General features: G+C 61.8%; 39 protein-coding genes and 1 pseudogene (2 of these 40 cut by a window edge). 22 read left to right on the top strand and 18 right to left on the bottom strand.

Going from position 1 to position 57,671, the window contains the following annotated elements:
• Positions 1–1,337 carry the 3' portion of a TonB-dependent siderophore receptor gene (locus PQQ95_RS04295; RefSeq protein WP_408435193.1) on the top strand. 832 nt of this gene lie to the left of the window's left edge, so the window shows 1,337 of its 2,169 coding nt (coding positions 833–2,169); its start codon lies beyond the left edge, outside the window; it ends in the stop codon at positions 1,335–1,337.
• 123 nt (positions 1,338–1,460) lie between these two features.
• On the opposite strand, the gene PQQ95_RS04290 is transcribed toward PQQ95_RS04295, so the two are convergent.
• Positions 1,461–2,546: an AI-2E family transporter gene (locus PQQ95_RS04290; RefSeq protein ID WP_408435191.1), complete on the bottom strand. Its 1,086-nt coding sequence runs from the start codon at positions 2,544–2,546 to the stop codon at positions 1,461–1,463.
• Between the two features lie 34 nt (positions 2,547–2,580).
• Positions 2,581–5,454 (bottom strand): excinuclease ABC subunit UvrA, encoded by a 2,874-nt coding sequence (uvrA, locus tag PQQ95_RS04285; RefSeq protein WP_408435190.1) that lies wholly within the window; start codon positions 5,452–5,454, stop codon positions 2,581–2,583.
• 373 nt (positions 5,455–5,827) lie between these two features.
• Between uvrA and PQQ95_RS04280 the strand changes: the two genes are divergently transcribed.
• Entirely contained in the window at positions 5,828–7,018 is a 1,191-nt protein-coding gene (locus PQQ95_RS04280) for an MFS transporter (RefSeq protein ID WP_408435188.1), read from the top strand.
• 201 nt (positions 7,019–7,219) lie between these two features.
• A complete protein-coding gene (locus tag PQQ95_RS04275) occupies positions 7,220–7,762 on the top strand; it encodes a single-stranded DNA-binding protein (RefSeq protein ID WP_408435186.1) in 543 nt (180 codons plus the stop codon).
• A gap of 56 nt (positions 7,763–7,818) precedes the next feature.
• Here PQQ95_RS04275 and PQQ95_RS04270 read toward each other — a convergent pair whose 3' ends face one another.
• A complete protein-coding gene (locus tag PQQ95_RS04270; protein WP_408435184.1) occupies positions 7,819–8,622 on the bottom strand; it encodes a bestrophin-like domain in 804 nt (267 codons plus the stop codon).
• 305 nt (positions 8,623–8,927) lie between these two features.
• On the opposite strand from PQQ95_RS04270, the gene PQQ95_RS04265 reads away from it, so the two are divergent.
• Together PQQ95_RS04265 and PQQ95_RS04260 are read left to right on the top strand one after the other, a co-directional pair.
• The gene (locus PQQ95_RS04265) at positions 8,928–10,568 is read left to right on the top strand and encodes a methyl-accepting chemotaxis protein (RefSeq protein WP_408435182.1); all 1,641 of its coding nucleotides are present in this window, start codon (positions 8,928–8,930) and stop codon (positions 10,566–10,568) included.
• A gap of 184 nt (positions 10,569–10,752) precedes the next feature.
• On the top strand, positions 10,753–11,061 hold the full coding sequence (locus PQQ95_RS04260; RefSeq protein ID WP_408435180.1) for a hypothetical protein: 309 nt from the start codon (positions 10,753–10,755) through the stop codon (positions 11,059–11,061).
• 13 nt (positions 11,062–11,074) lie between these two features.
• On the opposite strand, the pseudogene PQQ95_RS04255 reads toward PQQ95_RS04260, so the two are convergent.
• Positions 11,075–11,744, bottom strand: a pseudogene (locus PQQ95_RS04255) (ShlB/FhaC/HecB family hemolysin secretion/activation protein); the annotation flags it as partial.
• 22 nt (positions 11,745–11,766) lie between these two features.
• On the opposite strand from PQQ95_RS04255, the gene PQQ95_RS04250 reads away from it, so the two are divergent.
• Together PQQ95_RS04250 and PQQ95_RS04245 are read left to right on the top strand one after the other, a co-directional pair.
• Entirely contained in the window at positions 11,767–12,252 is a 486-nt protein-coding gene (locus PQQ95_RS04250; RefSeq protein ID WP_408435178.1) for a hypothetical protein, read from the top strand.
• Between the two features lie 74 nt (positions 12,253–12,326).
• On the top strand, positions 12,327–12,557 hold the full coding sequence (locus PQQ95_RS04245) for a SymE family type I addiction module toxin (protein WP_408435177.1): 231 nt from the start codon (positions 12,327–12,329) through the stop codon (positions 12,555–12,557).
• Positions 12,558–12,757: 200 nt separating this feature from the next.
• Here PQQ95_RS04245 and PQQ95_RS04240 read toward each other — a convergent pair whose 3' ends face one another.
• The 8 genes from PQQ95_RS04240 to PQQ95_RS04205 form a co-directional block, all read right to left on the bottom strand.
• Positions 12,758–21,736 (bottom strand): hemagglutinin repeat-containing protein, encoded by an 8,979-nt coding sequence (locus PQQ95_RS04240; RefSeq protein ID WP_408435175.1) that lies wholly within the window; start codon positions 21,734–21,736, stop codon positions 12,758–12,760.
• A gap of 488 nt (positions 21,737–22,224) precedes the next feature.
• A complete protein-coding gene (locus tag PQQ95_RS04235; RefSeq protein WP_408435173.1) occupies positions 22,225–23,034 on the bottom strand; it encodes a c-type cytochrome in 810 nt (269 codons plus the stop codon).
• Entirely contained in the window at positions 23,031–24,656 is a 1,626-nt protein-coding gene (locus PQQ95_RS04230; protein WP_408435171.1) for a b(o/a)3-type cytochrome-c oxidase subunit 1, read from the bottom strand. Before PQQ95_RS04230 ends, PQQ95_RS04235 begins: the two co-directional genes overlap by 4 nt.
• The gene (locus PQQ95_RS04225; RefSeq protein ID WP_408435170.1) at positions 24,643–25,215 is read right to left on the bottom strand and encodes a cupredoxin domain-containing protein; all 573 of its coding nucleotides are present in this window, start codon (positions 25,213–25,215) and stop codon (positions 24,643–24,645) included. Before PQQ95_RS04225 ends, PQQ95_RS04230 begins: the two co-directional genes overlap by 14 nt.
• A gap of 2 nt (positions 25,216–25,217) precedes the next feature.
• Positions 25,218–25,394: a hypothetical protein gene (locus PQQ95_RS04220; protein WP_408435168.1), complete on the bottom strand. Its 177-nt coding sequence runs from the start codon at positions 25,392–25,394 to the stop codon at positions 25,218–25,220.
• 30 nt (positions 25,395–25,424) lie between these two features.
• Complete coding sequence (locus tag PQQ95_RS04215) at positions 25,425–26,804, bottom strand: c-type cytochrome (protein WP_408435166.1); 1,380 nt, start codon at positions 26,802–26,804, stop codon at positions 25,425–25,427.
• Entirely contained in the window at positions 26,801–27,517 is a 717-nt protein-coding gene (locus PQQ95_RS04210) for a c-type cytochrome (protein ID WP_408435164.1), read from the bottom strand. The genes PQQ95_RS04215 and PQQ95_RS04210 overlap by 4 nt, the downstream gene beginning before the upstream one ends.
• A 502-nt stretch (positions 27,518–28,019) precedes the next feature.
• Positions 28,020–28,907 carry a LysR family transcriptional regulator gene (locus tag PQQ95_RS04205; RefSeq protein WP_408435162.1) on the bottom strand — a complete coding sequence of 296 codons (888 nt, stop codon included), beginning with the start codon at positions 28,905–28,907 and terminating at the stop codon, positions 28,020–28,022.
• 98 nt (positions 28,908–29,005) lie between these two features.
• Between PQQ95_RS04205 and PQQ95_RS04200 the strand changes: the two genes are divergently transcribed.
• The 6 genes from PQQ95_RS04200 to PQQ95_RS04175 all read left to right on the top strand — a co-directional run bounded on the left by PQQ95_RS04200 (position 29,006) and on the right by PQQ95_RS04175 (position 38,274).
• Entirely contained in the window at positions 29,006–30,322 is a 1,317-nt protein-coding gene (locus tag PQQ95_RS04200; RefSeq protein WP_408435161.1) for an MFS transporter, read from the top strand.
• Between the two features lie 221 nt (positions 30,323–30,543).
• The gene (locus tag PQQ95_RS04195) at positions 30,544–31,197 is read left to right on the top strand and encodes a response regulator (RefSeq protein ID WP_408435159.1); all 654 of its coding nucleotides are present in this window, start codon (positions 30,544–30,546) and stop codon (positions 31,195–31,197) included.
• 151 nt (positions 31,198–31,348) lie between these two features.
• Positions 31,349–32,041, top strand: a complete 693-nt coding sequence (locus tag PQQ95_RS04190; RefSeq protein WP_408435344.1) for a response regulator — start codon at positions 31,349–31,351, stop codon at positions 32,039–32,041.
• A gap of 111 nt (positions 32,042–32,152) precedes the next feature.
• Complete coding sequence (locus tag PQQ95_RS04185) at positions 32,153–32,797, top strand: response regulator (protein ID WP_408435157.1); 645 nt, start codon at positions 32,153–32,155, stop codon at positions 32,795–32,797.
• A 243-nt stretch (positions 32,798–33,040) separates the two neighbouring features.
• Positions 33,041–33,787, top strand: a complete 747-nt coding sequence (gene aqpZ / locus PQQ95_RS04180) for an aquaporin Z (RefSeq protein ID WP_408435155.1) — start codon at positions 33,041–33,043, stop codon at positions 33,785–33,787.
• A gap of 122 nt (positions 33,788–33,909) precedes the next feature.
• On the top strand, positions 33,910–38,274 hold the full coding sequence (locus PQQ95_RS04175; RefSeq protein WP_408435342.1) for an ATP-binding protein: 4,365 nt from the start codon (positions 33,910–33,912) through the stop codon (positions 38,272–38,274).
• A 388-nt stretch (positions 38,275–38,662) separates the two neighbouring features.
• Here PQQ95_RS04175 and PQQ95_RS04170 read toward each other — a convergent pair whose 3' ends face one another.
• The gene (locus PQQ95_RS04170) at positions 38,663–39,598 is read right to left on the bottom strand and encodes a LysR family transcriptional regulator (RefSeq protein WP_408435153.1); all 936 of its coding nucleotides are present in this window, start codon (positions 39,596–39,598) and stop codon (positions 38,663–38,665) included.
• Between the two features lie 503 nt (positions 39,599–40,101).
• On the opposite strand from PQQ95_RS04170, the gene PQQ95_RS04165 reads away from it, so the two are divergent.
• From PQQ95_RS04165 to PQQ95_RS04155, 3 genes are all read left to right on the top strand, one after another.
• Positions 40,102–41,229 (top strand): porin, encoded by a 1,128-nt coding sequence (locus PQQ95_RS04165; protein ID WP_408435151.1) that lies wholly within the window; start codon positions 40,102–40,104, stop codon positions 41,227–41,229.
• A 194-nt stretch (positions 41,230–41,423) separates the two neighbouring features.
• On the top strand, positions 41,424–41,858 hold the full coding sequence (locus tag PQQ95_RS04160) for a CHRD domain-containing protein (RefSeq protein WP_408435149.1): 435 nt from the start codon (positions 41,424–41,426) through the stop codon (positions 41,856–41,858).
• 132 nt (positions 41,859–41,990) lie between these two features.
• Entirely contained in the window at positions 41,991–42,965 is a 975-nt protein-coding gene (locus PQQ95_RS04155) for an alpha/beta hydrolase (protein WP_408435147.1), read from the top strand.
• Here the strand turns inward: PQQ95_RS04155 and PQQ95_RS04150 are convergent.
• Positions 42,935–43,777 (bottom strand): EcsC family protein, encoded by an 843-nt coding sequence (locus tag PQQ95_RS04150; RefSeq protein ID WP_408435340.1) that lies wholly within the window; start codon positions 43,775–43,777, stop codon positions 42,935–42,937. The genes PQQ95_RS04155 and PQQ95_RS04150 overlap by 31 nt on opposite strands.
• A 140-nt stretch (positions 43,778–43,917) precedes the next feature.
• Here PQQ95_RS04150 and PQQ95_RS04145 point away from each other — a divergent pair, with 140 nt between their 5' ends.
• Together PQQ95_RS04145 and PQQ95_RS04140 are read left to right on the top strand one after the other, a co-directional pair.
• Positions 43,918–45,513 carry an MDR family MFS transporter gene (locus tag PQQ95_RS04145; RefSeq protein WP_408435145.1) on the top strand — a complete coding sequence of 532 codons (1,596 nt, stop codon included), beginning with the start codon at positions 43,918–43,920 and terminating at the stop codon, positions 45,511–45,513.
• A 30-nt stretch (positions 45,514–45,543) separates the two neighbouring features.
• Positions 45,544–46,065, top strand: coding sequence for a MarR family winged helix-turn-helix transcriptional regulator (locus PQQ95_RS04140; RefSeq protein WP_408435143.1), 522 nt, complete (start codon positions 45,544–45,546; stop codon positions 46,063–46,065).
• A 67-nt stretch (positions 46,066–46,132) separates the two neighbouring features.
• Here the strand turns inward: PQQ95_RS04140 and PQQ95_RS04135 are convergent, their stop codons facing one another.
• Positions 46,133–47,410, bottom strand: a complete 1,278-nt coding sequence (locus tag PQQ95_RS04135) for an amino acid deaminase (RefSeq protein WP_408435141.1) — start codon at positions 47,408–47,410, stop codon at positions 46,133–46,135.
• 146 nt (positions 47,411–47,556) lie between these two features.
• On the opposite strand from PQQ95_RS04135, the gene PQQ95_RS04130 reads away from it, so the two are divergent.
• The 3 genes from PQQ95_RS04130 to PQQ95_RS04120 all read left to right on the top strand — a co-directional run bounded on the left by PQQ95_RS04130 (position 47,557) and on the right by PQQ95_RS04120 (position 50,397).
• A complete protein-coding gene (locus PQQ95_RS04130) occupies positions 47,557–48,447 on the top strand; it encodes a MurR/RpiR family transcriptional regulator (protein WP_408435139.1) in 891 nt (296 codons plus the stop codon).
• Between the two features lie 3 nt (positions 48,448–48,450).
• The gene (locus PQQ95_RS04125; RefSeq protein ID WP_408435138.1) at positions 48,451–49,932 is read left to right on the top strand and encodes an N-acyl-D-amino-acid deacylase family protein; all 1,482 of its coding nucleotides are present in this window, start codon (positions 48,451–48,453) and stop codon (positions 49,930–49,932) included.
• A 78-nt stretch (positions 49,933–50,010) separates the two neighbouring features.
• Positions 50,011–50,397 (top strand): RidA family protein, encoded by a 387-nt coding sequence (locus tag PQQ95_RS04120; RefSeq protein ID WP_408435136.1) that lies wholly within the window; start codon positions 50,011–50,013, stop codon positions 50,395–50,397.
• Between the two features lie 65 nt (positions 50,398–50,462).
• Here the strand turns inward: PQQ95_RS04120 and queF are convergent, their stop codons facing one another.
• From queF to ilvA, 3 genes are read right to left on the bottom strand one after another with little or no spacing between them, the layout of a single operon-like run.
• Positions 50,463–51,287: an NADPH-dependent 7-cyano-7-deazaguanine reductase QueF gene (queF, locus tag PQQ95_RS04115; protein WP_408435134.1), complete on the bottom strand. Its 825-nt coding sequence runs from the start codon at positions 51,285–51,287 to the stop codon at positions 50,463–50,465.
• Entirely contained in the window at positions 51,284–52,186 is a 903-nt protein-coding gene (locus PQQ95_RS04110; protein ID WP_154565585.1) for a 5'-nucleotidase, read from the bottom strand. Before PQQ95_RS04110 ends, queF begins: the two co-directional genes overlap by 4 nt.
• Before the next feature lie 23 nt (positions 52,187–52,209).
• Positions 52,210–53,733: a threonine ammonia-lyase, biosynthetic gene (gene ilvA, locus PQQ95_RS04105; RefSeq protein WP_408435132.1), complete on the bottom strand. Its 1,524-nt coding sequence runs from the start codon at positions 53,731–53,733 to the stop codon at positions 52,210–52,212.
• 515 nt (positions 53,734–54,248) lie between these two features.
• On the opposite strand from ilvA, the gene PQQ95_RS04100 reads away from it, so the two are divergent.
• Positions 54,249–57,671 carry the 5' portion of a DUF3683 domain-containing protein gene (locus tag PQQ95_RS04100; RefSeq protein WP_408435130.1) on the top strand. Its footprint extends 672 nt past the window's final position, so only the first 3,423 of its 4,095 coding nucleotides appear in the window; it begins with the start codon at positions 54,249–54,251; its stop codon lies beyond the right edge, outside the window.

Below are 57,671 nucleotides of genomic sequence, written 5' to 3'. Positions count from 1 at the left end.
TCACCGGGGCGATCTCGACGGCACAGTATCCCGGCACGGGCTTGCCGCACACCTTAAGTGGCGGCACTGGCGACCTTTCTGGTCCCGACCAGCATCTGAACACGAACGTGCAGCTCTACACGGCCGGCGTGCAGCACAACCTGGGCCCGGACTGGACGCTCAACGCGAACTACAGCTACAGCAAAAGTTCGCGCGATCGTAATGAGAGCACGTATTACCTGCTAAACGGCGCGGGCGATTACACGGATAGCCGCTTTGCCGGCAAGGAAGGGCATCAACTGAGCTTGTGGCAGGTGTCGGCGGAAGGCAGTGTCAAGACGGGGCCGTTCCAGCATCAGCTCGTGTTCGGCGCAGCCTATCAGCGGCAAACCAACGACTACGGCGCAAACAGCTTCTTCGGCCAGATTGGCACCGGCAACATCTATCAGCCGAACACCAATATTTTCGACAGCGCGTCGAATTACTACACGTACCGTGACAGCGACATCACGCAAAAGGCCTTGTTCGCGAGCGATACGATCCAGTTGACGCAGCGCTGGTCGGTACTCGGCGGCGTGCGTTACACGAACTACGAACAGCACGGCTATTCGACCACCGGCGCGACTCTCTCGACATACAGCCAGAACGGTGTCGTGACGCCTACCGTCGCGTTGATGTTCAAGCTGGCGCCGACCACTACGCTGTACACCAGCTACGTCGAATCGCTGGAAGCGGGCACGGTGGTGGGCGATACGTATGTGAATCGGGGCGAGCTGCTCAAGCCGTTGCGCAGCAAGCAGTACGAAGTCGGGATCAAGAGCGAGCATGCGCGCTGGAGCGCGACGGCCGCGCTGTTCCGGATCGAACGCGGCTCGGCGTATGCAAACAGTGCGAACGTCTTCACGCAGGACGGCGAGTCGATCTTTCAGGGCGTGGAGTTTGGCGGCGATGTACGCCTGGGTTCGAGCTGGAATGTCGGCGGCGACCTCATGTGGATCAACACCCAGTACGAGAAGGGCGCGGCCAACAACGGCAATCGCGTAGCTGGCGCGCCGCAGTTCGTCGTGGCGGGTCATGCGACGTACTCGGTGCCGTATGTGCCGGGGCTGCGTATCGGCGCCGACGCGAAATTCACCGGCAATACCAACGTGCGTCCCACCGCCAATCTCAACGCGCCGGGCTACATGCTGGTCAACCTGGGTGCGAGCTACGCCACGCGCATCGGCGGGTACGACGTGACGTTCCGTGCGGCGATCGACAACCTGCTCAATCGCCGCTACTGGGAATATCAGTACGCGGACTACGTGACGCCGGGCGATCCGCGCACGCTGTCATTGAATGCGCGCATCGACTTCTGATGCATGAAAAAAGCGGCACCCGTGTGCCGCTTTCTTTCGCTCGCTTGTTGCACGCTGGCAGTCGGCATGTCGCCGGCCACTACGACTTAAATCGTTGCGCCCCTGTTCCCGCGCGTCGCCAACTCACACCAGCCGCAGATAAATCAACTCCCGCTTGATATACGCATAGAAGATCGGCGCCGCGACCACGCCGGGGATGCCGAATGCGGCTTCCATCACGAGCATCGCGATCAGCAGTTCCCAGGCGCGCGCCTCGATCTGACCACCGACGATGCGCGCGTTTAGAAAGTACTCCAGCTTGTGAATCAGGATCAGGAACACCAACGACATGATTGCTGCCGGAAAGCTCACCGAGAGCGCCACCGCGACGATGATCGTGTTCGAGATCAGATTGCCGATCACCGGCAGCAGGCCGACGATGAACGTCACCAGCACCAGTGTTTTGGAAAGCGGCAGCGTGTCGTGAAAGATCGGCAGCACCACCAGCAGGAAGATGCCGGTGAAGACCGCGTTGATCGCGGAAATCTTGACCTGGGCGAATACGATGCGGCGGAAAGCGTCGGCGAAACGGGTCACGCGCGTGATGAACGCCGTGGACAGCGGCAGGCGTTGCATATGCTTCTGCGCCCCGACCGCGATGATCGCGCCGATGATCATGCCGATCAGGATGTGGGTGAAGCCGCGCGCCGCGGTCTTGCCGCTTTGCTGCAGCATGTTCGCGTGCGTCTGCATCAATTCGGCGGCCTTGGTCTTCATCTGGTCGGTATCGACCGGCAGATAGTTGGCGACGAATTGCGGAATCCGGCCACGCGCCTGGTCGATCAGCTGCATGGCCTGGTCGAGCAGTTTCTGCACGCTCGGCACGTCGTTCTCGAAATGCTCGATGATGCCGAGCGTCAGCCCCGTCAATGCGCCGACTATCACGGCCGAGAGGATCACCACCGCGAGCCAGCGCGCGCGCTGACTCGACATATGCCGTTCAATGCGCGGCGCAATGGTGTGCACGAGTTGAAACACGAGCAGCCCGGCCAGCAACGCGCCGAGCAGTTTCAGTTCGATGACCGCCCACATTCCGATCAGCATCAGCACGTAACTGCCGATTTCGACCGCCGACAGCTTCGGCAGGCTCATGTCGCTAGTCAGCCTGACCGGGCGTGGGCGTAGGTCCTGCACTTGCCCGTCGTCGCTCGCCTGATTCCGCTTGGCCATGGCTTATTCCGTCTCCAACCCGTGTTGTGCAGCGTTACTTTCTACTGGCAGTGCGTTTCAGCAGCGGCGCCAGATACTTACCGGTAAAACTTGCCTTCGACCTGGCAACCTGCTCCGGTGTGCCTTGCGCAATGATCTGACCGCCACCGGCTCCGCCTTCGGGGCCGAGATCGATGACCCAGTCGGCAGTCTTTATTACATCGAGATTATGCTCGATGATCACGACGGTATTACCCTGGTCTCGCAAACGATGAATGACTTCCAGCAGCAATGCGATGTCATGAAAGTGCAATCCGGTGGTCGGCTCGTCCAGGATGTATAGCGTGCGACCCGTGTCGCGCTTGCTCAGTTCCAAAGAAAGTTTGACGCGCTGGGCCTCGCCGCCCGACAGGGTAGTGGCCGACTGGCCCAGCCGGATGTAGCCGAGACCCACGTCCAGCAAGGTTTTCAGCTTGCGCGCGACGACCGGCACCGGCTTGAAGAACTCGTAGGCGTTTTCCACCGTCATGTCGAGCACTTCGCTGATGTTCTTGCCTTTGTATTGGACGTCCAGCGTTTCGCGGTTGTAGCGCTTGCCGTGGCAGACGTCGCAGGGAACGTAGACGTCCGGCAAAAAGTGCATTTCCACCTTCAGCACGCCGTCGCCCTGGCAGGATTCGCAACGGCCGCCCTTCACGTTGAACGAGAAGCGGCCCGCTTCGTAGCCGCGCTCCTTCGCCGCCGGCACGCCCGCGAACAGTTCGCGGATCGGCGTGAACAGGCCTGTGTAAGTGGCCGGATTCGAGCGCGGCGTGCGGCCGATCGGCGACTGGTCGACGTTGATGACCTTGTCGAAGTGCTCCAGACCTTCGATCGATTCGTACGGCGCGGGCTCGGTAGACGAGCCATACAGGTGATGCGCAACCGCGTGATACAGCGTGTCGTTGATCAGCGTGGACTTGCCCGAACCGGACACGCCGGTCACACAGGTCAGTAGGCCGACCGGCAGATCGAGCGAGACGTGCTGCAGATTATTGCCGTACGCCTCGACGATGCGCAGACGGCGTTCGTCCGGTTCCTTGCGTTCGTCCGGGAATTCGATGTTGCGGGCGCCGGACATGTACTGTCCGGTCATCGACGCCGGGTTTGCCTGCACCTGTTTGGGCGTACCCTCGGCGATCACCATGCCGCCGTGCTCGCCTGCGCCCGGACCCATGTCGACCACGTAGTCGGCCATGCGGATCATGTCTTCATCGTGCTCGACGACGATCACCGAGTTGCCCAGATCGCGCAGATGCTTGAGCGTGGCGATCAGACGATCGTTGTCGCGTTGATGCAGCCCGATCGACGGCTCGTCCAGCACGTACATCACGCCGGTCAAACCGGAGCCGATCTGCGACGCGAGACGAATCCGCTGCGCTTCACCGCCCGACAGCGTTTCCGCGCTGCGTTCGAGCGACAGATAATCGAGCCCGACGTTATTCAGGAACATCAGCCGTGCGACGATCTCTTTGACCACCTTGTCCGCGATTTCGCGCTTCGAGCCTTCGAGCCGCAGCGTCTGGAAATAGCCGAGCGCGTCGCGCAACGGCCAGCCGCTGATTTCGTAGATGCCGCGCGCGTCGCTGTTCGAGCCGATCCGCACGAAACGCGCTTCGCGCCGCAGCCGCGTGCCGGCGCAGGCGGGGCAGGACTGATTGTTCTGGTACTTGGCGAGCTCTTCGCGCACCGCGACCGAATCGGTCTCGCGGTAACGCCGCTCCAGATTCGGGATGATCCCTTCGAACACATGCTCGCGCACGGAAGTGCGGCCGCGCTCGTTGATGTACGAGAACGGAATCTCCTGCTTGCCCGAACCGAACAGCAGAATCTTGCGGACTTTTTCCGGCAGGTCTTCGACGGCCGTGTCGATGTCGAACTCGTAGAACGCCGCGAGACTTTGCAGCATCTGGAAGTAAAACTGGTTACGCCGGTCCCAGCCCTTCACCGCGCCTGCCGCCAGCGACAGCGACGGATGTGCGACGACCCGCTTCGGATCGAAGAAGGTAATCTGGCCGAGGCCGTCGCATTCCGGGCACGCGCCCATCGGATTGTTGAACGAGAAGAGGCGCGGCTCGAGCTCCTGCAGCGAATACGAGCAGATCGGGCAGGCGAACTTCGAGCTGAACAGATGCTCCTTGTCCGTATCCATTTCCAGCGCGATCGCGCGGCCGTCGGCGAGACGCAGTGCCGTTTCGAACGATTCGGCGAGGCGCTGCTTCATATCGCCGCGCACTTTCAACCGGTCGACGACGACGTCGATCGTGTGCTTGTCATTCTTTTTCAGCTTCGGCAGCGAGTCGACGTCGTAGATCTTCGCGACGCCCTCGTTGGCCGTGCCGCCGCCCGAACGGACGCGAAAACGGATGAAGCCCTGCGCCTGCATCTCTTCGAACAGCTCGACGTGCTCGCCCTTGCGGTTCGCCACCACCGGCGCGAGGATCATCAGCTTCGTTTCTTCCGGCAGCGCGAGCGCGGCGTCGACCATCTGCGAGACGCTTTGCGCTTCCAGCGGAATTTCGTGATCCGGACAGTACGGAGTGCCGACCCGGGCGAACAGCAGCCGCAGATAGTCGTGAATCTCGGTGACGGTGCCGACCGTGGAGCGCGGATTGTGCGAGGTCGCCTTCTGCTCGATCGAGATCGCCGGCGACAGGCCTTCGATCAGATCGACGTCCGGTTTTTCCATCAATTGCAGGAACTGGCGAGCGTAGGCGGAGAGACTTTCGACGTAGCGCCGCTGTCCTTCCGCGTAGAGCGTGTCGAACGCCAGCGACGATTTACCCGAGCCGGACAGGCCCGTAATCACGACGAGCTTGTGACGTGGGAGGTCGAGATTGACGTTCTTCAGGTTGTGGGTGCGAGCCCCACGGATACGGATTTGTTCCACGCGTTATTCCAAGACTTGGCCCGTGACCCGGCGGAAAGAGGAAGAGGCTAAACCTGCTACTATAACGACTTTTCAAGACCGCCGTTACGGCTTCCTGACAGCCCGAAGAAGGTGCAAGGCAAGCTGTAAGGCAGCGGCCCAGCGCCGCGGGAAAGAGGGCTAACTGGGGCCAATTTCCGCGAGTACAAGGCGCCGCGAGGCTCCGGACGAGTGTCCGGCAAGGCCGCCGGCCCGAAGCCGCGCCATATGCCAGCCGCTGTCCAGCCGTAATGTGGTAAGCCGCCAGGTTGTGGCCGTCCTGCGGGGAAGGCCCGCCCGCGGTGTACCGCCCCGTGGTAGGCCGCTCCGCTCATTCAAAGAACGCTTCCGATCGATGTCCAATCCGTCCGCTATATCCTCACGCATGAGCGCGCCTGAAATGCGCGCGACCGTGTCGCTCGCTGCGATCTTCGCGCTGCGCATGCTCGGTCTCTTCATGATCATGCCGGTGTTCTCGATCTACGCGAAGACCATTCCCGGCGGCGACAACGTGCTGCTGGTGGGGATCGCGCTCGGCGCGTACGGCGTGACGCAGTCGATGCTGTACATCTTCTACGGCTGGATCTCCGACAAGGTCGGCCGCAAACCGGTCATTGCGACCGGCCTCCTGATTTTCGCGCTCGGCAGCTTCGTCGCCGCGGGCGCGCACGACATGACGTGGATCATCGTCGGCCGGGTGATTCAGGGCATGGGCGCGGTGTCGTCCGCGGTGATCGCGTTTATCGCCGACCTCACTTCCGAAGAGCATCGCACCAAGGCGATGGCGATGGTGGGCGGCAGTATCGGTGTTTCATTCGCGGTGGCGATCGTCGGTGCGCCGCTCGTATTCCAGTGGGTCGGCATGAGCGGCCTGTTCACGCTGGTCGGCATCTTCTCGATTCTGGCGATCGGCCTCGTGCTGTGGGTCGTGCCGGATGCGCCCAAGCCCGTCCACGTGCGCGCGCCGTTCGCCGAAGTGCTGCATAACGTGGAACTGCTGCGCCTGAACTTCGGCGTGCTCGTGCTGCACGCCACGCAAACCGCGTTGTTCCTCGTCGTGCCACGCATTCTCGAAGCCGGCGGCCTGCCGGTCGCGTCGCACTGGAAGGTGTATTTGCCGGTAATGGGCCTCTCCTTCGTGATGATGGTCCCGGCGATCATCGCCGCGGAAAAGCGCGGAAAAATGAAAATCGTGCTGTTGTCCGCGATCGGTCTTATCCTGATCGGACAGTTGTTGTTGGGCGTCGCACCGCATACGATTCTGAGTGTGGCGGCGATCCTCTTTGTCTACTTTCTCGGCTTCAATATTCTGGAAGCGTCGCAGCCGTCGCTGGTGTCGAAACTGGCGCCGGGAACCCGCAAGGGCGCGGCGGCCGGCGTGTACAACACCACGCAGTCGATCGGGCTTGCGCTGGGCGGCGTGGTCGGCGGTTGGCTGCTCAAGGCGGACGGTCAGAGCGCGGTGTTTTTCACTTGCTCGGGACTGGTCTTTTGCTGGCTTATAATCGCGGCAAATATGAAACAGCCGCCGCGCAAGAAGGCGTAACAGCGCCCCCAATCCGGGCACTTCGCGCCAGGCTTCCCGAGGGATTGCCTTCGGTGTGGAAAACCTGGGACGGCCCGGCGTTTTCTTGACAGAACTCACCCGGCGGCGGGCTGAGGCGCAGTTCCGGTCTCCGGCGCACCGGCTTGAGACGTGAATTGTGTGTTGCCGCGCCGCCCGCAATGGAATCAACAGGAGAAACTCATGGCATCCGTGAACAAGGTCATTCTCGTCGGCAATCTCGGAGCCGATCCGGAAGTCCGTTATCTTCCGAGCGGCGACGCAGTGGCGAACATCCGCCTTGCGACGACGGATCGGTACAAGGACAAAGCGTCCGGCGAAATGAAGGAAGCGACCGAATGGCACCGCGTGTCGTTCTTCGGCCGGCTGGCTGAGATCGTGTCGGAATATCTGAAGAAAGGCTCGTCGGTGTACCTGGAAGGGCGCATCCGTACCCGCAAGTGGCAGGCTCAGGACGGCACCGATCGTTACTCGACGGAAATCGTCGCCGAGCAGATGCAAATGCTGGGTGGCCGTGGCGGCTCGATGGGCGGCGGTGGCGACGAAGGCGGGTATAGCCGCGGTGAGCCGTCGGAGCGTAGCGGCGGCGGTGGTGGCGGTGGCGGTCGCGCGGTCTCGGGCGGCGGTGCTTCGCGTGGCGGCAGCGGTGGCGGCGGTGGTTCGAGCCGTCCGAGCGCGCCGGCCGGCGGTGGGTTTGATGAGATGGACGACGATATTCCGTTCTGATCAACCCGCACGCGAGTTGAACGATGTAAAAAACCCCGCTCGAAAGGCGGGGTTTTTTATTTGCGCCTGAGGTGCTCCAGTGCATCTCTCATCGGCAAACTGGAAACGACAATCGGCCCGGTAAATGGCGTATCCAGATCGACGATCACATAAATGGCAGACGCAATCGATACGGCTCCCAGCGTGATCATGACTAGCGCCAACGCATTGCGTGGCGCAATCAATCCGAAGCTGAGAAAAATCACGCACAGCCAGAACGTCAGCGTCATCAGGAAAGGCAGAGAAATTGAACTGTGTGCTTCCTCGATGATCTTCCAGCGAGCATCCACGGTTCGCCGATATTGCGTCAACGCATCGTCGAGCGCGCGCTGTTGTAACGGACTATGCGCCTGCAATTGCCGCAACTGCCTGCCCACATCAGTCAGCATATCGCCAAGCCGCACGTTCTCCAGTTTCTGCGAGTTGTCCTGCGTTCCGATGTTCCTCGGATAATCACCGGTTGGAGTGGGCTCGTCGGGCCATGTCGATGCAATCGCCGCCGCGGTGTACAAACGCAGCAGGCGGCGGGCCTCATCGGTATCGCCGCCGTATTCCCGCATGGTTGTGTCCAATTCGATCAGGTCAGCCGCGAAAGTGCGCAAATCATTCGATTCGGTATCGAAACCGGATTTCGCGGACGCCGTCATCAACCCGAGCACCAAGGCGGCAAACGTCACGAGCATGCCGATAACCAACTGAATGAGTTGCACGGTTTCGTGTGCCTTGTGCTCCTCAGGCAGCAACGGGCGCACCCACACGCCAAAGCCGGTTCCGACAAGCAATAAAGCGAAAACCAGCAGAGCCGAGCCTATTTCTGACATAGAAATGCTCCGGAGACGCGCGCCTCGTCACTTTCTACCAAGCGCCGGCTGCTGACCACCCGGGTAGTCCCGCAAATGCCGGTGCGTGAGCGGCCGCTGACTTCCGTTTGCATGTTGAGGTATCGCAAACGTATGCGCCATCAACCATAAAGTTTTCTGTAATCCCGCCGTAGACCATTTGTGTGGCGTTCGCTTAAATTTTAAACAAGCGTTGCGGACCTGGCCGTATGGGCTTGGGCGCAGCACGCATGGCCGAGGCTGGTTTTCTAAACATTCGGTCAGGCAGCCCAATGGAGACAAGCCCGATGCTGAAAAATCTGTCGATTCGAACCTGCCTGACCTTGATGATTGTGTTCTTCGGCGTGGTGCTGCTGTTTGGCGCCGCGGCCGGTCTGTTGTCGTTGCGTTCGAGCAACGCGTCGCTGCAGCAGATGTACACCGTGGACACACCCGCAGTCGCCGACCTCGAAGGCAGCGCCGGACAACTGTTGCGCCTGCGTCTGGCGCTGGCGACCTACGCATCGTTGGTCGACCTGAACGACCAGGACGGGGCGAACGCGGTGCTCAAACGCTTTGATCAGTATCAGAAAGCATCGAATGAGCGTCTTGCCCACTATGTGAGCCGCGCGAGCACGGATGCCGATGAACAGCGCCTGATCAAGGACATGCAGGACAAGCGCGACACCTTCCTGCACGAGGGCGTCGATCCGGCGCTGGCCGCGCTGAAGTCCGGCGACAAGACCGCATTCGAGCAGTTGCAGGCGCACAAGCTGCCGTCGCTCTACAGCGCGTACGAGAAGGCCATGCTCGCGCTCGAGCAATTGCAACTCGATCACGGTGCGCAGCGTTATCAGGATGCACAGGACCTGTTCTACGCGATTTGCATTGCGGTGGCGATCGGCATGGGGTTGTCGCTGCTTGGCGCGTTGATCGGGCGGGCAGTCATGGTGCGGGCCATTGTCAGTCCGGTCGATGCAACCATTGCGCAGTTCCAGCGGATTGCTAATGGTGATCTGACCAGCCGGATCGAGGTGACGAGCAATAACGAAATGGGCCGTCTCGCGGCGGCATTGCGCAAGATGCAGGACTCGCTGATCGAGACGGTGAACGCGGTGCGTCACGGCACGGAATCGATCGATACCGGGGTGAGCGAGATTGCCGCGGGCAATACCGATCTGTCGCAACGTACCGAGGAGCAGGCTGCGTCGCTCGAAGAAACGGCGGCGAGCATCGAAGAGCTGACCTCGACAGTCAAGCAGACGGCGGATAACGCGAAGCAGGCGAGTTCGCTGGCGCAGGGTGCGTCGAGCCTGGCTGCTCAGGGTGGCGATCTGACGGAGCAGGTGGTGGGCACGATGCATGGCATCGTCGACGACTCGCGGCGGATTGCCGATATTGTCGGCGTGATTGAGGGGATCGCTTTCCAGACCAATATTCTGGCGCTGAACGCGGCGGTCGAAGCGGCACGCGCGGGCGAGCAAGGGCGTGGGTTTGCGGTGGTGGCGAGTGAAGTGCGGTCGTTGGCACAGCGAAGCGCTGCGGCGGCGAAGGAGATCAAGGGGTTGATCGATGCTTCGACGGCTCGTGTGCAGGCGGGGTCGCAGTTGGTTGAGCGTTCGGGGTCGACGATGACCGAGATTGTCGAGGCGATTTCCCGCGTGAGTTCGATTATGGGTGAGATCGCGGCTGCGGCGCTTGAGCAGAGCACGGGGATCGATCAGGTGAACCTGGCTGTCGCGCAGATGGATGAGGTGACGCAGCAGAATGCCGCGCTGGTTGAGCAGGCTGCGGCGGCGGCTGGTTCGCTGGAGGAGCAGGCTCGGAGGTTGACTTCGGCGGTGGCGGTGTTTCAGACGGGGAGTGGGGGCTCTGCTTTTGCCGGGCGGCGAGGTGGGTTGGCCGCTGCGCGGGGGAAGGTTGATGTGGGTGGGTTTGTAGCGGTTTGATGCGGCAGACTGTGTAGTGTGCTGAAGGGTGATTGAGTGCTTGCGTGCACTGCATGAAAATCAGTACAGGGTGCGCGCTGGACCAAATGTAAACTACGGCCCATGCGCCGCGAATTACCAGCGATCTCAGATACAGCTTCGCGGTGTGCCCGTAAGCTTCAATGCGCGCAAACTGGACAAGCCGATGCGCAAGCAGTTGCTGGCGGATATGGCAGTCGCAACCGCACGGCTCTTCCTGAAAAACGGGTCGTTCGTATTTCTCGACCTGGATGACGTGAAGCGTCGTCAGGACCAACTTGGCTTACGGGAATATCCGGTCAGTGGCCGCCTGCGCGATATGGAAGGTGGACCGGTTCGGGCATCGCTCTGGATGGACCGGCACGGCCGGCTGTCCGAAATTGAATTGATCTTTGCGTTCAGTGGTCCGAACAGCAAGCCCGACTGGTCTACGCTTGAGTTTGTGCAGACCGACTATCCGGAACTGGACGCATAGCGACGGTCAGCATCTAGAACTGCGCTGTTAGCTGGAACCCGACCGTCCATCGTGCGGTCGGGAATGCCGCCGGTTTGTAGATCGGCGTTCCGGCAAACAGGTCGTACGAGACGCCCACAAACCGTGACGGAACGCCGCCGCGAATCCCGATCACCGCAACCGCCACTTGCGTCCCCGCCAGAAACGCCGTATTCGGCCCGAAAACGCGCCCGTAGTCCAGCCCCGCACACTGCCTGCCCGGTTTGCCCAAGCGGCACCTGTAGCTCATTACGCCAGTAGAAACCGCGTTCCGCCGCCAGCATCGTCTCGCCGTCGAAGCCGCGCACCGTGTACCGGCTGCCGATCGTCATGTCGTCCAGATAGAACAGCGTATCGTTCGTGAACTGCCCGTGTACGGTCGTGACATACCGGAAATTCTGTGTCGCAACGGCGAATGGCATCGACACGTTCGCATCGAGTATGGCCATGTGATAACGATAGGTCGGGCTGCCCGCGTAAGGGTCTGCCGTTGCACCCAGGCCGCCGATACCTTGACGGTATGCGAGCGTGCCGTCGAACTGTGCAGCGCCAAAGTAATACCGGTCGGTCACGCCTAATTCCAGAAACGTGTTGTCGCGATGCTGCTGCGGAATGTCGGTGTCATCGATGAAACTGGCGCCGAAGCGCTTCGATAGCTGCACGTAGCCGCTAGAGAAGAGAAGCCGCATGACCGATCTGATGCCCAAGCTCACCGATGTAAAAAGCCTTCAGGACCTCTCCAAGATCCTCGCCTGGCCCATGCTCGTCGTCGCCTATCTCCTGGCTACAGGCCCGCAGATCGCACTGGATGGCGCCATCGTGCTCGACATCCCCGATGACGTGCCGATGAGCACACAGACCTGGCTCTTTTTCGGAATCTTTGCCCTGAAGGCATTCTGGTCTGGTGGCATTGCCGCTTTCGCCTACGCCCTCATCGGCGAGCTACACAAGGAGATGTACTTTCGCTGGAAATGGGTACTTTTTCCATACGTCTCAGCCATCCTTTTTGCGTTTGCGCTGCTCGGCATCTTTGGCTCCTCGCACTTCATCTGGCTCAAGAACCTTGACAGCTTCTGGTGCTATGCCGCCATCGTCTGGGGCTTCTTCCTGCTCGCGATGACCGAACAGCTTCTCGAACCGTTCAGGCGCCGCACCGAACGCAGCACCGCGTAAACGAAGCGCGGGCCGTGAGTGTTACCAGCACTCACGGCCCGCTGACCACAACCAACTCATTAGAGGAGTTGATCATGGCTGACGCCAATCTTAAAGCATTGCACGCTCCTCCCGAGCGACACGCCACCGTCCAGGAGATCATGCGCTGGCGACCCTCACCGAAACCCGGCAGGCCCTGGCGAACACCAAGGTTTTTTCCGTGGCTGCGCATCGCCGGCATCTGGCTTGAGCAGGCCGGCTTCCCGCCCGGCCTGCGCGTGAGAATCCAGGTCGAGCACGGCAGGCTCGTCATCACGCCAGATTGAACGACTCCACAAACAGCAAACCCGGCCGCAGCCGGGTTTGTTGTTCTGGTCGTATAGATTTAGAAGAAGAACTTCTTTACCAAGAGTAAAGCCAAGATACACAGAACGACTCCAACAAATATTTTATAAGTCGTCTTCTGCTCCGGGGTCATGCGCTTCCACTCTTCGTCAGTTGGCCCTCGCATCTCGATCCTCCATCGTCACTTTTTCTCGTTAAGCGGAGTCGAATGACTCCAAGGCACAATGCCCGCCGTAATCCCTCCGGGCGAGGTAATGCCTAGTTCAATAGCTGTTGAACCACCATAGGCGTGGGTAACCGCACCCATTAAATTAATTCTACCGAGGGGGATAGAGACGTAAAACTGGTTTCCGTCTCCATTCATGAATGCATTAGTCGACGATGCATTACGCGCCCCCCAAATCCAACCAAACGTGGCTGTAGCACCCGGCGCCCACGATGCGGGCGGGAATGACTGACTAACACTGTATGACGTATAAACTGCACCGTCGTAGAGGTTGACCGCACCGCCCACTGCGCCTGACAGGCTACCCGCACCGACAGTGGCGTAATTTGGCGACAGAGTTGCCACCAATGGCGTCTCGCTCACCGCTTTTGCCACATCGGCTTGAGCTTGCATGACCTGCTTAAGCTGGGCATCGGTACATGAATTGCCCGCACCACAATACTTGCTCACCAGATCGATTCTGAACGGATCGCCCGGATCGCTCCGTTTGCCGATCGCATTGCTGTCATCGCAGTGAGCGCCGTTGCACGAGCTACTGCGGTTATACAGATCCTCGTTTGCCCCCGCAAATGCACCGGAATTTCCGCCCACGAGTGCGCCCGCGCTTCCGGCCAAGGCATTGGCCAGGATGTTGCCCAGCGTTCGGTTCGCATCGGCGTCGCCAGTTGGGTTTGCGTCGTGAACCGCATTGCTGATGCCGTTCAGGTTCCCCGCCAGTACCGCCGACGTCGCCGCACCCGCGGCGGCGCCCAACGCATTGCCGCCGCCGAGTCCGGCCACCAGCGCACCGCCTGCCGTGTGCATCGCCACGCGCGCGCTGCCACCCTCAGACCACGCCGCAATGCCCGCCTGATCTCCCGCATCCCGCGCCTCCTGCAGACGCAGGTCCGCATAGTTGCCGATCTGCATCGCCACTGCCTGACCGGCCGCGCTCGCCGCACTCATCATGTCCGCCTGCCGCTCCAGCAGGTTGTTCAGGTTCGGCGTTTTCGTGACCGTCCCATTTGTGTCCGACGTGTCGCGGTTCAGGCTCGCCACGTCCTGCGTCTGATGGTCTGCGTCAGTAATATTGATCGCGCCGGCGCTCACGCCGCTGCGTGTCGTCGCGCTGTCACTGCCACTGTCGTGCTGGCTAAGGGCAGGCGTGATACCGCCCGAGTTCGGCACCGAGGCCGGTCCAACCACCTTGTCCGGCACGCCCATTGAAGCGCCGGCCGAGATCCCGCCGCTTTTCACATCGTAGTTCGAACTGTTGGCGATATCGGAGTAGGTCAGCGTGCCGGTTGTCAGCGTGTTCTTCGAAGCGTCCACATCGCTCGCGATGACTGCGCCTTTCAGGTCCGTCTTGCCGTTCACGCTGATGTTGAAACCGCCGTCGCCCGCCTGGATACCGGCCTGTTCGTTCACGCCGGCATAGCTGCCGTTCGCATTCGCATTCCTGTGGCTGAAACTCGCGCTGCCGCCGCCCTGACTGATGGCGAATCCGCCGCCCGTACTTTCCTGATGCACGGCCGTCGTCATCGTGTCCTGCACACTCGCGATGTTCAGGTTGCCGCCAATGTCGGCGTTCATCTGATTGCCGCTCAGGTTCGCACCGATGATGTTCGTATCGCCGCCCGAGATAATCGTCGCGGTGTTTGCGGCCGTCACGTGTGTGTTGTTCTGGATAGCAGTGTCGCCGTTACTGTTGCCGTGCGCCTTCGACATCGACGCATCCACACCGAACCCGCTCGTACCATACGATATGCCCACGCTCGCGCTGCTCGACTGGTTCGTGCTGCGCGTCGAATCAGTGTCGGTCGTGTTGACGAGGTTGACCTGGTTCTTCGCCGCGAGAATCACGTCACTGGCGTTCACGTTCGAGCCGGCAATCGTCACGTTGCCGCTGCCCGTGCTGCTGCCCGAAGCGCCGTTGCCGGTCGCGACGAATGCAGCCGTGCCGCCCGCCGTCACATTGGAACCCCTGTTCGTGGCTGAGGCTTCCGAATAGGTGTTCTCGCTGTGGCTACTGCCGTAACTGAGTTCTATCTTGGCTTCGGGTTGTGCGCCGTTTGCGAGCGCGCCAGCAGCAGCGCCGCCCGCGCCAAGCGCATCGACTGCGCTGCTCGCCGCCGCCATACCGTGCAATGCCGCCGCGCGATCGTCCTGGCTATGGCTCGCCGCGTGCGCCTGGTCGACCATATTCGATATCGCGTCGATAACCGGCGCCTTGATCGCGAGCGTGAAGCCGCTCTTGCTGACCGTCTGCTTCTCGTCGTGTTGATACGTGTCGACCGCTGAGTCGATGGTGACATTCGCCCCCGTACCCGTGACGTTCTTCGCTGCAATCAGGTCGCTGCCCGTCACATGCAGATCGTTGCCGGCGACGATGTTCAGGTTGCCGTTCAGCGATCCGATCGTGCTGCCGGTATTCGTCACCTGTGACGTGCTGGCCGTGCTGGTCTGCGTCTGGCTGCTGACCGATATCCCGATGCCTCCGCCCGTGCCGAAACCGGATTCATGTTTCTGGTAATAGGTCGACGTGTTCTGTGTGTCCTGCGACGTCGTGATCGCCACGTTGCCGCCAGCCGCGAGGTTCACGTCGTTCGTGCCCGCGATGGTCGCACCTTTGACGGTCAGGTCTTTGCCCGCGCTGACGTTGACCGAGTCGCCCGACACGGTACTGGCGACGCCAATATTTGCCTGTGTGGTCTGGCTGGTGTTCGTGGTCGAGCCATGGAAGGCGCTGGCGCGCTTCGACTCCGTTGCCGTGTAGCTGTCGTGTTCCTCGCGCGCCTCGTTGATGTTCACGTTGCCGGTTGCGACGATATTCGCCGTGTCGGTTCCCGTCGAAAGCGATGAACCGGTCAACGTGACATTGCCTTTCGAGGCATCCTTGCTGAGTGCTGCAAGGGTGCCGCTGCCGCCGGCTGTAAAACTCGTCCCGACTACCTGCTCGTCATAACTGCGGTCCGCCTGCTTGCGCGTCCTGTCGTCAGTGGCGACGTTGTTATAGGTCGCGGTATTTGTAACGTTGGTCGCCGTCAGGTTTCCGCCCGCGACCACGGCCATAGTGCCACCCGCCGCGACAGTGGCCCCCCTGAACGTCATGTCGTTGCCACTCTGCATCGCGAGGTCGCCGCCCGCGCTGATGCCGCCCGTCTGGTTAAGCGTACTGCTGGCTTCCCAATGGTGCTGGTCGTTCTTCGTCACGGACTGCGAGGTGTCAGACTGCACGGTATCGACATTGATATCGTGCCCGGCCGCGATCTGCGCGTTACCGCCGGCCGCGATGTTTGCCCCGTGAACCGTCAGGTCATTGCCTGCTGCGATGACCATATCGCCCGTTGATGCAATCGTGCCCTGCGCACCGACCAGGCTCTGGCTGACCTTACTGTTGCCTGCGCTCGAACTGACGCCCACCGTATCCACCAGTGTCGTATTGACGATGTCATGACCCGCCAGCACGGCCACGCGGTTGGCGGTAATGCGACCCGAGGCGTTGACCACGTCGTTCGTCGCCGCGACCACGGTCGTGCCGTTGTCCGCGCTGCTGCCGATCGAACCGCGTCGATTCAGGATATTGGTCGCGATGATAACGGTCTGCGTGCCGCCTTTGATGACACCCGAATTGATCGCGCTGCCGGTGGCGTGAATCTCGACATCGTCGGCCGCAATCAGTGCGCCGGTCGGTTGCAGATCATTGGCGTTTGCGTGCGCGAGATACACGACGGGCGCAAGCACGGTCTGCGTCGAACCGTCCGGCAGGGTGACGGTCTGGTTGACCATCCATACGATGTCGCTGGTCAGCGCATCCATCTGCGCGGCCGTGAGCGCCATGCCCGGCTCAAGGTTGAATTCCTTCGCGACGTTGACGCCGCTGTTCATCAGTGCGCGATATTCGTCCTCGTTGCTCGTGTAGCCTTGCAGGTAGACACGCCCGGTCAGTTGGGTGATCTGGTTGCGTACCATCTGTTCTTCATACGCGCCGTCGCCGAGCCGCTTGATGGTTTTCGACGGATCGAGCCCGAGCGCGCCAAGCATGTAGTCGCTCGAAATGAAACTTGAATAACCGGTCAGACGCGGATCAGTCACGACAAGATACGTCGCACTTGGCGACGTGTTAAACGTGTACAGACCGCTCGACGGCAACGTGATATTCAGCGCGCCAGTCGGTCCCGTGATGGACTGCGGCGCGTTGATGGTCTGCGTCTGGCCGGTCGCGAGGTTGACGGTCTGCGCGCCGCCGCCCGCCACGCCGCCGACTTTGCCATTGGCGCCGAGTGTGCCGCCCGTTGCACCCGTGGCCGAGTTCGCTGCCGCGACGTTGGTGTTGTTGATGTCGGTTGCGTTGATCTGCACCGCGTTGTTCGCGATGATCGTGCCGCCCGTGCCACCGATCGCAACTGGAGAAAGGACGATCGAAGGTTCAACCACGGTTCCCACGTCGCGCGAAATGTTCTCGTTCCACGCATAGGTCGAAACGATGTCCTGCTTCTGGTACTGGTACAGCGTCTGGCCGGTGTTATTCACGAGCGTGCCGCCATAGGCGTCGCTACCAATCGCGATGGCGCTGCCCGCTGCAATCGCGCTATACGCATTGTTCACGGTCCCGACGTTGGCGAGCGTCATGTTGCCGCCCGCGAGTAGTTGGGCCTGCTGTGCCTGCGGACCCGTGACCTGATCCTGCTGCGTGGTGGTTGTCGTGTCGCGCGCTATCTCGACGCGCTGATAGCCCTTATGAGCATCGTTGCGTGAGGTGTACTCCGTGGCCGGGTCGTAGTTGACGTTCGGGTCGTAGCCGTCCCAATAGCTGACGGTAATCGTGCCGTCAGCGTTGGTCGTGATCGAGTTGTAGTAGATCGTCTGCGGCTGGCCATTGACGTTGACGACCAGCACCTTGTCAATGGCGTTCGGCCCGGAAGTCTGCGACACCACATCCGAACCGGAGAAGGTCGTGTTAATCGGCGCGAGATAGCCGTTGTTCCACATGTCCGTCGTACAGAAACCCTTGTCGCCGTTGGTCGTCGTACAGGCCATGTACTTGTCGCGCTTGGTCTGGTGAGCCGTATCGACATCGGTGGTCACTGTTTCGACCGTTGGCGCGGGGCGCGTATTGGTCAGCGTCTGCGTGGCGACTTCAATGTTGCCCTGTGCTTCAATCGTTGACTGGTCGTTCGTGACGGAATTCGCGCGGTTTGCGAGCAGGCCTTTGGCGTCACGCGTGGCATCTGCCGCGATGTTGATATCGCCGAGACTGAAAATATTCGCGCCGCCCGTGTTCGAAATGTCACCAGGCGAGTACAGGTTCACCGCTGTGGCCGCTGCAATTGCCGCCGCCGCGCCTGTGTTCGCGATGGAACCGGCGTTCAGTGTCACGGTATTGCCGACGATGGTCGCGACGTTCACAAGCGCGGCGCTATGCGTGGTGACGCTATCGCCTTCGATGCGGCCCGCGTTGCTGATTGAGCCGGCTGCGTTGACCGTTGTGTTCGTCGAATTCAGGTCTGCGCCGGTCTGGTTATCGACACTGGCCGCGTTGACCGTGAGCGCATTCACCGCGCCGAGCGTACCCTGATTGGTGAAATTACCCGACGTGTTAAAGGTGAGGTCGTGATTCGCTAGGATCTGGTTCGTACCGTCGAGTGTGTAGTCGCCGTTCACCGTCACCGCGCCGTCGTTGCCGGCGATGATTCTGCCGTCCCCCGTAAGCTGGTTCGTCGTAACGCTCAGATTCTGGTCGCTGCCGATCGCGCCACTCTGGTTCGCGAGCGAGCCTGTAGCAATCGCGATGCTGCCGCCGCTGCTGGTGTCGTTGCCGATCCTGCCTGCTGTGTTGTCCAGTGTCGCGACGTTCAGGCCGATCGCGCCGTTGCCATGAACCGAGCCGCCCGCATTGATGAATGCCGCATTCGGACCGTTGAGCGTGACGTTATTCGCGCCCGACAGTTTCGCGTTCGTGTTATCGGCGAGTTGCCCGATGTTCAGCGTCAGGTCGTGGCCGGCGATGGTCTGCGCGCCGCCCGTGTTGGATAGCATTTGCGCGTTGAGCGTCACGTCGCCATTACCGCCGATCGTCCCGGCGCCTGCCATGCCGCCCGTGTTTCTGTTTGTAATTCCGGCCGCGCTGATTGTCGTCGCACCATTGCCAGTGTTCGCGACGCGGCCGTTTGTGTTGTCGAGCGACGCGGCCGATAGCTGCATGGTGGCGTCCGTGCCGTCCGCTTCGATCTGTCCGGCCGTGTTGTCGATCGCGCCCTGTGCCGATGCGCTCACGTTGCCCGTGCCCTGAATTAGTCCCGCGCGGTTGTCGAGCGTGCTGCCGGACTGAACGGTCGTAGTGCCGGCTGCCGTGATCGTGCCGCCCGCATTACTAACGCTGCCGCCCGATACCGACACGTTGCCATTGCCGCCAATCAGGCCGTTATTCGTATTGGTCACTGCGCCGCTGGCGTTGACCGATGTCATGCCCGTGCCACCGTTCGCGATGGAACCGCTGTCGTTGGCAACGGATTGGGCAGACACGGAAAGCGTGTCGTTTGCCTGGATCGTGCCGCCAGCGTTGACCAGTGCGCCCGCATCCGTCACCGACACGGTCTGCGCGCCGATATAGCCGCCTGCGCTGTTGTCGAGCGAGGCAACGTTAAGTGTCGCGCCGGTCTGCGCCGCGAGTGTACCGGCGCGGTTCGATACTGCCCCCGCGTGCGCGTCGAGTGCGCCGTTGGTCGCGATGGTGCCGCCGTTATTCGATAGCGTGCCGGTTTTCACTGACAGCGTGCCGCTGCCAGAACTGGCGATCGTGCCGTTGTCGTTCAGGAGTGTGGCGGGGCCGAGCGCGAGATCCGTACTGTTGGTCTGGATCGTGCCGCCCGTATTGTCGAGCGTGCCGGATACGTTGACGCGGGCCGCACCGTTGCCGGTCTGCGTGATTGCGCCGCCGTGATTGACGAGGTTTGTCGCGCCGAGCGTGAGCTGGTCCGCACTCGTCGAGCCGTTGCTGTTGTCGAATGTCGCAGCGCTGATGAACGCCTGCCGGCCGGCTGCGATCGTGTTCGCGTTGGTCAGCGTCGTGCCGGCCGATACGTTCACATTCCCGTTCGCTGCGAGCGTGCCGCCGTTGAACAGCGTTTGAACCGCTGCCGCAATCAGGTTCTGGACTGCCGTAATCGAGCCCGCGTTTGCAATCTGTCCGGCCTGCACCGTGACGTTCCCATTGCCGCCGATGTTGCCAGTCCCGTTGCCGCCCGCGCCGTTGTTCAGCAGGCCAGTGGTGGATAGCGTCAGGCCGTCCGCATTGAGCGACGCGACACGTCCGGCCGTGTTGTCGAATGACCCGACGCTCGCCGTCAGCGCGCCCGCCGCCTGCATCGTGCCGCCCGTGTTCGAGACTGCGCCCGTGACGTTTTCCGAGAACGTGCCGCCCGCTACCATCTGGCCGTTACGGTTCGACAGTGCGCCCGCATTGACGGTCTGCGCGCCGCCTGACGACAGCACACCGTTATCGTTCGCCAGTGTGCCAGCCGCGCTGGCCGTCAGCGCGCCGCCCGCCGTGGTGGTGGCGCCCGCGGTGTTCAGGTCGCCGGCCGTTGCCGTCAGTGTCAGGTTGCCATTCGCTGACGTACTGCTGCCTGCGAGATTAACCGATGCGCCCTGTATCGTTGCGCCGCCGGCCGCCGCATTGCGCCCGGTTGCCGTTAGCGCGCCGCTCGCGTTCAGAGTCAGTTCGCCCGCCTGGGCAATCGAGCCGTCGCCGTTGATCCCTGCGCCAAGCGTCCCGGCCGATGCAATGCTGCCGGCGTTAACCGTCGCGTTCTGCTGCGCGACCAGCGTGCCGCTGTTGTTCAGCGCGCCCGCCGTGGTTGCGCTAACGTTCTGCTGCGCGTAGGTCGTGCCGCTGTTGTCGATGCCGTCGTGCGCGTTGATCGCGATGTTGCCGCTTGCGTTGGTCTGTCCCGCAAGGACTAGCTTGCCCTGTGTGGTCAGAATCAGGTCGGCCGCCTGCGCAGCAAGTACGCCCTTGGTGGATACGCCCACACCGTTCTCCGTACCGACAAGAACGATGCGGTTCGCATACATGCCGCCGAGATTGCTCACGTCGATGGAGACGCCCGGCACCGGTCCGCTTCCGGCGATCGCTGCGGTGTTCAGCGTATCGTGATCGACACTGTTTGCGCCCGTAATGACGTTCAGGTTCTTCGCGTAGATCGCGGCATTTGCCTGTACCGCGCGTGCAATCAGATCAACCTGGTCGACGTTAGTCACGTTCAGGCCCGCGCCCTGAATCGTGATATTCCCGTTCGTCACGTTGAAGCCTGAGAGCGAGCCGTCCGGCGCGAAGTTCGGCGTGCCAGTGGTCAGAATGGCTCTCGACGTATTGATAAACCCGCCGCCGTTCACGCTGATGCCAGAACCGTTCGCGATGACCACTTCAGCGCGCTGGCCCGCGACTTCAAGATGTCCGTTAATCTGGCTGGCTGCGCTGCTGTTGACCTGATTGACGATGACACGCGCAGACTGACCGGGGCCGAAATTCGGATTGCCGTTAATCATGCCCGCCTGCTGCGTCTGCACGATGGTGGGCGAGTTGTTCAATATCGCGCCTTTTGACGGTATATCGAACTGGCCGTATGTGTTCATCGACACGCCAGCGCCCGACGCCCGGTTGATGTTCACCTGGTCGAGCCCGTTTTGCGTTTGCACCACGGAGGGCGCATGCGCGCCGCCCGGCACGATCTGCGCCGCGGTGAAAGCGGGAGCCGCGCCTAGCAGTACCAGGGTCGCGACTGCGATGTTTCGTAGCGCGAACCTATGCGATATGCCGGATGGACCCGTCAGCACGCGTCTCGTTGCAGCAGTCTCGCCGTTACCTTTGCCCGTCACCGTGGCCGATTCTTCGACGGCAACCAGCATTCCTCTCAGTCGGCTGAATACCAGCCTGAATGCTCTCCGGTTCATCTTCTTTTGTAGTACGGATTGGTAGAGGTCCGTAACCTACCGAATGACGCAAGCCGGATGTGTTAAGAGTCGTCAAGGTTTGCGACGGCACAACGGTTGGCGCGAAATCAGTCTTGTCTGATTGCCGATAACAACCGTTCAGGCCAAAAAGTCCGCGAAGGGCGCGGGCAAAAGACACATGATCTGCATTCGGGTTTATCAAGCCGCACGCAGTAACAGAGCCCACGCCTCCAGGCTGGGAGCGACCGGGCGACGCATGGGCAATGTGGGGTGGTCGTGTCCTGACCGCCAATAAGCTGGGTCCGAAATGCTGTTCATCGAACCCGGTGGATCTTGTATAGCCGGCACTAGCGGCCACCACGCAAGAGCAATGAAAAAGGCGCGCGCTGCGCGTAGGACATTAAGCAAAAAAATGGCCCGCTGAGTGCGGGCCTTCTAATACGTCATTCGCGGTTAAGCGCTGCGAAGGCCAAACCAGGCCCAAACCCTCACTGCATAGCAGCGTAATACTTAGCCACGCTATCGATCTCCGCAGGCGTCATCTGCCGAGCCACATTCCGCATCTGCTCATTGATATCGTTATGCCGGGAACCGGAAGCAAACGCCCGCAACTGCGTAGCGAGATAAATAGAAGACTGCCCACCCAGCCAAGGCGCAGCGCCCTTACGATCCAACTGCCCGTGACAAGCCGCACAAGGCGCGATATTCCGCTGCGGATCACCCTGCATCGCAAGCTTCACAGCATTAGCATCGGGCCCCACACCGGTCGGCAAAACCTCAGCCGCCGGCGCCCTCGGCAGCGAAGCATAATAAGCCGCCAGATCATGCAGATCCTGATCGCTGCGAGCCGCAATGATCGGCTGCATCACCGCGTTCTGCCGCACGCCATTCTGATAGTCGCGCAACTCTTTATAGACCACGTCGGCGTACTGCCCGGCCAACGCGGGCGCCGTCACCTGCACCGTGCCCAGCACGCCATGACACATCGAGCAATTCTGCGTCGCGATCGTCGCGCCGCGGCCGATCGAAATCGCGTCGGCTCGTACTCGCCGCAAAGGCGGCAAGACCACCACTTCGCTCGGCGCCGGGCCGGCGATATTGGCGCCACCGTACCAACTCGACGGCACACCCGCGGCGCTGCAAATCGTCGCCCATAAACCACGCTCGCTGAATCCGCTATTCGCCGATGGCAACCAGACGAAGCCGATCAGTATCGCCACGACGGCAATCGCAATCGTGCCGCCCAGGCTCGCCGTGAACCACGGGTTGCGCAAGCTGAAGACGCGTTCCTGACTCATCGCTGCGCTCCGACGACAACTGCCGGCACCGACGTCTGCGGCAATCTGAGCAGCTGAACGATCGGCACACTGTAGTTGACGACCGTCAGCCCGATCATCAACGCCACCCACAAGCCGAAACTATTGAGCGCGGCAGGCACGTGGTCCACCGGTTGGGCCGCGCTCGCGAAGCGGAAACTCTGTTGCTGGACCACGGGTCCGAATTGCGACTTGGCGAGGATGTAAATGAACAGCACGCCGGACACCACCAGAATCAGCCCGCCCACCGCCGACATTCCCACCCAGAACGCCTGCGATTCCATCCCCGGCATGGTGTAGTCGTAATACGCCATACGGCGCGGCGCCCCGAGCAAGCCGACGTAGTGCCACGGCAGCGTCACCACCATCATGCCGATGAACCACAGCCAGAGTTGCGTCCGCACCAGCCTCACCGAGGCAATCGCGCGGCCGGTCAGTTGCGGCCACAGTTCATACGCGATCGCGAAGTACATGATGACGATCGCCCCACCGAAAATCAGATGGAAGTGCCCGGTCACCCACTGCGTGTTATGCACGGTCGAATTCAACTGGTAGCTCATATTGATCAGGCCGCCTGCGCCGCCGAGCCCGAGCATCACGAACGAAAACGCGATTACCAGCATCATCGGGTTCTGCCACGGCAACGCGGTCAACCAGCCGAACGCGCCCTTGCCGCCGCGCAACCGTCCGGCGATCTCCACCGATGCACAGATGGTGAACACCGTCAGCAGCGTCGGTACCGACACCATGCCGGTGAACACCGCATGCAGGAACTTGAAGCCCGAGCCGACCTGCGGATCGGCGAACAGGTGGTGAATGCCGATCGGCATCGCGAACACGAGGAACAGAATGAACGACACGCGCGCCATCGAATCGCTATAGAGCCTTCCGCCGATCGCGCGTGGCACCAGCGTGTAGTACGCGATATAAGCCGGGATCAGCCAGAAGTAGACGATCGCATGCAGCGTCCACGAGAACAGGATGCGTGAGAGGCCGGCATCGATCGTGTTGGTGAGACCGAAGGCAACAGGCAATATCTGGAACAGGATTTCGAGCGCCGCGCCGATCGCGGTCCACGCCCATAGGTACGCCCCCGCGACGTTGGCGAACATGGCGAGCGGTATAGGCTTGCCCGGATTCGCACGTTTCCAGATGCGCAGATTCACATGCATCAGCGCGACCCAGATCCACGAGCCGACCACGACCAGCACCACGCCGAGGTAATAGAAGGGACTACCGATCATCGGTGGATAGAACGTGTAGAGCACCGAGGCCTTGCCGAGCGCGACCGGGACCATCGCCATCACCGCACCGACTGCCAGCATGATGAACGCGGCCCACGCCCACTTGAGACCGACGAGCCGCTGTGCGAGCGCGAGTTCGACGATCGCGTAGCCGAAGCCCATCGAAACAAGGGTGGGCATCACGTAAGCCATGACCGAACCGTGTGCGGTCACTGATCGATAGTAAAGCTCAGGGTCGCCGATCCACGGTAACAGCGGGCTGCGTACCAGCATCTGCCATGCGCCGAGCAGCAGCGCGATCAGAAACGCGATGAAGGCCAGCCAGAAATGCGCGAGAACGAGTCGCTTAGCGTGAAACACAGCTGAGCCTCCGGGATTGTCGGGCCTGCTCGAAGAACGTGGCTTTGTCGATGACCTTGACGTGCGCCCACATGGTCTGATGGCCGTAGCCGCAGAACTCGTGACACGGCATGGTGTGCTCGCCGGCTTTGTCGAAGCGCGTGTTCAGCGTGGAGACATAGCCGGGCACGACCATGGTGTTGATGTTGGTGTCGGTGACGAGCAGGCCGTGCACGACGTCGGCGCTGGTAACGCGGATCGTGATCGGCGTGTCGGCGGGCACCAGCAGACATTGCGGCGTGAACGAATACTGCTGCGCGACGAAACGCACGACCACCGAACCGTCTGGCTCGACGGCGCTGCCGAGGTTGTCTTCGACGAATTCGCCGGACAGTTGCAGGCGCGAAGGATCGATCGTCTCGACCCGCGACGGCGGCATCATCGCCCAATGCAACCCGGAGAACACGATGGCGACGAGCATCAGCACGATCAGCGCCGTGGCGAAAATCGCCCAGCGGCGCTCGGCGCGTAAGGCGACTTCGTGGCCGCTGCCCGGTTGGTGATTGGAATCAGTCGACATAGTCAGTGGATGACGCCGCGCGGCAGAAAGACAAGAAAGTAGAAGCCGAACCAGATCGCCATGACGATCAGCGCGGCGACGCCGGCCACGGCGATCGCGCCATGCGGGCCGGCCGCGACGACGCGTTCCACTTCTTCATCCGTCGGTGGGGCCGCGCTGCGGGTATCGTTCGCTTCCATCAGGAGATTCTCCGGTGCAGCGGTTCAGGTTCAGTGCAGCGGCGCTTTGCGCAATTCGTTGACTTCGCGGGACGTCACCGGCTGGCCATGGTTGCCCCACGCAGTGCGGATATAGGTGACGACGGCGGCGGCATCGGTGTCGTTCAACTCCTGACCGAACGGCGGCATGCCGTACGGTTCGGGATTGCGCGCGGTGCCGGGCGGGAAGCCGCCATTGAGCACGATGCGGATCGGGTTGACCGCGGAGTCCATTTCGATCGACTGGTTACGTGCGAGCGGCGGATAGTGTTGCAACTGGCCCTCGCCGTTCGCGCCGTGGCACAGGGCGCACTTGTCGGCGTAGATCTTTCCGCCGAGCGCGAACACGTTGGTGTTGGTCGGCGCGGACGGGCCCGATTTGCGGCCGCGATTGTCCGGTAGCGTCTTGAGATAGACCGCCATCGCCTTGACGTCGTCTTCCGTCATGTACTGAAGGCTGTGATAGGTGACTTCGGCCATCGGCCCATACACGGCGCCGCGATCGGAAATGCCCGCCTGGAGCAGGTCGACGATGTCCTTGATGCTCCAGTCGCCGAGACCGCCGTCCTTGTCAGAGGTGAGCGAGGGCGCATACCAGTTCTGCACCGGAATCAGACCGCCGGCGAACTGCTCGCTTTGCGATGAGCCACCCAGCGCGTTGATCTTGGTGTGACACAGCGTGCAGTGTCCGAGTCCGTCGACGAGATACGCGCCGCGATTCCATTCGACCGATTTGGTCGGGTCGGGCTGGAACTCGCCTTCACGGAAATACAGCGTGCGCCAGCCGTACAGCAGCTTGCGCTGGTTGAACGGGAAGCGCAGCGTGTGCGCGTGGCTCGGCTCCCGTACCGGTGTCACGGATTTCAGGTACGCGAAGATCGCATTCGAGTCTTCGCGCGTGACCTTGGTGTACTGGGCGATCGGCATCGCCGGGTAGAGCAGGGTGCCGTCCGGCGTGCGGCCGGTGCGCATCATCTTGAAGAACGCTTCCTCGCTCCAGGTGCCGATACCGTATTGCGCGTCCGGTGTGATGTTCGGTGAATACAGCGTGCCGAACGGTGTGTCCATGGCGAGGCCGCCGGCGAACAGCTTGCCGCGCGGCGCGGTATGACAGGCGACGCAGTCGCCGGCGCGCGCGAGATACTCGCCGCGCTTGACGATGTCGGGACGGGTGTCGGCTTTGTCGCCTGCGGCCGTTGCAGTCGTGGCGGCAGGCACGGCTTCAGCGGCGCGTGCTTCAGCGATCAGCAACGCACGCGGTGCGCTCCAAAGTACGCCGCCGGCGATGACCGAGCCGGCAACCAGCAAGCTGGAGACAAGCGAAACAGCGGTGCGACGGCGCTTCGTCATGGCATGCGAAACAGCACGGATCGAGCGGAGGATCGGCTTCATTGCGGTTGGCTCCCGCATGCGAGAGGCAGCCGTTCGGCAGACGCCGGCGCGGGCCGTGGATCGGCAGGACGAGGCTGGCGCGCGAGCCAGCTCGATACCGCGGTGATGTCCTTGTCGGTCAGCTTGACGGCAATCGAATGCATACAGTCCGGCGCAAGCGCGTGACGTGTACCCGAGCGCCACGTGCCCATCTGTCCGGCGATGTAGCTCGCGTGCAGGCCGAGCAGGCCCGGAATGCCAGGTTGCGTACCCGTCATGCGCGCGCCATGACATGCGATGCACGCCGGGATCTTGCGTGCCGGGTCGCCTTGAGTGACGAGCCGTTGTCCGGCTGCGAGCACTGCGGGTGCGACGTCGGTGTGATCGGGATTGGGGTAGGGCGGTTGCAGGTCCGCGAAGTACTGGCTGATCTTGCGCAGATAGTCGTCGGGTAGAAAGGCGAGCAAATAACCCATTGGCGGATAAGTGCGGCCGCCATCACGGAACGCGGTCAACTGATTGAACAGATAATCGGCCGGCTTGCCGGCGATGCGCGGGAAGTAATCGTTGTTCAGGCCTTGGCCTTGTACGCCGTGACATGACGTGCAGGCGCGCACGCGCTCGTCCATGGCCGAGGGCATGGCGCCTGATGCGTCGGTGGCCGCGAACGCCGCGCCGCGCCACATGACGTAAAGCACCACCAGAATCGAAAATCCGATAGATCTACGATGCACGCCAGGCCTCGCCGGGGGAACGGTTACTTTCGTTATTTATCTCTCACGCATTCGCTCGTGAATCGCCTGTCGGATTCGATGAACGATGCATGACACGCCTGCCTATTCTTCTTTACGTCTTTATAACGACTGCATGAACAGCAAATCGAAGCGGACTTGTTAAGGAGGCGCAGTATTGAATCGATGCGGCAATGCAATTGCTTCATAAAACAATCACCTGCCTGAGTGCGCCGTTGGATGGCGGCTTTCGGGCTACGGTAATAACGCTTGATGCGTCTTCCTGATGTGCAGCAGGTTGCAGGAATTTATCCGGTGCGTCAATAAAATTTGGCAGCCCAATCGGCGGCGTATTTGATCAGCATAGGCGTCGATTAGAGCGCCTTCAATATTTATTCTGTGCCGGGTACGCGTGCGGATTCCATCCGTCGAACGTGATTGGTGCGCTGCGCTACGTTTCTGTCGGGATCCATGAGTCGCAGCGCATGCACCGACGCCGAGCGCGTCAACTGAAGAGACGCGTCAACGCCGTGCGTGCATTGCTGACGTGTTCGCTTTCGCCGATTCGCCCCGGCAACAAATGAAACTCGACAGCCGGCAGTGCGGGCAGGCCGATGCTCGGTGGACAGGCCACCATGCCCCCGCCGATCGACGATTCGTTCAGGCAGGAAATGCCGAGCCCGGCCTTCAGCGCCAGTTGCAGTCCGGCCACGCCGGAAGCCGAATGCGACACCAGATACGGCACCTTGTGCTCGTCAAGCAACTTCACGACGAAGCGCTGCAACTGGCAACTCGACGGCAGCAAGATCAGGGGATAAGGCGTGGCCGGCCGCGGATCGGCATCGGCCGCGCAGACCCACAGCAGCTTCTCGCGCCGCACCACGGTGCTTTGCGCGCTGCCGCGCCGGCCGGTGGCACGCGTGTTCCCGGTCACGAGCCGCAACGAGAGGCCGATGTCGTACGACGCATCGTCGCCGGCGCTGCTGTCGATCACCGCGCTCGGCAGCACGGTGACGTGCAGCTTCAGGCGCGGATGCTGTTCCGAGAACGTCTTGAGAATGCGCGCGATGTCGAGTGGACGGTAGTAGTCCGTAATGGCGATGCGCAGTTCGCCATCGAGCGAGCGGCCTTGCAGGTCTTCGAACGCCGCCTCGCTCATGGCGATGATGCGCCGCGCGTGATCGAGCAGGCGGCTGCCGGCCGGCGTGGCGGTGACCCCCTGCTTGCTGCGCACGAAGAGTGGCTGGCCGGCGCGCTCCTCGAGTTTCTTCAACTGCTCGCTCACCGACGACTGCGACAGGAATACGCGCTCGGCGCCCGCCGAGACGCTGCCCGACTCCGCGACAGCGACGAAGGTGCGCAACTGTGTCAGGTCAAATCCGCGTTGGCTCATGATTCGGTATATCCGATGGAAGTCATCTGAATTTCCGGCTTTTCCGATGGTTAGCCCAGCCGTAGGATACCTCCAATTCATTCATTGCAGGGGCTGTCATGGGAAACGAATCGATTGTTGCCGTGCGGGTGCAGGGGGAGCGTGCAGCCAGCCATCGGTGGAAGGTGTTGGGCGTCGGCTTTGCGGCGAACGCGAGTTTTTCGGCCGCTTTCTCGGGGATTCCGACCACGGCCGTGTTCTTGCGTTCGGGCTATCACCTCGGTAATGACGGGCTGGGACTGGTGCTCGGCATGCTCGGTTTGGGCATTGCGGTCAGCGAGTTGCCTTGGGGACTGCTGACCGACCGTTGGGGCGACCGCCGCGTGTTGCTGCTCGGACTTCTTTCGACCGCCGCGGCGCTAGCCGGCCTGGCATTGTTCGTGGTGCCGTCCGGTGCGCATGTGCCCGGCGTGGCGACGCTCGCGCTCGGCTTGTTGCTGGTCGGCTTGCTCGGTGGCAGCGTCAACGGATCGAGCGGCCGTGCGGTGATGGCCTGGTTTCGCGAAGGTGAGCGCGGCCTCGCGATGAGCATTCGGCAAACCGCCGTGCCAGCCGGCGGCGGCCTGGGCGCGCTGATCTTGCCGGTGCTCGCCTCGAGATTCGGCTTTGCCAGCGCGTACACCGTGTTGGCTCTTGCATGCGCGATTACCGCCGGGTTCGCATGGCGCTGGTTGCACGAGCCTTCGCACGCCGAAGGCAACGGTGCTGGTACGGCTCGCAACGCTGCGGTTGCGAGTGCAGCGCCGGCGAAGGTTTCGCCGTTGCGCGATATCGGCATCTGGCGCGTGGCGCTCGGCGCCGGCGCATTGTGCGTGCCGCAGCTTGCCGTCGTGACGTTCGGAACCGTTTTCCTCCACGACTTCAGCCGCGCCGGTGTGCTGGCGATCAGCGTGACGATGGCGGCGGTGCAAACAGGCGCTGCGGTTGCGCGGGTCTGGAGCGGTGCATGGACCGACCGGCGCGGCAATCGGCGTGCGTACATGCGCGCCTGCAGTGTGTTGACCGCGGTGCTGTTCGCATCGCTCGCTCTGGTGACGGGTCTGGTCGGCATGCATCACGCGACGATGACGGCGGTGTTCGCGCTGATGATCGTGCTGGGCGGTATAAGCGCATCCGCGTGGCACGGCGTTGCCTTCACGGAACTCGCGACGCTTGCGGGAACAAGCCGGGCAGGCACGGCACTCGCAATCGGCAACACTTGCGTCTTTCTCACGCTGTTCCTGACGCCGCTTGCGATTCCGCCGTTGTTGTCGGTGGGTTCGTGGCCGATGGTGTGGGCGGTAGCCAGTCTGTGCGCATTGATCGCGTTGCCGGTATTTCCACGCACGGCTCGCGCGAGCAAGACGTCGGCGGTACGCGCTTGTGATGCCATGTGATTCGCGTCACGACGCATTCCTCTTGTGATAGCGATGCAACGGGCTATCAAATTGTCGGTGGGTTTCGGAGCGCTCCGATTTTCTCCTGGTTGTAGCGATGGTTTTATGGTCGCCCCTGGCGCGCCATCTCATGTGAGGAGGCCGTCAAAGAGCGTGTAAGGCGAATGGGATTTTCCCGGTGGATTCGCCGAATACACCTACAACAACTGAGAGAAATCGTAGTGAATCTTCGAATTATTCTGGCGGACGATCATCCGTTCGTTTTGCTTGGCGTTCGGGCCGCGCTGGAATTGCATGCCGGTATCACCATTGTGGGTGAAGCGACCACGCCTACTTCATTGATCGAACTGTTGCAGAGCACGCCATGCGACGTGCTCGTCACCGATCTGACGATGCCGGAAGCATCTGGCGCGGTGGAAGACGGTCTGAATCTTGTCAGGCGAATCCGATCTACGTGGCCACTATTACGCATCGTCGTGATGACGGCTCTGACAAACACCGCGATTCTGCGCGCCATCGTGTCAGATGGCGCAGTCAGCACGCTCAGCAAAATGGAAACAATGGACGAGCTCTGGCAAGCGATCGAGGCGAGTGACAAGGGGAGGGTCTACGTGGGCCGTACCGTCGTCGCCGCGCTTGCCCAGCCTCGGGACGAAGCGGGCGATTTGCCGCCGGTCCCCCGTTTATCCCGCAGGCAGGCGGAAGTTATCCGAATGTCAGTACGTGGCGATTCGATCGCGGAGATCGCGGTGGCGCTCGGATGCCATCGCCGAACCGTCAGCCGTCAAAAGCGCGAAGCAATGGGTAAGCTCGGCGTCACCAACGATCCTGGTCTCTTTGCTTATATTCGTGCATATGGTGTTTATGATATTTAAATCGCATAGCTAATCAATTATTGGCGTGGTTCTAATTGGACTATTTCAGAGCGATCTTATGTTTATCCTCTGAAATATGTTCAATGATATCGGCAGGGCCAGTTGCTCCGGAGAGAGCGACAGGGAATCTAGGAACGGGGGAGAAAAAACGATGAATGAAAACGCTGACTTAAGCACGCCTGTTCGAACCATCATCGCGGACGATCATCCGCTGGTTTTGTTGGCGATCGAGAATCTGATGGCGGGCTATCCGAATATGCAGATCGTCGGTCGTGCTGCCGATGCCACAGAGCTTTTCAGAGAAGTCGAGCGTATTCCATGCGACCTGGTTCTCATGGACCTATATATGCCAGGCGGCCTCTACGGCGGCGGCCTGGAAGCCGTCAGGCAGCTCAAGGCGCGCTATCCCGACGTGGCACTCGTCGTACTCACCATGGAAACCGAAGCCGCTGCGCTGAGAAAAGTCATCGCGCTAGGCGCCGACGGGTTGATCAGCAAACGCGACCGGATCGATCTGATTCACGTGGCAGCCGTCACGGCGCTGGCTCGCGAGTGCTATGTCGGGCCGGCGGTACGATCGCTGCTTGCCGACGCAACGGTCGCCCAGCGGTTCGATCTTGTCCGGCAAATGCTGTCGCGCCGCGAACTGGAGGTGCTCACGCAATACGCTTGCGGGCTTGGCGTAACGGAGATCGCTTCGCGCTTCGGGCGCAGTGTCAAGACCATCAGCGCTCAGAAATGTACCGCGATGCGCAAATTAGGTCTGCACAGCGACGCGGAACTGTTCCGCTTCGCCGTCGATCATGGCGTGATCTCTGAGGATTGTTTGCAGAACCGGCGCTGAGTCGGCGAGACGTCACGCCAGTCCGGTGGCGTGGCGAACAGAAGATGCACTCGGCACATCCCGGGGAAGCACGTTGCGTGCAGGGAGTGCCAGTCGATAAGACAACAAAAAATGACACAAAAGATTCGCGTCATCGTGGCCGACGATCACGATTGCGTTCGTGTTGGTGTGATGCGTCTGCTGCAAGCGGCATCCCACATCGAGATAGTCGGCGAGGCGCCCGATACCCAAACACTGGCCGAATTGCTCGACACCCATGCGTGCGACGTCGTCGTGTCGGATATCGGCATGCCGGGCATTGACGGTGCCAGTAATGTTGTGTCTTTCCTACGCCGCCTGTTCCGGGTCCGGCCGCATCCTTGCGTCGTCGTGCTAACGATGATCTGCCATGCGCATCTGCTTTCAGGATTGTTGCACCTCGGCGTGGCGGGAATCGTTGACAAGCGCGACACCGCCGCGGCGTTGATCGAAGCGATTGGGGCTGCGGTTAGCGGTCGTGTTTACCTATCGGACCAGGCGCGCGTCGCGATAGACGCATCCGAAGCGCCGCCGCAACCGCGCGCGGGCGTGCTGAGTGCGCGCGAATGGGAAGTCTTTCAGCTCTATGTGCAAGGTCTGGCTGTCCACGAAATCGCGACACGTCTGCAACGCAGCGGCAAGACCATCAGCACGCAAAAGCGAAGCGCGATGCGCAAGCTTGGCCTCGAGACAGAAAACGACCTCATCGATTATGCGAGACAGATAGGGTTGGCCTGACAGCCGTGTCAGAGGCACACCCTGAATCGGGACGATGGTTCTGGGGACTTTAGGAGTCTTCTGATTGGTTGAGTGACGCTGCCGTTTCATAGTTGTGAATTAACCGAGGCTCGACTTCCAATGCCCGGCTGGTGAATGCAGTGATTTCGCCAGCCTGAGCAGTGACGAGTCTGGAAAATTCAGGCAGATGTCTGGCGGCTGGAGTGAGGCGCCGTCTGCCATTTGCAAGTACTGGGAGGCGGCATGGTAGGGCTAGGCAAGCGGTTATGGGTCGAAGGAGTCGGGACGGCCTGGGTGGTGTTTATCGGCTGCGGCAGCATTGTATTGAACACCGGCGCTGCCCAGCAAGGTTACGGCGTGCTCGAGGTCTCATGCGCATTTGGTCTCGCGCTCGTGACGGCGAGCTACGCATTCGGCGCCATCTCCGGCGCGCACTTCAATCCGGCCGTCACGATCGGCTTTACGGTCGCGCAACGCTTTCCGGTTCGAGATCTGCTGCCCTACATCGCTGCCCAGATTCTCGGGGCGATCGGAGCCGCGGCGCTGCTCGCTTATGTCGCGAGTGGGCGCCCCGGTTTCGAACTGTCCGCGAGCGAATTCGCGGCGAACGGTTTCGGCGACCATTCTCCCGCCGACTATCAACTTCATTCCGCGCTGGTCGTCGAGCTGGTCCTGTCGTTTGCTTTCGTTCTGGCGAGCTTGATGGTGGCTTGCCGGCGAAGGCTGAGGCCGATCGCGCCACTGGTTGCCGGCGCGTGTCTGGTGATCGTGTACATGGTGTCGATCCCGGTTACCAACGGCTCGATCAATCCCGCTCGCTCTACCAGTCAGGCGTTGTTCGTCGGCGACTGGGCACTCGACCAGCTCTGGCTGTTCTGGGCAGCGCCGTTGCTGGGCGGCGTCCTGGCCGGTGCGCTGTTTGCCTTTCTCCGGAGCAAGTACGGCCGGCAGGCTGCGTCGCTCGCTCACGAGCAGGGCGAAGTCGCGTGAGCGCCGCTGGGTTTCATTTCCAGGTGTCCGCTATGAAACGCCAACCCAGTATCGCGGTGTGTCGGATGGTCCGGCGAGTATTGCAGTGCCTGCTTACGGTGTTCGCCTGTGTCGTCGTGCAGATGCAGCCTGCGGTGGCTCAGCCGTTCGCCAGTCCGTCGCATCCGCTGGTCGGCGGCGCTTTTCCGGCCAGGCTGACTGTCGGCGTTCTGGCGAACGGGTGGTTGCCATTCGATGGGCTTCAGAACGGCCAGCTAACCGGCTTGAGCGCCGACTATCTGCGCGCGCTCGTTGGACCGAACGTCGTGATCGAGTCCAAAACGTTTCCTGACATGACGCAACTGCTGGCCGCGGCCTGCGCCGGCAACGTGGATCTGGTCATGAGCCTCGCTCGCACTCCCGAGCGGGAACGCTGCTTCAACTTCACCGCGCCGTACTTTCGGGCATCCGCATCGGTGGCGGTGCGTCGCGACGGCAACGTGTACGCGAGCGCTGCCCAGCTTGCCGGCGCGAACCTCGCGGTAGAGAAAGGGTTTGCGCTGGAACGTTCGTTGCGCGAGCGCTTTCCGCGCGCCCAGATCGAAACCTTCGCGAGTACGCATGAGGCGCTGCGGGCGGTCGCGCGAGGCGACGCCGATGCGTATCTTGGCTTTACGCCCGCCGTTCAGTATGCATTGACCAGCGAGGAATTCCGCGGGCTGCAAGTCGCCTTCGAGGAACGCGGCAGAATCGCTGACTTGCGCTTTGCCTTGCCGCGCAACCGGGCGGCGTTGCGTGACCAGCTCGATCGCGCGCTCGCCTCAATGAATCCGGCCGACGACACCGAGATTCGCGCGCGCTGGCTATCCAGCAGCTTCGACGCGCAAGCCGCGTCCACTGCGCGGCGCCTCGTGCTAACACCGGATGAGCAAGCCTGGCTTCGTTCGTTACCGCCGTTGCAGGTGGGCTTCGACACGGGCTGGCCACCCTTCAGTTATGTCGATGAGTCCGGCCATCCTGCCGGCATAGCCGCCGAATATCTGGACTATTTGAGCCGCACGCTGGGCGTTGTGTTCAACCGTGCCCACACGGCTGACTGGCCCGCGACCATCGAAGCTTTTCAGCGCGGCGATCTGGCGATTCTGGCCACTTCCTCCAGCAGCGACCCGCGTCTGAAGAGCGCGCGGCACACGCGTGCATACGAAAGCTATCCGCTCGTGATCGTTGGGCGTGAGGACGAACCGGCCGCTCGCGCACTCAGTGATTTCGCCTCGCGGCGCATCGTGGTCTCCTCGCATATCGCCGGCTCGATTCCGCTCGCGCTCGACAAGATTCCTGCCGCCAACATCACGGTCGCGCCCAGTCTGGACGACGCGCTCAAGAGGGTCGAGAAGGGCCAGGCAGATGTACTGGTTGGCAACGTTGCGGCCGTCGATGTCCTGCTCAAGCAACGTTATGCCGGTGTGCTCAAGATCCTGGGCACGGTTGGCGGATCCGACGCGCTCGGCTTCGCGGTGCGTCCTGATCTGAGCCCGCTGGCAGGTTTGATCGACCGGGCTTTGCTGGCTATGCCGCCGGCCGAGAAGCAGCGCATCCGGCAGAAGTGGGTGACCGGCAATACGGGGGAGGCGGGAACATGGAGTGTTACCGCCGTGCGGCTTCTGCCGTTGCTGATCGGTATCGGCGTCGTGCTACTGGTCACGCTGCGCGCTTATCTGCTGCTGCAACGTGAAGTCAGGCTGCGCAAACAGACCGAACGTGAGCTGGCGCTCCAACTGAACTTTCAGGAAACCATGATGGAGATGGTTCCCTATCCGCTCGTCGCCAAAGATCTGGATGGGCGCTATATCGCGATCAACCGGGCGTATGAAGAAGCGTGTGGTTTGCGCCGCGACGCGGTGATCGGGCGCACGACAGTGGATGTCCAGACATGGGGCGAAGCCAATAGCCACGTTCTGGATGATCTCGCACGCAAGATGCTGACAGGCGACGAGCCGGCTCAAGCGGAACTCCAGTTCGAACGCGGCACGGGCGACCTGCGTCACGGCCTGTTCTGGACGCGGATCTGTCGAAACAGCGACGGCAAGCCGAGTTGTGTGCTGGGAACGATGGTCGACATTACCGATATCCGGCGTGCTGAAATGCTCGCGCGCGAAACCGAGCGTCGCCTTTTCGACGTCACGCGCTCATTGCCGGCCGTCGTATTTCAACTTCGCCGCACCGCGAACGGTGCTTATTCGTTTCCGTACATCGGCGGTGATACGCGACATCTGTTGGGTGGCGACGGCACTTCGTCGATGAGCCGGGAAGAGATCGACTTCAGACGCGTGTGCGAAGAAGACCGGCCTTTCGTACTGGCCGAGCTGGAGCGATCGGCGCGTTGCGAAACCCCGGTGAATATGGAATTTCGCTTCGACGTCGAGCGTGAACTCAAGTGGGCGCGCGCGGAACTGGTGCCACGCCGCGAGCAGGATGGCAGCGTGGTGTGGAGCGGCTATTGGGTGGACGCAAGTGCGGAGCACGCGCGGTCCGAGGAAATCGCGCGAGCGCGTGACGTAGCCGAAGCCGCTTCGCGCGCCAAAGATGATTTTGTCGCGATGATGAGTCACGAAATCCGCACGCCGATGAACGGCGTGCTCGGCCTCGTCGAAGTGCTGGAGCGCACGCCGCTCAATGCGGATCAAGGGGAAATGCTGAGCATGATCCACGAGTCGGCAGGCGCATTGCTGCAGATTCTGGACGACCTGCTCGACTATTCGAAGATCGAAGCGGGGCGGTTGACTATCGAAGCCGAACCGATCGACATGCGCGAACTGGTCGACAATGCCGTCGGTTTGCTCGCGGGCCGCGCCCACGAAAAGGGGCTGAAGGTGCGCGTGGATATCGCGCCGAACGTTGCGGCTACGCTACGGGGTGACAGCGTGCGATTGCGGCAGATTCTGTTCAATCTGCTCGGCAACGCCATCAAATTCACCCCGGAGGGCGAGGTCGACGTGCAGGTCGCGGCCGTCGATCAGACCGGTGACACCCAGACGCTCGAGATGACTGTCGCGGACACCGGCATTGGCATTGCACCGGAGGTGCAGGCGCGCCTGTTCGAGCCGTTCGTGCAGGCGGAGTCGTCCACCACACGTCGTTTCGGCGGAACCGGCCTAGGTCTGACGATCTGCCGAAAACTGATCGACCTGATGAACGGCACCCTCGAATTGCACAGCGAGCCTGGGGTCGGCACGCGTATGACTGTCCGCCTGACCATGCCTGTGGAATCGCAGCGTTACTCCGTGAATGGCTTGCGCGGCAAGCGCGGCCTTGTAGCGACGGGTGACGCACGGGTCGCGCAGGCGCTGATGCATTTCGGTCAGGCGCTCGGACTCGAGTTGCGCCACGTGTCGCCCGATGCGGCCGCGCTCCGCGATCCAGCCGCCTTAGCCGGCGTGGATATCATTTTCCGGGGTGAGGACGTGATGCTGCCTGCAAGCGAAGGGTCCGGTGCGCGGATCATCTGCCTGACCGAGAAACCGAAACCGACCGGCTACCGCATCCTCGACAATACCGTGCGCGTCAGTATTAATCCGATCTCGTGGCGCGGTCTTGGTGCAGCATGTGCCGCGGTGATGACGGGGTTGCCTTCCGTGACACCGCGTTCCACCGGTATGCCGCATAGGGCTGAAGGCGCCCCCGTGCCGCCGGACCGCGAACGGGCAATTGCCAGCGGACGGCTGATCCTGGTTGCGGAAGACCATCCGGTCAATCAGGAATTGATTCGCCATCAACTGGCGTTGCTCGGTTTTGCCTGTGACGTGACGAACGACGGCGTCGAGGCACTGGCCGCACTCGAGCAAACCAGCTATGGATGTCTGATCACGGACTGCCACATGCCGAACCTGTCCGGCTACGAACTGGCGCGGCGCATCCGGGAAAGAGAAGCGGATGGTGCGCATCATCTGCCAATCCTGGGGATTACGGCGAATACCGCGCCGGAGGACTTGAAGCTATGTCGTGACGCCGGCATGGATGACTGCCTCGTCAAGCCGACGCGGCTCGCTACGCTACGCGATTACCTGAGTCGTTGGTTCGGCACTGACAGCGCATGGCAAGCAGCACCCGCTGAAACGACCAGCGCGCCGCTGGTTTCCGGGCCGGATGTGCGTGGCGGCCTCGAACCATTCGTCCCGGTCGATCTGAATCATATGACGCAACTGTGGGGGAGCGAATCGACGGTTAAGGCATTGCTCGATTCCTTCGTTTCATCGGTGCGCGAAGACGTGTTGGCATTGTCGCCGTTACTCGAGCGTATCGAGGTCGAGCGTCTGCGCGAGTGGCATCATCGCGTGGCAGGCGCGGTGAGCGTGTTGCAATACCCGCCGCTGCTCAATGCGCTGGAAGACTATCGCCGGGATATCACCGTCAAGACGCCGGAACGCTTGCGCAGTGACGGGCTGGCATTGGCGCGCAAGTGCAATGCGATGCTGAATGGAATCGAGGAGCAGGCTGCGTTACTTGCATGATGCTGGACCGCACTGCTGCAGTGCACCGCACCAAGCCAAGCCAAGCCAAGCCAAGCCAAGCCAAGCCAAGCCAAGCCAAGCCAAGCCAAGCCAAGCCAAGCCAAGCCAAGCCAAGCCAAGCCAAGCCAAGCCAAGCCAAGGCAAGGCAAGGCAAGGCGAAAATGGCGCGGTTGTGGTGCCTCGCTTCGGCGATCACATAGGGGCGCCTTCGTCAGTAAATCCAGGTGGCGAGTCGAGATGGCGAATCAAGAAGGCGAGTCGAGATGACGAAAAAAAACGCGGCCGAAGCCGCGTTAAAGATTTGGAGACATCCCTCGATGAAGGAGTCACTTCTCGCAATCGGAAGCATAACCGCGACTGCGCAAAAGATTCATTACGAATTGCGCAATTAACTGTTTGTAAATATCGACGGAAGCGGCGCCCCGACCCTATTTCGAAAATAATCGACGGTGAATTCGACAAACGAGCGCGTCTTGGCGGACACGTGCCGCCGCCCGGGGTACACCAACGAAACTTCCTTGTCCGCGCCTTTGATTCGGTAGTCCGGCAGCACCTGCACAAGTGCGCCGCTCATCAGGTCCGCCGCGACATGATTCTCCGGCAGGATGGTAATGCCCATGTCGGCGAGCGCCGCCTGGCGAAGCATTACCGCGTTGTTGACCGCATAGGCGGCCTTCATGTTGACGGTTATCTCGATTCCGTCGGTATCGACGAAACACCATTCGGCGCCGTGCACATTGGCTGACGGAGCCAAAAACGGGTGAGCGGCAAGTTGCGCCGGGACCGACGGCGTACCCCGCGCGGCGAGGTACGCGGGCGAGGCAACCGCCACCGAGCGGACCTTGAATAAAGCTCGCTTGATCAAGGTGCCGCCACTGACCTGCCCAGCCACTACGATGCCGGCATCAAATCCCTCTTCAATCAGATCCACCGGTCGATGCAGCAGCGTGACCGAAAGTTTGACTTGCGGGCACTGCAAGCGATAACGCTGCAGCAGCGGCGTCAATCCAAATAACGAGAATGACGCGACCGCCACGAGTTTCAACGTGCCGGACGGATCATTCGCGCTTTGGGAAACGCTGGACTCTATTGCTTCCAGTTGATCGAGAAGTTGCCGGCAGCCGTCGGCATAGGCAGATCCGGCCTCGGTCAACGACAGGCTGCGTGTGGTTCGGTTGACGAGCCGCGTATCGAGGTGCGTTTCGAGTAAAGCGACGTAACGCGTCACCACCGCGTTGGAGAGATCCAGACTTGCGGCTGCGCGCCCGAAAGAACCGTTTTCTGCGACTTTCAGAAAGACGCGCATGGCCTGCAGGTGATTCATCGTGATAGTGGGTTTGAGCGGGAAATGCCTGGGTGCGTAAAGCTGCGGGCGTTCGGTTGCGTGCGGCGTGAACCAGTGCAGCCAGCGGCAGAGGCCTGTGACGAGAAAGCGCCCATGCTGCACGCGAGAGACATGCATGGTAATCGCCGGGAAAACGACCCGGCACAAGAACCGGCGGAATAGGTATTGAGAGACTTCCGAACGCGTGATGTGGCGAGGTCACAACGCTTTAATTAGATAAGTATCGCTAAATATAAAAGGAGATAAACGGGTTGCCTTTCAGCTCAAGGCTCACCGATGTTGCCACGTCGACTTTTCGAATAATTCAAAAAATATTTTGCGCGAACACGCGTGGTGTCCCTGAAAGTTTGGCACCTAAACTCCGCCCTGCAAATTGAGCCCGTGTGCTGAGCGCTCTGGATTCAGTCAGTTCTCAGCATGAAATCGCGCTGTGAAAATTAATCGAGTCGACGACTCAATCACCACACGTTATCTGAAACAACATGAAAAAGATTCTGATTCTCGCGGCGGTCTCCGCGACGTTCGCTAGCGCAGCTAACGCGCAAAGCAGCGTGACGCTGTACGGCGTCGTCGATGCCGGCTTTACGTATGTGAAAAATGAAGTTCTGGCCAGCCGCCCGTCGAAGCATGATGTTTCGTATGGTCTGACGAGCGGCAATCTGTCGGGCAGTCGTTGGGGTCTGCAAGGTCGTGAAGATCTCGGCGCTGGCTACGCGGCAGTTTTCACGCTGGAAAACGGCTTTAGCGTTGCCAACGGCGCTGCTGCGCAAGGTGGCCGCAGCTTCGGCCGGCAGGCATTCGCGGGTATCTCGAGCGGCTACGGCACGGTTACGCTGGGTCGTCAGTACGACTCCGTTGTTGACTATCTTGCTCCGTTGACGGCGACCGGCAGCTGGGGCGGCACGTACTTCGCCCATCGCGGCGATAACGACAACGCCAATGCGACCATGCGCATCAACAACTCGGTGAAGTACCAGAGTGTGAACTACGGCGGCTTCTCTTTCAGCGGCCTGTACGGCTTTTCGAACCAGCCAGGCGCCTTCGCGAACGATCGCGCTTACAGCACAGGCATGGGCTATTCGAACGGCGGCCTGAAACTGGCGGCCGGCTATTTGCAGGCTCAGGGTGTCGGCGGCAATGTGAACGGTGCGATCCAGGACGGCGCACCGAACATCGGCATGGCAGGCGAACGTCAACGGCAACGCACGTGGGGCGCTGGCGGCAACTACGCATTCGGCCCGGCAACAGTCGGCGTGGTCTACACGCAAAGCCGTTTCGATTTCGTGAACAACACCGCCTCGGTGCGTTACGACAACTACGAAGTCAACGCGCGCTATACCCTGACGCCGGCGCTGGCATTCGGCGTGGCTTACACGTACACGCAGGCACTGCAGCACGCGGGCGGCGCGTCGAACGGATCGAGCCACTGGAACCAGTTCGGTCTGCAGGCCGACTACGCACTGTCGAAGCGCACCGACCTGTACGCCGAAGGCGTCGCACAGATCGGCGCGAATGGCAACAAGGTTGGCGCGCAAGTGTTCGGTACCGACGCACCGTCGTTGACCAAGAGGCAGGCGGTTGCGACGGCGGGTATTCGTCACCGCTTCTAAAACATTGCTGTGGGAAGGAAACGCACTAAAGCACCGCTCGCGGTGCTTTTTTCGTTGCTGCGCCCCGAGCGCCGGGCGCCCCGACGTCATTTGACCCTCAAGCAAACGGCCGCAACGGATTTGCACTAGTATGTGGTGGCTCCGCGCGTGACCGAAATGTCGGTGCGGCGGTGCATCAAAGTCCGGAGAAGACCATGATTGCGCTTCGAAAACTGAATCTTGCCGTGGTGGTGTGGGCGTTGGCGTCGGGTGTCGCCTTTGCGGATACGGTGGCGTTGAAGGCCGATCTCGAGCCATCGAGTGAAGTGCCGCCGCGCGTCAGTCACGGGCACGGCATGTTGAACGCCACGTTCGATACGTCGACCAGGTCCCTGCAATGGACGGTCACCTATGAAGGGCTGAGTGGTCCGGCAACCGCCGCGCATTTCCACGGTCCCGCGCCGGTCGGGCAGAACGCCAAGGTCCAGGTGCCGATCGGCAAGGACGCGCTCGCGAGTCCGATCAAGGGATCGGCGGCGCTCAGCGAACAGCAGGTGACGGACCTGATGGCGGGGCAGTGGTACTTCAACGTCCATACCGAGCAGAATCCGACGGGCGAGATTCGCGGGCAGGTTTTGCCGGCGAACTAGACAGGACAGGAGGACAGCGAGGAAAGCGTTGCTCGGCGGCGCGGGCGCGTTTTGGGATTAGAAGCCGCCGTCCACCGGCCCGGCTGGGAACGCACGTACCATGGCGGGACACTATCGAAGGAGCGTGTCCCGATGAGCTGGCAAAGTGCACTCGCGTGCTGGTATTTGCGCAGGCAGTTTCGACCGCAAACCCTCAAGCCGACTATCCATGTCGAGAAGGCGCGTGCGCTGACAGCCAGGCGCGCCTGGTCGCCGCGCGTGCCGGGCGGCTGGCGTCTGCGTGAGTTGTACGGGCCGGACGATTGGCCGCTGCACGGTGAGTGGATCGAGCGCGCTGATGGCGTGTCCCCTTCCGGAAACGGCCCGACCGTGCTGTATTGCCATGGTGGTGGCTATTATTTCTGTTCGCCGCGTACGCACCGGTCGCTCGTATTTGGCCTGGCCACGCGCGCGAACGCTTCGATCTTTTCCCTCGACTATCGTCTCGCTCCCGAGCATCGCTTTCCGGCCGCGCTCGACGATGCAGCCGCGGCCTACCGCCAACTGGTCGCGAACGGCACGCCGCCCGGGTCGATCGTGATCGCGGGAGATTCAGCGGGCGGCGGTCTTGCGCTTGCCACGCTGGTCGCTTTGCGCGACGCCGGCGATCCGCTGCCGGCAGGCTGCCTGCTGTTCTCGCCGTGGACCGATCTGGCCGCTGCCGGCGCCACCATCCGCACCAACGACGGTCTGGATCCCATGTTCAGTGGCGCAGCGATCGCTCGGGCTGCGCAGGTTTATCTCGGCGACACGCCGGCGACGCATCCCTACGCTTCGCCGGTCTATGCCGACCTGCACGGTTTGCCGCCGCTCTGCATCATGGCGGGCAGCACCGAGGTCTTGCTCGACGACTCACAACGCGTGGCCGACAAGGCGCGCGCGGCGGGCGTCGACTGTGAATTCGAAGTGTGGAAGAAGATGCCGCACGTGTGGCCCCTGTTCACGCCGTTCATCCCGGAAGGCGGCCGCGCGCTCGACCGCGCCGCGGCCTTCGTACAGCGCGTGACGCGTGCAACGGGCGGGCGCAGCGTGGCCGCTCAGCCATCCAGCGTGACGTCGATCGCCTGATAGGCGGCTTCGACCGTTTCCTGGCCGTATTGCCGCTCCAGCCGTCGCACGGTGAAGTGACCGTGCGCGACCTGTTGGAAGTGGTCGATGAACACCGTATTGACCATTGCGCCAAGCACCGCGCCGATGGCCGGAATCGACTTGGCGGCGATCTGCTCGCTCACCTGCACCGAAAAGCGCGCGGCAATCGTATTGAGGAGGCGCAGCAAGGCCGCGGAGCCATGCGCGGTGAAGCCTTTTGTTGCGATTTCTGATGAAGCCTTCGATACCGCCTGCGCCAACGCGCCGCGCATGATGAAGTAGCCGAAGTCGGCGTCGTCGTCGGCTTTCGAGGTGCCGCCCATGCCGAGCACCGTCAGGCATTGCAGCTGTGTGTCGATCGACGACAGATCCTCGCCCTCGCTGCGCGCAATGTCGCAGATCGAGCGAAACATCAGCGTGGTCGTGACGGGCAACTCGACGGGCAGTGCGAACAGACCGAATGCGCCGCCGGCCGCGCCGGTGGTGGCCACGGCGAACTTGTGCAGCAGATTGCTCGGCTTGTCGGGTACCACGAGAGGTGAGGCGCCGGCCTGCCGCCCCAGCGTGCGCAGCGCGATCGAGAGGCACTTGCGCAACGCCAATTCCGTCGCATCCGTGACCTTTTCGTTGGCAAAAGCCGGCATGCGCGAGAGCAGTTTCTCGAGCGGCGAGCCGACGATGCTCGCCAGTTTCATCGCCAGCGCGGGGCTTTCCAGTTCGTGTTTCGCGCGTCGCAGCGCGTTCAGGTCGTCGTCCGATAACGATTGTGCTGCGAGCGAACTCGGCTCCATGTGCCTCCCTGGCGTCATCTATTGTCCATTTTCCGGTCGATTGCCGGCGCGGTGAACGCCGTCGGCGGGCTCCAGCTTAGAGCATCGCCTCGTGGTATGATTCCCAATCGTTTGACGAGTCAACTGTTGCGCTATCAAATATGGCTGTCCATACTGCGGCCCACCACTCGAGTGGGCAAGTTTTACCTTTCCGCGAATCGCTACTGGCGATGCTCGGCGTGTCCTTCGTCTCGATGCTGGTCGCCCTGGACCAGACCGTGGTCGGCACCGCGCTGCCCACCATCGTCGCGGAACTGAAGGGTTTCGAGCTCTACGCGTGGGTCGCCACGTTGTATCTGCTGACCTCGGTGATTACCGTGCCGATCTTCGGCCGCCTCGGCGACTACTACGGGCGCAAGCCCTTCGTGATCGCATCGATCGTCGTGTTCACGGCAGCCTCGGTGCTCTGCGGCGCGGCCAACACCATGCTGTTCCTCGTGCTCGCGCGCGGCTTGCAGGGCATCGGCGGCGGCATGCTGGTTGGCACCGCCTTCGCGTGCATTCCTGATCTATTCCCCGACTCGGTCGTGCGACTGCGCTGGCAGGTGCTGATGAGTTCGGCGTTCGGGATTGCGAACGCGGTGGGACCGTCTCTCGGCGGTTTTCTCACGCAGTACTACGGCTGGCGTTCAGTGTTTTATGTGAATCTGCCGGTCGGTCTGCTGTCGCTATTTTTCGTCTGGCGCTTTCTGCCGCATCTGCGGCACATCGAGCACAAAGGCAAGATGCGGCTCGATTGGCCGGGTGCGCTGTTGATCGCGGTGGCGCTCGGCTCGCTGCAACTGTTTGTCGAGTTGTTGCCGAAGCACGGCGTCACCTTGAGCGCGTTTGCGCTGCTTGCGCTGAGCGTTGCCTCGGCATATGGCCTGTGGCAGTGGGAAAAGCGTTGCCCGACGGCCATTCTGCCGGTGGATATGTTTCGCAATCGCAGTCTGGCCGCGCTCTTCACGCTCGCCGTGCTAGGCGGCTTCACCATGTTCTCGCTGCTGTTCTACGCACCGTTGCTATTCCAGGGCGGCTTCGGGATGTCGCCGAAAGACGCGGGACTCGTCATTACGCCGCTCGTCGTGTTCATCACGATCGGCAGTATCGCCAACGGACGCATCGTCTCGCGTGTGCGCAATCCGAATCTGATGCTGTACATCGGCTTCGCGCTGGTGGCGCTGGCGTGCCTTGGCGTGGTCGTCGCGACGCGCGCCATGCCGCAATGGCTGCTGATGTCGTTCATGGTGCTCGGCGGCCTCGGGCTCGGTTTCGTGATGCCGAATCTGACGATCTTTGCGCAACAGACGGCCGGACGCGAACACCTCGGTATCGCCACCGCGCTGCTGCAGTCGCTGCGGATGATCGGCGGAATGATCGGCACGGCGCTGACCGGTACGCTGGTCAGCCATATGTACGCGAGCGGCGTGCGCAGCGCGCTGGAAAACGATCATGCGTCGCAGTGGTTCTCCGATCTCGGCGATCCGCAAATCCTGATCAATCGCGACGCGCAAACCACCTTGCTCGGCCAGTTGACGCATGCGGGCCACAACGGCGCAATGCTGCTCGAGAGCGCACGCGAGGCGCTCGTTTCAGCCATTCATCTGGGTCTCGCGCTTGCGGCGATCATCGCCGTAGTGTCTGTATGGCAAAGCCGCCGTGTGCCGCCGGTCAAGCTCCAGCGCAAGCTCGAGCCGGTGATTCACGCGGATTGATTTTTAGCCTTACCGTTTTACTGACAGATCATGGAAGAACAGGACCGCGTCGCCGTCATGCAGCAATTCGGCCGCACTTATCGGGCGTTCATGTCGGCGTTCGAGACTCAGGTGGGTCATCCGTTGCCGCGCTGGCGGATTCTGCTCGCACTGCACGAACAGGCCGGCGAATCGTCGCAGAAGCGGCTGGTCGAGCGTTTGCGCGTCGATCCGGGCGCACTGACGCGGCAGTTGAAAACGCTGGAGGGTTTAGGCTGGATTGCCCGCAGCATGGATGCGCGCGACAACCGCGTGACCAATGTGCGTTTGACCGAAGCGGGGCAGTCGGCGACCGAAGCCAGCCTGCCGCGTCGCAACGCATTTTTGCACGACACGATGGCGGCATTGCCGGACGAAGCGCTGAGCGCGCTGTCGGGCGCGTTGAAAATGCTGGAAGTGCGGATCGGCGAAGTGGCGGCCGCGGCCGGCGTCGCAGCCGCGTCAGCTTCCCTGGTTTCCCAGGCGTCCCAGGTGTCCGACACGGCGGAGGCCGACCCGGCTCGCCAGGCTTAGTTAGGTCCGACTCAACTGCAGCAAACGACGCGCCACCTTGCGGTGAAGCGCGCCGGTTCTATCACGATCAGAAGAACGTTTCGATCACTTCCGTGACGCGATACGACGGATCGACCACCAGCACCTGACGCCACTTGTCGAATGTCAGGCACGGATGCGAGATGTCGAACGCGATCATGTCGCCTACCTTCAGATCGGCGCCCGCGGGAATCCGCAGATACGCGTGCTGATCCATCAGGCCGAAAATCTCCCACCCTTCGCTCGCCGCGATATCGCGCGGCGCTTCGGTGCCCGGACGATAGTGGCGCGATGGCTCCGGCATGCCTGCGTCGAAAGCGGAATCGCGTTTGCCTAGGCCGATGATCGCGCGATCCGGTTCCGGAATCGACTGCACATACGCCCATAGTTGCAGCGCAGGCAGCAAGCCTTCGCCCATTTTCTTCGCGACCGGATTGCGCGCGAAGATGTCCGTCTGCGCCTTGCGGTAGACGCCCACATCATGCGTCAAATAGCAGCCGGGCCGCAGCACGACTTCGACCTTGCCGGTCTCCGAGGCCTTCGCGAACTCTTCCGCGACCACGTCGTACCAGGCCGAACCGGCGCCCGACAGAACCGCCGGCGTGCGGGCAAAACGTCCTTCATCAACGAGCGCGCGTGTCACCGCGACGGCGCTCTGCAGGAACTCGCGCACTTCGTGTTCTTCTTTCAGCACGCCTTCATACAGCTCGACGCCCGCCAGTTTCAACACATCCGGATAGCGCGCGATTGCCTCGAGCACCGCATTGCGCTGCGCTTCGTCGCGCACGCCGGTGCGGCCGCCGGGCACGCCGAGCTCGAGCAATACTTGCAGCGGCTTGCGCACCGACGTAAAAAACTGACCCAGTTGCTCGACGCCTTCGACCGAATCCACGAGGCAGAAGAACTCGAAATCGGGATCGCTCAGCAACTCGGCGACCATCATCATGTTGTGGCGGCCAACCAGCTGGTTGGCCATCAGGATCCGCGAAACACCGCCGTGATACGCCGCACGCACCTGATGCGCGGTGGCGAGCGTGATACCCCATGCGCCCGTTTCGAGTTGACGGCGAAACAGCTGCGGCGCCATGGTGGTTTTGCCGTGCGGCGCGAGTTTGACACCGTATTCCGCGACGAATGCCTGCATCCATTTCAAGTTATGTTCCACGCGATCCGCGTACAGCACGGCGGCGGGCAGACTCACGTCTTCGTTTAGCAGGTTCCACTCGAGGCGCGGGGCATCCGTGAGTTGGATGCTGGTGCCCGGAACCATGCCCAAGCCCTTGCTATAAGGATCAATCGTTGCGCCCTGATAGTTTGTAACTTTCATGTCTCCCTGCTCCATCGTCCAGTTAAATCGAATCAAAGTTGACTTTACCATGTTACCGAAAGTACGATGGATGGAGAAATGTTATTTAGTACCACGGCTTGCCGGAGGCTTCTTGTAAGCCTGCGCGAGACACTCCACAGTCCGCAATGAACTCAACCGCCGAACCGCTGGCCTTCGATATCGTCGCGCGCATCGCCGAGTGCGCGCCGGAATTGCGTTCGGCCGAACGTAAGGTGGCGGCGCTGATCCTCGACGACCTGACCGGCGCATCGCGCGCCAGCATCGGTGCGCTCGCCCAGCAGGCGGAGGTGAGCGTCGCGACCGTGACGCGCTTTGCCAAGGCGGTGGGCTGCCGTGACGTACGGGAGTTGAAGCTGCGGCTCGCGCAGGCGGCCGCTGTCGGTCAGCGCTTCCTGCAGGCGGGTGGACCTGCCGACGCGCCCGAGCCGATTGCCACCCGCGTGTTCGACGAACTGCAGACGGCGCTTGCGCATAACCATCAATTGCTGCGGCAGGCGCCGTTAGACGAAGCGGCAGCCGCATTGCGCGCCGCGCGGATGATCTACGTGTTCGGCATGGGCGGCGGCTCGACCGCGCTCGCCGACGAAATGCGCTTCAGGCTCGTGCGCCTCGGCCGTCCGGTGGCGACCTATCAGGACGGCTTGCTGCAGCGCATGGTGGCGAGCACCGTGTCGCGCGAGTGCGTAGTGATCGCGCTGTCCACCACCGGGCGCGTGCCCGAAATGGTCGAGAACTGCAAGATCGCGCGCAGCTACGGGGCGACTGTGATCGCGCTGACCGCGCCGGCTTCGCCGTTGGCCAAACTGGCCGATTGGGTGATCCCGATCGTCGCCTTTGAAACCGATTTCATTTACAAGCCGTCGTCGTCGCGTTACGCGATGATGATGGCGCTCGATGTGCTCGTCACCGAACTTGCCGTCAGTCAGGGTGACGAGAGCCGGGAATTGCTGCGCCGCATGAAGCACGCGCTCGACACGCATCGCGGCGGCGGCGATCGACAACCGTTAGGAGACTGATCCATGCATTCGCATCCCGAAGCCGCCGATACGCTGATCGTCGGCGCGCAACTGTACGACGGCACGGGCGCACCGCCGGTCGAACGCGACGTTGCGATCCGTGACGGCCGCATCGCCGCGATCGGCAATCTGTCGAACTGGCTCGCCGAAGAGGTGGTCGAGGCCAACGGCCGCGCGTTGGCGCCGGGGTTCATCGACGTTCATACGCATGACGACACGCACGTGATCCGTTCGCCGCAAATGCTGCCGAAGATCACGCAGGGCGTGACGACGGTGATCGTCGGCAACTGCGGGATCAGTGCGTCGCCGGTGTCGTTGAAGGGCGATCCGCCTGACCCGATGAATCTGCTTGGCGAGCGTGACGCGTTTCAATACCCGACTTTCGCTGCGTACGTCGAAGCGGTGAACGCCGCGCGTCCGGCGGTGAACGTCGGCGCGTTGATCGGGCATACGGCCTTGCGCAGCAATCAGATGGACCGGCTCGATCGTGCGGCGACCGCGGCGGAAATCGACGGAATGCGCGCGCAACTCGAGGAGGCGTTGGCGAACGGGGCGTTGGGTCTGAGTTCGGGGCTCGCGTACGGCTCCGCCTTCTCCGCGCCGACTGAAGAAGTGATGGCACTGGCCGAGCCGCTTGCCGCCGCAGGCGCGCTTTACACGACGCACATGCGTACCGAGTTCGACGCGATTCTCGATGCGATGGACGAAGCGTACCGCGTGGGCCGTCACGCGCACGTACCGGTGGTGATTTCGCATCTGAAGTGCGCGGGGCCGTCGAACTGGGGGCGTAGCGTCGAAGTGCTGAAGTCGCTGGAAGGTGCGCGTCGTTTGCAGCCGATCGGTTGCGATTGCTATCCGTACAACCGCAGTTCGTCGACGCTCGATGTAAAGCAGGTGACAGGCGATATCGACATCACGATTACGTGGTCCGAGCCGCATCCCGAGATGGCGGGCAAGCTGATCAAGGAAATTGCCGCCGAGTGGGGCGTCACGCAGCAGGAGGCGGGCAAGCGCTTGCAGCCGGCGGGCGCGGTGTATCACAACATGTCCGAGGACGACGTGCGGCGCATTCTGTCGCATCCCGCGACGATGGTCGGCTCGGATGGATTGCCGAACGATCCGTTGCCGCATCCGCGGTTGTGGGGTGCGTTTCCACGCGTGCTTGGGCACTACGTGCGTGACGCCGGTTTGCTGCCGCTCGAAGAGGCGGTGCGCAAGATGACCAGCTTGTCGGCATGCCGGTTCGGGTTGGCGCAGCGCGGCGAGGTGCATATCGGTTATCACGCGGATCTGGTGTTGTTCGACCCGGCCAGGGTGCGCGACGCGGCGACGTTCGAAAAGCCGCAACAGGCCGCGGACGGCATTGACGCGGTGTGGGTGAATGGCGTGCTGGCTTATCGCGACGGCGCAGTGACCGGCGAACGGGCAGGGCATTTCGTGGCGCGCGGTGCGGCGTCGAAGGGTGATGCGCACGGCGCGTTTTGATTCTGGTTGTCTGATTGATATGGCAAGCGGTTGTGGCGTTGCTCGCGCCGCGTGCCGGATTTTTTAAGGAGTGGGACGATGAAGCGATATGGCGTTGAAGGTGGCAAGGGTACCGGCGGTCAACATATGCCCTTTGCTCGGGCAGTCGAAGCGGATGGCTGGTTATTCGTGTCCGGGCAGACGCCGATGGAAAACGGCGAGGTGATCAACGGCGGGATTGTCGAGCAATCGCACAAGGCGATTCAGAACGTGTTTGCTATCTTGAAGGAAGCGGGCTACGGGGCGGAGCATGTGGTCCGCTGCGGCGTGTGGCTCGACGATCCGCGTGATTTCGCTTCGTTCAACAAGGTGTTTCGTGAGTACTTTGGCGAGAACCCGCCGGCTCGGGCTTGTGTGGTTTCGTCGATGGTGATCGATTGCCGGGTCGAGGTTGATTGCGTGGCTTATAAGAAGCCCGTGGCCTGAAGTTTTTTATTCGCCGCAGATGCTATTGAGTATCTGCGGCGAAAAACCAATCGGCTATTTGTGGGCTATTGACGCGCCAGCCGCATATTGTCCGGCATGGGCAGGTTGTAGTTGGTGCGGAACGGATTGATATCCAGCCCGCCGCGCCGGGTGTAACGCGCATAGACAGCCAGCTTGACCGGCTTACAAGCCTTCATCACATCGATAAAAATCTTCTCGACACACTGCTCATGAAACCCGGTGTGATTCCGATAGGAGATGATGTACCTCAGCAAGCCTGCATGATCGATCTGCGGCCCGACGTAATGAATCTGCAGGCTGCCCCAGTCAGGCTGCCCCGTCACCGGACAATTCGACTTCAGCAAGTTAGAGAACAACGTCTCCTCCACCGGTGCTTCATCGAGCGCGGCCTTCAGCAATGAAGCGTCAGGATGATAAACATCGGTATCCAGATCGAGCCGGTCTAGCGACAAACCTTCAAATTCTTCCATCTGCAGCTTGCCGAACTCATACGGTGCAGTCAGATGAACAGACACTGTCGCGCCGCAAGAAGCGGAAACATCCCGCTTGATCGTGTCACGCACCACGTCCATCGACTCAAAAGCCGTCTGCGCAAACGACCCCAGATAAAGTTTGAACGACTTCGACTCGACGATATTCGGCGAATCAGCCGGCACATAGAAAGTCGCCACTGCAATCTGCGGCTTGCCGCGCGCGTTCAGCCAGGAAAGCTCGTAAGCATTCCAGATGTCCGTGCCGAAAAACGGCAACTGCGCGCCGATTCCAATCGCGTCGCGCGCATTCTTCCGGGCAATCGGAAAGAGCAGCGAGGCGTCATATTGTTCGGTGTAAGTGGAAGCCTTACCCAGCGGTGATTGTTCGGGTGTCATGATGCGTTCACGATGCCACTCAGCACGTGCCCCGTCGCCGTCACGACGCGGGCCGATTCGCAATGGCCAATTTGGTCGTCGAAGAAAAAGTCCGGCTCGAACTCGCGCAAAAACGCGCTCTTGTCGAGGCCGCCGAGAAACATCGCTTCGTCGATTTCGATGTTCCACGCCATCAATGTGCGGATCGCGCGCTCATGCGCCGGGGCCGAGCGCGCCGTCACCAATGCCGTACGAATATGCATGGGTGCGGCTTCGTCCGCGAGTTTCTGCAGGCGGTGCAGCGCTTCGAGCAACGGCTTCAAAGGCCCATCCGCGAGCGGCAAATCCTTGTTGTGAATCTCATGACCGACAAAGGCGCGCAAGCCATCTTTCTGAAAGATGCGCTCGGCTTCATCGGAAAACAATACGGCGTCGCCGTCGAACGCGATCCGGATCTCGTCGGGATACTTGCTCGCCATTTTCGCCGATTCGGGCAAGACGCGCGCGGCCGGAAATCCGGCGGCCAAGGCGTCGCGCACGTCGTCCTGATTCGCGGACAAAAACAGCGAGGCGTTCAACGGCTTCAGATAACCGAATGGCGCGCGTCCGCGTGTGAACACGCCACGCTCGATGGCCAGCCCATATTCACGGCAGGAATGAAACGCGCGCAAGCCGCTGATCGGATCGCTGCGCGACAGGATCACCACTTCGACCCGGTGGCCGCCGGCATTCAAGGCCAGCAGCTTGCGGATCAAGGGAAACGCGACGCCCGGTTTGGCGGGCACGGCCAGCCGCTCGCGCTGCAACGCTTCATACGCTTGCAGGTTGCCTTTCTCGTAGACGCAGTTCTCTTCCTCGAAGTCGAACAGCGCGCGCGACGAGATTGCCACTACCAGTTTGTCGACAAGCGAGAGAGCCATCTGCGCGTTTCAGTCCTGAAAGATCAAGCAAGGAACAAGCGATAAACCGGGTTCTGCGTCTCTTCCCAGTACGGATAGCCAAGCGTCGCGAGAAAGCGTTCGAACGCGCTGTTCTCGCTCTCCGGCACCTGGATGCCGACCAGAATCGAACTGTAGTCCGCCCCCTGGTTGCGGTAGTGGAACAGGCTGATATTCCAGTTCGGCGCCATCGACGACAGAAACTTCATCAGCGCGCCCGGCCGCTCCGGAAACTCGAAACGGAACAGACGTTCGTCATGGGCCAGCGGCGAGCGGCCGCCGACCATGTAGCGGATGTGCTGCTTCGAGAGTTCATCGAAGGTCAGGTCGACCGTGGCGAAGCCGTGGGCTTCGAATGCGCCCGCGATCTGTGCCGATTCGCTGCGATTCCTGATCTGCACGCCCACGAAGATATGGGCTGAATTCGCGTCCGCAATGCGGTAATTGAACTCGGTGACGCTGCGCGTGCCCACCAGTTCGCAGAAGCGTCTGAAACTGCCGCGTTCTTCGGGAATCGTCACGGCGAATACGGCTTCACGCGCTTCACCCACTTCAGCACGCTCCGCCACAAAGCGCATGCGATCGAAGTTCATGTTCGCGCCGGAGGTGATCGCAACCAGCGTCTGGTTTTCGATGCCTTCGCGCTCGGCGTACTGTTTGGCGCCGGCGACAGCCAGGGCACCCGCCGGCTCCAGCACGCTGCGGGTGTCCTGGAACACATCCTTGATCGCGGCGCACAGCGCGTCGGTGTTCACCAGCAGCACGTCGTCGAGATAGTCGCTGCACAGGCGGAAGGTTTCTTCACCCACCAGCTTCACGGCGGTGCCATCCGAGAACAGCCCGACTTCGTTCAGTGTGACCCGTTCGCCCGCTTTCAGCGACGCGGCCATCGCGCACGAGTCGTCGGTCTGGACGCCGATCACTTTGATCTCCGGGCGCACCGATTTCACATACGCCGCCACGCCTGCCGCCAGGCCACCGCCGCCGATCGGTACAAAGATCGCGTGGATCGGGCCCTGATGCTGGCTGAGAATCTCCATTGCTACCGTGCCCTGACCGGCGATCACGTAGGGATCGTCGAACGGATGGACGAAGGTCAGGCCGCGCTCTTCCTGCAGCTTCACGGCGTGCCCATACGCATCGCTATAGGACTCGCCGAACTGCACCACCTCGACCGTCGCGCCGCCATGTGCGCGCACCGCATCGACCTTCACCTGCGGAGTCGTCACGGGCACCACGATGATCGCCTTCACGCCCATGCGGGCCGCCGACAGCGCCACGCCCTGCGCATGATTGCCCGCCGACGCGGTAATCACGCCCCGCGCCAGCGCATCCTCCGGAATGTGCGCCATCTTGTTGTACGCGCCGCGCACCTTGAACGAGAACACCGGCTGGTTGTCCTCGCGCTTCAGATACACCGGATTGGACAGCCGTGCCGACAGATTCGGCGCGCGTTCGAGTTCGGTCTCGCGGGCCACGTCGTAGACGCGTGCGGTCAGGATTTTCTTCAGGTAGTCGTGGGAAGCCATGCGGGTGGCGCGGTGCGCTTTGTGAGACGGGAAAGGGTCAATGATAGCGCCAACGGTGTGCACGCTGGCCTTCCGTGAACCTTCCGTGTAGGTCCGAACGTCGTCCGCAAAGGGCCGCCCGACCGTCCGGTCGGAAAATTCTTCCCACGTACTTGCGGACGCCGTTCCGCACAAAAACGCGCAAAGCCCCGCCCCGACTCCGATTTCGGGCGTCAACGCGCGGCGGGATCATAAGGTAGAATTCCATTTTGGAATAAGGATCGGAAGATGCACTGGCAGCCTCGGATCGCCCATTTGATGCCCGTCCCGCGTGAGTCTTGCCCCGCGGCGGAGCGTCACGTCCGCCACGCGCGATCGTGTAGCTGTCTCTGAGCGCCGTGAAGCGACTGATGTGGGTAGGCCGTCGGTTGCGCTTCGCTCCCCTAGAAGATTTCCAGCATTGCGCCCCACGCGCACCGTCCGCCGACGCCTCTCAGAGATGAGCGCGCCCGGTTGACCCACCGAGTCGTCCGAACATGAACGCACCTCAAGTTTTCGATCCGCACGCGGCCGCCACTGCGGTGGCCGCCGATCCCGAAGCGCGTCTGCGCGAAATTCCCTATAACTACACCTCGTTTTCCGATCGCGAAATCGTCATCCGCCTGCTCGGCGACGAAGCCTGGGCGGCGTTGGCCGAACTGCGCGCGGAACGCCGCACCGGCCGCTCGGCGCGGATGCTGTACGAAGTGCTCGGCGACATCTGGGTCGTGCGCCGCAATCCTTACCTGCAAGACGACCTGCTCGACAATCCGAAGCGCCGCGCGTTGCTGATCGAGGCGCTGCATCACCGTCTGAGCGAGATCGAGAAGCGCCGTCGCGCCGATCTGGTCGAGCATGGCGATGAGGCGGGTGTCGATCGGGCTGCCCGCGTCGAAACGCTGGTCGCGGCTGCACGCCGTGCCGTCGACGATTTCGAAAGCGAGTTCCAGAAAACCTTCGATCTGCGCCGTCGCGCGAACAAGGTGCTGGGCAAGGTCACGGAAAAAGACAACATCAAGTTCGACGGTTTGTCCCGCGTCTCGCACGTGACCGACGCGACCGACTGGCGCGTCGAATACCCGTTCGTCGTGCTGACGCCGGATACCGAAGCCGAGATCGCCGGCATGATCAAGGCGTGTTTCGAACTCGGTCTGACCGTGATTCCGCGCGGAGGCGGCACGGGTTACACGGGCGGCGCGGTGCCGCTTACACCGTTTTCGGCTGTCATCAACACCGAAAAGCTCGAACAGCTGGGCGCGGTCGAGATGACCGAACTGCCGGGCGTCGACCGCAAGGTGGCGACGATTTTCTCCGGCGCCGGCGTGGTCACACGCCGCGTGACCGAAGCGGCCGAGCAGGCCGGCTTCGTGTTCGCCGTCGACCCGACTTCGCTGGATGCATCGTGCGTCGGCGGCAACGTCGCGATGAACGCGGGCGGCAAGAAGGCGGTGCTGTGGGGTACCGCGCTCGACAACCTCGCCTGGTGGCGCATGGTCGACCCGGAAGGGAACTGGCTCGAAGTCACGCGTCTGGATCACAATCTCGGCAAGATTCACGACATCGAGGTCGCGCGTTTCGAACTGAAGTGGTTTGACGGTAAATACGCGCCGGGCGAAAAGCTGCTGCGCACGGAAGCGCTCGACATCAAGGGCCGCGTGTTCCGCAAGGAAGGACTGGGCAAGGACGTCACGGACAAATTCCTGGCCGGCCTGCCGGGCGTGCAGAAGGAAGGCTGCGACGGTCTGATCACGTCGGCGCGCTGGGTTCTGCACAAGATGCCGGCGCATACGCGCACGGTCTGCCTCGAATTCTTCGGTCAGGCGCGTGAAGCGATTCCGAGCATCGTCGAGATCAAGGACTATCTGTTCGAAACGTCGAAGCAGGGCGGCGCGATTCTCGCCGGCCTCGAGCATCTGGACGAGCGCTATCTGCGCGCGGTCGGTTATGCGACCAAGAGCAAGCGCAATGCGTTTCCGAAGATGGTGCTGATCGGCGACATCGTCGGCGACGACGCGGACGCGGTGGCGCACGCGACCTCGGAAGTCGTGCGCATGGCCAACGGCAAGAGCGGCGAAGGTTTCGTCGCGGTCAACGCCGAGGCGCGCAAGCGTTTCTGGCTCGACCGCAGCCGTACCGCCGCGATCGCCAAGCACACCAACGCGTTCAAGATCAACGAAGACGTGGTGATCCCGCTCGACCGCATGGGTGAGTACACCGACGGTATCGAACGCATCAATATCGAACTGTCGATCAAGAACAAGCTGCAGCTGGTTGACGCGCTCGAAGCGTTTTTCAAGGGCGGCAAGCTGCCGCTCGGCAAGAGCGACGACGCCAACGAAATCCCGAGCGCTGAGTTGCTCGAAGATCGCGTGCAGCAGGCGCTCGATATTCTGAAGAAGGTGCGCACGCGCTGGGAATTCCTGCGCGACAAGCTAGATCTGTCGGTGCGCGAGGCGCAGCACTATCTGGTCGGCCTCGGCTACGAAGGGCTGGCGGAAAAATTCGCCGACCGCGCGGACCAGCAACCCGACGCCACCGTGTTCCACATCACGCAGGACCGTACGATCCGCGTGTCGTGGAAGCAGGAAATCCGCGCCGAGTTGCGTCAGATCTTCAACGGCGGCGAGTTCAAGCCGATCCTCGAAGAAGCTCAGGCGATTCACAAGAAGGTGCTGCGTGGCCGCGTGTTCGTCGCGCTGCACATGCACGCGGGCGACGGCAACGTTCACACCAACCTGCCGGTCAACTCCGACAACTACGAGATGCTGCAGGACGCCCACACGGCGGTCGCGCGCATCATGAAGCTGGCGCGTTCGCTCGACGGCGTGATTTCCGGCGAGCACGGCATCGGCATTACCAAGCTCGAATTCCTGACCGACGAAGAGATCGGCGAATTCCGCAAGTACAAGCAGCGTGTCGATCCGCATGGCCGCTTCAACGCGGGCAAGCTGCTCGAAGGCGCCGATCTGCGCAACGCCTACACGCCGAGCTTCGGCCTGATGGGCTACGAATCGCTGATCATGCAGCAGTCCGACATCGGCGCGATTTCCGAGTCGATCAAGGACTGTTTGCGTTGCGGCAAGTGCAAGCCGGTGTGCGCGACCCACGTGCCGCGCGCGAACCTGCTGTACAGCCCGCGCAACAAGATTCTCGCGACCTCCTTGCTGGTCGAGGCGTTCCTGTACGAAGAGCAGACCCGCCGCGGTGTGTCGATCAAGCACTGGGACGAGTTCAACGACGTCGCCGATCACTGCACGGTCTGTCACAAATGCGTGACGCCGTGCCCGGTGAAGATCGATTTCGGCGACGTGACCATGAACATGCGCAACCTGCTGCGCAAGATGGGCAAGAAGAAGTTCAACCCGGGCAACGCGGCCGGCATGTTCTTCCTCAACGCCACCAATCCGCAGACCATCAACCTCGCGCGCACCGCGATGATGGGCATCGGCTACAAGGCGCAGCGCCTCGGCAACGACGTGCTGAAGAAGTTCGCGAAGAAGCAGACGGCGCACCCGCCGGCAACCGTCGGCAAGCCGAAGGTCACGCAGCAGGTGATTCACTTCATGAACAAGAAGATGCCGGGCAACCTGCCGAAGAAAACCGCGCGCGCGTTGCTCGATATCGAGGACAACAAGATCGTCCCGATCATCCGCAATCCGAAGACGACCACCGCCGATACGGAAGCGGTGTTCTATTTCCCGGGCTGCGGCTCCGAGCGGTTGTTCTCGCAAGTGGGGCTGGCGACGCAAGCCATGCTGTGGGAAGCGGGCGTGCAAACCGTGCTGCCGCCGGGTTACCTGTGCTGCGGCTACCCGCAACGCGGTTCGGGCCAGTTCGACAAGGCCGAGCAGATCGTCACGGATAACCGCGTGCTGTTCCACCGCGTCGCGAATACGCTGAACTATCTCGACATCAAGACG

Origin of the sequence: Paraburkholderia caffeinilytica (assembly GCF_046030355.1) — a bacterium.
GTDB classification, from domain to species: Bacteria; Pseudomonadota; Gammaproteobacteria; order Burkholderiales; family Burkholderiaceae; genus Paraburkholderia; species Paraburkholderia caffeinilytica_B.
This window is presented reverse-complemented; position numbering and strand designations above follow the sequence as displayed.

Excerpts from the sequence above, each read along its gene's own strand:
- PQQ95_RS04165 (WP_408435151.1), top strand. The coding sequence starts at position 40,102 with ATGAAAAAGATTCTGATTCTCGCGGCGGTCTCCGCGACGTTCGCTAGC.
- PQQ95_RS04245 (WP_408435177.1), top strand. The coding sequence starts at position 12,327 with ATGGCTGACGCCAATCTTAAAGCATTGCACGCTCCTCCCGAGCGACAC.
- PQQ95_RS04275 (WP_408435186.1), top strand. The coding sequence starts at position 7,220 with ATGGCATCCGTGAACAAGGTCATTCTCGTCGGCAATCTCGGAGCCGAT.
- PQQ95_RS04135 (WP_408435141.1), bottom strand. The coding sequence starts at position 47,410 with ATGAAAGTTACAAACTATCAGGGCGCAACGATTGATCCTTATAGCAAG.
- aqpZ (WP_408435155.1), top strand. The coding sequence starts at position 33,041 with ATGGTAGGGCTAGGCAAGCGGTTATGGGTCGAAGGAGTCGGGACGGCC.
- PQQ95_RS04140 (WP_408435143.1), top strand. The coding sequence starts at position 45,544 with ATGGAAGAACAGGACCGCGTCGCCGTCATGCAGCAATTCGGCCGCACT.
- PQQ95_RS04185 (WP_408435157.1), top strand. The coding sequence starts at position 32,153 with ATGACACAAAAGATTCGCGTCATCGTGGCCGACGATCACGATTGCGTT.
- PQQ95_RS04120 (WP_408435136.1), top strand. The coding sequence starts at position 50,011 with ATGAAGCGATATGGCGTTGAAGGTGGCAAGGGTACCGGCGGTCAACAT.
- PQQ95_RS04175 (WP_408435342.1), top strand. The coding sequence starts at position 33,910 with ATGCAGCCTGCGGTGGCTCAGCCGTTCGCCAGTCCGTCGCATCCGCTG.
- PQQ95_RS04160 (WP_408435149.1), top strand. The coding sequence starts at position 41,424 with ATGATTGCGCTTCGAAAACTGAATCTTGCCGTGGTGGTGTGGGCGTTG.
- PQQ95_RS04280 (WP_408435188.1), top strand. The coding sequence starts at position 5,828 with ATGTCCAATCCGTCCGCTATATCCTCACGCATGAGCGCGCCTGAAATG.
- PQQ95_RS04125 (WP_408435138.1), top strand. The coding sequence starts at position 48,451 with ATGCATTCGCATCCCGAAGCCGCCGATACGCTGATCGTCGGCGCGCAA.
- PQQ95_RS04155 (WP_408435147.1), top strand. The coding sequence starts at position 41,991 with ATGAGCTGGCAAAGTGCACTCGCGTGCTGGTATTTGCGCAGGCAGTTT.
- PQQ95_RS04270 (WP_408435184.1), bottom strand. The coding sequence starts at position 8,622 with ATGTCAGAAATAGGCTCGGCTCTGCTGGTTTTCGCTTTATTGCTTGTC.
- PQQ95_RS04170 (WP_408435153.1), bottom strand. The coding sequence starts at position 39,598 with ATGAATCACCTGCAGGCCATGCGCGTCTTTCTGAAAGTCGCAGAAAAC.
- ilvA (WP_408435132.1), bottom strand. The coding sequence starts at position 53,733 with ATGGCTTCCCACGACTACCTGAAGAAAATCCTGACCGCACGCGTCTAC.
- PQQ95_RS04110 (WP_154565585.1), bottom strand. The coding sequence starts at position 52,186 with ATGGCTCTCTCGCTTGTCGACAAACTGGTAGTGGCAATCTCGTCGCGC.
- queF (WP_408435134.1), bottom strand. The coding sequence starts at position 51,287 with ATGACACCCGAACAATCACCGCTGGGTAAGGCTTCCACTTACACCGAA.
- PQQ95_RS04145 (WP_408435145.1), top strand. The coding sequence starts at position 43,918 with ATGGCTGTCCATACTGCGGCCCACCACTCGAGTGGGCAAGTTTTACCT.
- PQQ95_RS04240 (WP_408435175.1), bottom strand. The coding sequence starts at position 21,736 with ATGAACCGGAGAGCATTCAGGCTGGTATTCAGCCGACTGAGAGGAATG.
- PQQ95_RS04260 (WP_408435180.1), top strand. The coding sequence starts at position 10,753 with ATGCGCAAGCAGTTGCTGGCGGATATGGCAGTCGCAACCGCACGGCTC.
- PQQ95_RS04225 (WP_408435170.1), bottom strand. The coding sequence starts at position 25,215 with ATGTCGACTGATTCCAATCACCAACCGGGCAGCGGCCACGAAGTCGCC.
- PQQ95_RS04290 (WP_408435191.1), bottom strand. The coding sequence starts at position 2,546 with ATGGCCAAGCGGAATCAGGCGAGCGACGACGGGCAAGTGCAGGACCTA.
- PQQ95_RS04200 (WP_408435161.1), top strand. The coding sequence starts at position 29,006 with ATGGGAAACGAATCGATTGTTGCCGTGCGGGTGCAGGGGGAGCGTGCA.
- PQQ95_RS04205 (WP_408435162.1), bottom strand. The coding sequence starts at position 28,907 with ATGAGCCAACGCGGATTTGACCTGACACAGTTGCGCACCTTCGTCGCT.
- PQQ95_RS04265 (WP_408435182.1), top strand. The coding sequence starts at position 8,928 with ATGCTGAAAAATCTGTCGATTCGAACCTGCCTGACCTTGATGATTGTG.
- PQQ95_RS04235 (WP_408435173.1), bottom strand. The coding sequence starts at position 23,034 with ATGAGTCAGGAACGCGTCTTCAGCTTGCGCAACCCGTGGTTCACGGCG.
- PQQ95_RS04250 (WP_408435178.1), top strand. The coding sequence starts at position 11,767 with ATGACCGATCTGATGCCCAAGCTCACCGATGTAAAAAGCCTTCAGGAC.
- PQQ95_RS04220 (WP_408435168.1), bottom strand. The coding sequence starts at position 25,394 with ATGGAAGCGAACGATACCCGCAGCGCGGCCCCACCGACGGATGAAGAA.
- PQQ95_RS04190 (WP_408435344.1), top strand. The coding sequence starts at position 31,349 with ATGAATGAAAACGCTGACTTAAGCACGCCTGTTCGAACCATCATCGCG.
- PQQ95_RS04130 (WP_408435139.1), top strand. The coding sequence starts at position 47,557 with ATGAACTCAACCGCCGAACCGCTGGCCTTCGATATCGTCGCGCGCATC.
- PQQ95_RS04150 (WP_408435340.1), bottom strand. The coding sequence starts at position 43,777 with ATGGAGCCGAGTTCGCTCGCAGCACAATCGTTATCGGACGACGACCTG.
- PQQ95_RS04215 (WP_408435166.1), bottom strand. The coding sequence starts at position 26,804 with ATGAAGCCGATCCTCCGCTCGATCCGTGCTGTTTCGCATGCCATGACG.